This window comes from Glutamicibacter sp. NPDC087673 (assembly GCF_044743255.1).
GTDB lineage: Bacteria > Actinomycetota > Actinomycetes > Actinomycetales > Micrococcaceae > Glutamicibacter.
Map to the genome: position 1 here is coordinate 343,320 of NZ_JBIUWB010000003.1, position 56,810 is coordinate 400,129.

The window sequence follows — 56,810 nt, forward strand, 5'->3', positions numbered from 1 at the left end:
AGCGCCGCCGAACGGGTGCCGATGACGATCTGCACATGCCCTCCGATGGCACGCAGGAAGTTGCGGTAGCGCGGAGTCGGCCCGTCGTCGGCCTGCAGCCGCGCATAGGATTCGGCGCCGAAGTGCTCATCGAGATAGCCACCCAGCAGCCGCAGGTCGCGCGCGTCGGGCACGATCAGCAGCACGCGCTTGCCGCGCTCAAGCACCGGACGGGCCGCATCCATCAAGAAACCTGGCCAGGCACCGTGGAAATTCGGCACCCAGGTGGCAATGGCGCGCAGGGTTTCGCCGCTTCCCCAGGCGTCAAGCGCTTGGGCGCCGTGCTCGTAGCGGGAGAGCTGGTTCGGGGCGTCGGGCAGCAACGGCGCGACGGTGGCCAATTCCTCTTTTTCGACCTTGGCCGCGCGGGCGGGCACCGCAAGACGCACCACATCCCACAGGGTTCCGGCATAGCGGGTCGCGATCTCCTGCGCGGCGGCCACAATTTCCGGGTACAGCGCCACCTGGGTGCTGACCAGCTTGGCCAGCGGCCGCAGTTTCATCTCTGGGGCGTGGTCCTCGAGCACCGCGACGATGAATCCGGAGAGCAGCTGCGGCCCGAAGGGCACCTTCACGCGCACCCCCGCCACGGCATCCTGGGCCATCGAGGGAGGAATCTCGTAATCGAAGAAGCGGTCCAGGTGCGGGACGGAAGAATCAATCAGCACCCGGGCAACCCGCTTGAGGCGGGCCGGCTCGGGTGCTGAGATGAGGGCGTCTTGCTGCACGCTCAGGTCCTAGGCGTTGAACCAGCTGCGCAGGGCCTCGACGCGGTCCAGCTTCTCCCAGGTGAAGTCATTGTCCTCGCGGCCGAAGTGGCCGTGGGCAGCGGTCTTGCGGTAGATCGGGCACTTCAAGTCCAGGTCTTCGATGATGCCCAGCGGGCGCAGGTCGAATACCTCGTTGATGGCCTTGGTGATCTTGGCCGGATCAACGGTTTCGGTGCCGAAGGTCTCCACATACAGGCCCACCGGACGGGCCACGCCGATCGCGTAGGCCACCTGGACCTCGGCACGGCGTGCCAGGCCGGCGGCGACCACGTTCTTGGCCACCCAGCGCATCGCGTAGGCAGCCGAGCGGTCGACCTTCGAAGGGTCCTTGCCCGAGAAGGCGCCTCCGCCGTGGCGGGCGAAGCCGCCGTAGGTGTCCACGATGATCTTGCGGCCGGTCAGCCCGGCATCGCCGACCGGGCCGCCGATGATGAACGGGCCCGATGGGTTCAGGATGATCTTGGTGTTCGAGATGTCCAGGCCCGAACGCTCCAGGATCGGGGTCACAACCTCTTCATGCAGGTCGGCCTTCAGGGTCGCCAGCTCGTATTCGGCGGCGTGCTGGCTGGAGACAACCACGGTGTCCACAGAGACCGGCTTGTCGCCGTCGTAGCCAATGGTGACCTGGGTCTTGCCATCCGGGCGCAGCAGCGGCATGCGGCCGTTCTTGCGGACCTGGGTCAGGCGCTCGGACAGGCGGTGCGCCAGGAAAATCGGGGTCGGCATCAGCGAGTCGGTCTCATCCGAGGCGTAGCCGAACATCAGGCCCTGGTCGCCAGCACCCTGCATGTCGCGGGGATCCTTGGCCGTGCCTTCGCGCGACTCCAGCGAGTTGAAGACGCCGTCGTGGATCTCCTGGGACTGCTGGCCGATCGACACGGACACGCCGCAGCGCGCACCGTCGAAGCCGTTGGCCGAGGAGTCGTAGCCGATGTCCAGGATGGTCTTGCGGACGATCTCCGGGATCTCCACGTAGCCATTGGTGGTCACCTCGCCGGCAACGTGCACCAGCCCGGTGGTGGTCAGGGTCTCGACGGCGACCTTCGAGTCCGGATCCTGCGCCAGCATGGCGTCGAGGATCGCGTCGGAAATCTGGTCGCAAATCTTGTCCGGGTGGCCCTCGGTCACGGATTCCGAGGTGAAAAGACGAAGTTCAGGGGTTGTTGAAGTCACCGTATAACTCTATCTGGTCTCTGGGACCGGTAAGCAGATCTGGTACGTTTCGTGAACAAGCACCGTATGGCGCCACTCACTTTGTTACAGCTGCATGACTTTTTGTTGCATTCGAAATCTGTTCGATGACCACGCGGGCCACCTCGAGCTTGCTGCCCGAGGCCTGCACCGAGTCGGCGCCATCGGCGAAAAGAACCTGGATGCTATTGGTTTCCTGCCCGAAGGTCAGGGATGCGCCCACCTCGTTGAGCACGAGCATTTCGCAGCCTTTGCGGTTGAGCTTGGCCTGGCCGTACTCCAGCACGGTCCCCTGCTCATCGCCAGTCTCGGCGGCAAAACCGACAATGAACGGCGGCAGTTGCGGATTCTGTCCGCGCGCGGCGACCAGCTCGGCGAGGATGTCCGGGTTGCGCACCAGTTCGATGACCGGAGCCGAATGCTCATCGCGCTTCTTGATCTTCGAGTTCTCGATTCTTGCCGGGCGGAAATCGGCGACCGCGGCATTCATGATCAGCACGTCTTGGCCCTCGGCGCAGTCGAAGACCGCCTCGCGCAGCTCCAGTGCGCTGGAGGCGTGCACCAGCCGCACGCCATGCGGCGCGGGCACTTCCAGATGGGTGGCGATCAGCGTGACCTCGGCCCCGGCATCACGGGCGGCCTGTGCCAGCGCGACACCCTGGCGGCCCGAGGAGCGGTTACCCAGGAAGCGCACCGGGTCCAGCGGTTCACGGGTGCCGCCGGCGGTGATCAGCACCTTGGCTCCGGCCAGCACCGGTTCGGCGAGCAGGTCCTGGATTGCGGCGAAAATTTCATCGGGTTCTGGAAGCCGGCCCGGCCCCGAGTCCTTGCCGGTCAGCCGCCCGGAGGCGGGTTCGATCACCCGCACGCCGCGATCCCGCAGGGTTTGCACATTCGCGGCAGTGGCCGGATGCTGCCACATTTCGGTGTGCATGGCCGGGGCCATCACTACCGGCGCCCGCGTGGCCAGCAGGGTTCCGGTGAGCAGGTCGTCAGCCAATCCCGCAGCGGCCTTGGCTAAGACGTCCGCGGTGGCCGGCACGACCATCACCAGATCGGCCTGCTGGCCCAGGCGCACGTGATTGACCGAATCCACCGCGTCGAACACGTTCGAGGTGACAGGATTTCCGGACAAGGCCTCCCAGGTGGCGTTGCCCACGAAGTTGGCGACGTTCCGGGTGGGGATCACGTCGACGTGGTGCCCGGCTTCGCGCAGCAAGCGCAGCAGGAGTACGGACTTGTAGGCGGCGATACCAGCGGAAACGCCTAGGACAATTCGCTTCACGAAGTACTTCCTCGAGGATTCGGTGCGGCAATGAGGTGGGTGCGGGAGAAAAAGGAGCTTAACGAAAAAGAAGGCGCCCGCTCAGGGGCGCCGACTTTTCGATTAGTCTTCGATGACCTCGGCTGCGGTTACCTTCAGCAGGTTATCGTCCAGCTCGCGCAAGGCGATGGTCAGCGGCTTCTCGTTCAGCTTGGTTTCCACCAGTGGGCCTACGTACTCGAACAGGCCTTCGTTCAGCTGCGCGTAGTAGGCGTTGATCTGGCGTGCACGCTTGGCCGAGTTCAGCACAATGGCGTACTTCGAGTCGTTGGTCTCAAGCAACGAGTCGATCGATGGGTTAATGATTCCCTCTGGGTTGGACACAGGACTCCCTATTTGTCGTTCTTTAGCCCCATGAGGGCTACAAGCTCTTCGGCGGCACGTGCGACATCGTCGTTGACGATGGTCACGTCGAATTCAGATTCCGCTGCAAGTTCTAGTTTAGCGGTTTCTAGGCGGCGCTGCTGTTCCTCGGCCGTTTCAGTGCCGCGTCCCACAAGGCGGCGCACCAATTCCTCCCATGACGGCGGTGCCAAGAAGACGAATTTTGCCTCGGGCATCGACTCCTTGACCTGCCTCGCACCTTGCAGATCGATTTCCAGCAGAACCTTCTTGCCATCTGCCACTGCATCTTCAACCGTCGACCGAATCGTGCCGTAGCTGTTCTGGCCATGGACAACAGCCCATTCCAGCATCTGGCCTTCCTCGACCAGGGATTGGAAACGTTCGGGGCCCACGAAGAAGTAGTGGACTCCATCCTGCTCCCCTGGCCGGGCGTTGCGGGTCGTTGCGGACACCGAAAGCCAGACATCTGGATAGTTATCGCGGATGTAGGTAGAGACGGTGCCCTTGCCTACTGCCGTGGGGCCGGCTAGAACAGTTACCGACGCAGCGGTCATTGACTACACTTTCGTTTTTGGCGGGCTTTGCTTGAAGTGCTCGGTGATTGCGGTGCGCTGCTTGCGTCCCAGTCCGCGCAGACGGCGGGAAGGGGAAATGCCAAGTCGCTCCAGCAAATTTGCCGCGCGTACTTCACCTACGCCCGGTACCGATTCCAGAAGGTCCATGACACGCATGCGTCCCACGGCTTCATCTTCGTATACCAAGTCTAGTACCTCGGTGATGGAAATTTTGCCGGCACTGAACTCGGCCTTGATTTCTGCACGACGAGTGCGTGCGGCGAGTGCCTTGGCGCGGGCGCGGATACGATCTTCGTCAGAGAGTTCTCGCAGTACCATCGTTCAGCCATCCTTCAGTTGTAGTGGACTAAGGCTTATGTTGAGAAACATAGCGAGCTAACGCTGCTTTTGCAAGACTAAACGCGTTGTGGCTACTAGAAACTCTAATAGCCACAACGCGCCTATGTCACTTATTCGAATTTTTTGCTAGCGAGCTGCCAGCAATTCGTCCCTAACCCGCAGGGCTTTTTCCCTGAGAGCGGCCTTACTCGGCCCCTCTTTGAGGATGTCCCTGCTGCTCGTGCCCAGTACCTGGCCGTAGCTTGAGGCGAATGACTTGGCAATATCCGCGGCCGTGGCACCCTGGGCGCCGAGCCCTGGTGTGAGCAGCGGAGCCTTGGAAGCTGCCAGATCGATTCCGAGCTTGGACGGTGCATCCCCGATGGTCGCACCAACAACCAGCCCGACATGTCCTAAATCTCCTGCGTATGCATTATCCGCAGTGACTTGGTCAATAATTGATTTAGCAACCGAGTTTTCCCCGCCTACGTGCTGTACCGATGGCCCCTCGGGGTTTGAAGTCAGTCCGAGAACGAACACTCCCCTGCCGGTTCCAGCAGCCAAATCCAATGCCGGACGCAGCGATTCATAACCCAGGTACGGGCTCAGAGTCACGGCATCAGCGGCCAGCGGAGAAGCATCATCGAGCCATGCGCTCGCGTACGCTGCCATGGTCGAACCGATATCCCCGCGCTTGGCGTCGGCCAGCGTGAGCAGTCCAGCGGACTTCGCAGCACTCAAGGTTTCTTCCAATGCGGCAAATCCCTTGGCCCCGAAACGCTCGTACAGAGCCACCTGGGGCTTGAGGATTGCCGCCGCACCGGCCATCGCTTCCACGACGGTCAGTGAGAAAGATCGCACGCCCTCGGCCGTATTCTCCAGCCCCCAGGCTTTCAGCAGCGCCGGGTGGGGATCGATCCCCACGCACAGCGGGCCGGAAGCCTGCATGGCTGAACGAAGCCGCTGACCGAATGGGATCGGCTCAGGCATTGCGCGCTGCGTTCAGGTTGGCGTCGTGCACCTGCAAGCTGGTGACATCCCACTCGTACTCGCGCAGGGCATCGATCGCCTGGACCGAAGCGTTGAACTCCGCCACGGTGGTGATGACCGGGGTGCCGACAGACGTCGCGGCGGCGCGGATTTCGTAGCCATCGCCACGTGCATCCGAGCCCGACGGGGTGTTCAGGATCAGGCCGATCTGGCCGGCTACGATCAAATCGACAATGGACTCCCCGCCTTCGTGCAGCTTGCCGACCACCTGGGTCGGGATGCCGTTGCGGCGCAGCACTTCCGCGGTGCCGCCGGTGGAGATGATCTCGAAGCCCTGGTCAGCAAGGTGCTTGACCGGCAGGACGATCGAGCGCTTGTCGCGGTTGGTGACCGAGACGAAGACCTTGCCGCCGGTTGGCAGCGGGTTGTTCGCTGCGGCCTGCGACTTGGCGAAAGCGGTGTCGAAGTACTTGTCGATGCCCATGACTTCGCCGGTGGAACGCATTTCTGGGCCGAGCAGCGAGTCGACGACCTTGCCCTCCGGGGTGCGGAAGCGGGCGAACGGCATGACTGCTTCCTTGACGGCGATCGCCGCCGATTCAGGCAGGTGCGCGCCATCGCCGGATGCTGGCAGGTAGCTGCCGCGCATCTCGGCCAGGGTACGGCCCACGCCGATCAGCGCGGCGACCTTGGACAGCTGCACGCCGGTAGCCTTCGAGGTGAATGGCACGGTGCGCGATGCACGCGGATTCGCTTCGATGACGTACAGGATGTCGCTGGCCAGGGCGAACTGGATGTTGATCAGGCCACGCACGCCCACGCCTTCGGCGATCGCACGGGTTGCCGCGGCAACGCGGTCGCGCACGTCGGCGCCCAGGGTGATCGGAGGCAGGGTGCAGGCCGAGTCGCCGGAGTGGATGCCGGCTTCCTCGATGTGCTCCATGATGCCGCCGACGTACAGGTCGGTGCCGTCGAACAGGGCGTCGACATCGATCTCGATGGCGTCTTCCAGGAAGCGGTCCACCAGTACCGGGTGGTCCACGGTGATTTCGGTCGCGTTGGTGATGTAGCGCTCGAGGTTGGCCTCGTCGTACACGATCTCCATGCCGCGTCCGCCCAGCACGTAGGAAGGGCGAACCAGTACCGGGTAGCCGATGGAGTCGGCGATGGTCTTGGCATCGGCGAAGGACACCGCGGTGCCGTTCTTCGGCGCTACCAGCCCGGCGTTATCCAGTACCTGCTGGAAGGCGCCGCGGTGCTCGGCCAGGTCGATGGCCTCGGGCGAGGTGCCCAGGATCGGCACGCCGGCGGCCTTCAGCTCGGCGGCGAGCTTCAGCGGAGTCTGGCCGCCAAGCTGGACGAACACGCCCAGCACGCCGCCGGTTTCCTCTTCAGCGTGGATGACCTCCAGGACATCTTCCAAGGTCAGCGGCTCGAAGTAGAGGCGGTCGGAGATGTCGTAATCGGTGGAGACGGTCTCGGGGTTGCAGTTGACCATGACGGTCTCGTAGCCCTCGGCGCGCAGCGCCATCACCGCGTGGACGCAGGAGTAGTCGAACTCGATGCCCTGGCCGATGCGGTTCGGGCCCGAGCCCAGGATGATGACCGACTTCTTCTCGTGGCGCTCCAGCTCGGTCTCTTCGTCGTACGAGGAGTACATGTACGGGGTGAAGGCCTCGAATTCGGCGGCGCAGGTGTCCACGGTCTTGTAGACCGGGCGCACGCCCAGGGCATGGCGGATGCCGCGGATGACCGATTCGGCCTTGCCGGTGAGCTGGGCGAGCTGGACATCGGAGAAGCCGTGGCGCTTGGCTTCGCGCAGCACGTGCTCCGGCAGGTGCTTGTTCGCCGCCACCAGCTGCGCGACCTCGTTGATCAGCTGCAGCTGGTCCAGGTACCAAGGGTCGATCGCAGTGGTCTCGAACAGCTTCTCGATGGACACGCCGGAGAACAGCAGGCGCTGGACCAGCGACAGGCGCTCGGTCGAGCCCTTGACGATCGAGGCCAGCACGGCCTCGTGCTCGGATTCCGGGATCGGCTCGAAGGACAGCTCGGAGCCCTTCTGCTCCAGGGAGCGCAGCGCCTTTTGCAGCGCTTCGGTGAAGTTGCGGCCCAGGGCCATCGCTTCGCCGACCGACTTCATGGTGGTGGTCAGGGTCTTGTCCGCTGCCGGGAACTTCTCGAAGGCGAAGCGCGGGACCTTCACGACCACGTAGTCCAGGGCCGGTTCGAAGGAAGCCGGGGTCTTCTGGGTGATGTCGTTCGGGATCTCATCCAGGGTGTAGCCCACGGCCAGCTTGGTGGCGATCTTCGCGATCGCGAAGCCGGTGGCCTTGGAGGCCAGTGCCGAGGAGCGCGAGACGCGCGGGTTCATCTCGATGACCACGACGCGGCCGGTGTCAGGCTCGATGGCGAACTGGATGTTGCAGCCGCCAGTGTCCACGCCGACTTCGCGGATGACCGCGATCGAGATGTCGCGCAGCTTCTGGTATTCGCGGTCGGTCAGGGTCATGGCCGGGGCCACGGTGATCGAGTCGCCGGTGTGCACGCCGACCGGATCGAAGTTCTCGATGGAGCAGACGACCACGACGTTGTCGTTCTTGTCGCGCATCATCTCCAGCTCGTATTCCTTCCAGCCCAGGATGGACTCCTCCAGGAGCACCTCGGTGGTTGGCGAGTACTGCAGGCCGGCGCCCGCGATGCGGCGCAGGTCCTCCGGGTTGTAGGCCATGCCCGAACCCAAGCCGCCCATGGTGAACGACGGGCGGACGACCACCGGGTAGTTCAGTTCCTCGACGGCGGCGAAGGCCTCGTCCAGGGTGTGCACGATGACCGAGCGGGCCGATTCGGCGCCGCAGCGCTCCACGACGCCCTTGAACTTCTCGCGGTCCTCGCCCAGCTCGATGGCTTCGATGTTCGCGCCGATCAGCTCGACGTCGTACTTCTCCAAGGCACCGGACTTGTCCAGGGCGATGGCGGTGTTCAGCGCGGTCTGCCCGCCCAGGGTCGGCAGGATCGCATCAGGGCGTTCCTTGGCGATGATTTTCTCGACGACCTCGGGGGTGATCGGCTCCACGTAGGTGGCGTCGGCGAATTCCGGGTCGGTCATGATGGTGGCCGGGTTGGAGTTGACCAGGATGACCCGCAGGCCTTCCTCCTTGAGCACACGCAGTGCCTGGGTGCCGGAGTAGTCGAACTCAGCGGCCTGGCCGATGACGATCGGACCCGAACCGATAACGAGAACTGATTTCAGATCGGTGCGCTTAGGCATTACTTGCTGTCCTTTTCTGCGGCGGAATCCAACGCGGTCATGAAGCGGTCAAAGAGGTAGGCGGCATCGTGGGGGCCGGATGCTGCCTCTGGGTGGTACTGCACGGAGAAGGCCGGGATGTCCAGGCAGCTCAGGCCCTCGACCACGTGGTCGTTCAGCGAATAGTGCGAGACTTCGACCTTGCCGAAGCGTTCGACCGGAGCGGTGACGGCGCCCTCGATGGGCGCGTCGACGGCGAAGCCGTGGTTCTGGCTGGTGATTTCCACGCGGCCGGTGGCCTTGTCCATCACCGGCTGGTTGATTCCGCGGTGGCCGAAGCGCAGCTTGTAGGTGTCGAAGCCCAGCGCGCGGCCCAGGATCTGGTTGCCGAAGCAGATGCCGAAGTACGGGATGCCGGCATCGAGCACCGAACGGACCAGTTCCACCTGGGCGGTGGCGGTGGCAGGGTCGCCGGGGCCGTTGGAGAAGAACACGCCGTTAGCGCCGGTGGCCTTGATATCTTCCAGGGTGGCGTTGTACGGCAGCACGTGCACGCGCAGGCCGCGCTCGGCCAGGCGGTGCGGGGTCATCGACTTCATGCCCAGGTCGATCGCGGCCACGGTGTGCTTGGCCTCGCCATCGTAGCCGTGGTCCGCTGGCTCGACGATGTAGGCGGCGTCCACCGAAACCTCGGCGGAGATGTTGCGGCCGGCCATCGACGGCTGCGCCTTGACCAGGGCCACCAGCTCGGCGTCGGTCTTCGCGGCGTCATCGCCGGAGAAGATGCCGGACTTCATCGCGCCGGCGTCGCGCAGGTGGCGGGTCAGCGCGCGGGTGTCCACGCCCTGGATGCCCACGATGCCGTACTCGACCAGATCAGCATCAAGGGTGCGCTCGCTGCGCCAGTTGCTTGGCCGGCGGGCGGCGTCGCGCACCACGTAGCCGGCAGCCCACATGCGGGTGGATTCCGGGTCTTGCGAGTTCACGCCGGTGTTGCCGATGTGCGGGAAGGTCTGCACGATGATCTGGTGCGCGTAGGACGGGTCAGTCAGGGTTTCCTGGTAGCCGGTCATGCCGGTGGTGAACACTGCTTCACCCAGGGTGGTGCCCACGGCGCCATAGCTGCGCCCGCGGAAGATGCGGCCATCTTCAAGTACCAACACGGCTGGTAGGTTGCTCAGGGAATTCACTTATTTGTCTCCTGCTCGGCTTACGTCGTTGTGCGACGCCAGCAACTGATAGATCTTTGGGGTGTCCTCGTGGTAGCGGGGACGGAATCCGGTGTCGAAGGTGAAGCCGTCCTTGTTCCAGGTGATGACGATCAGGCCGTTCTTCTCCACGACCTTGCCGATCATCCCGTTGCTGCGCTTCACGTCCTCGTAGTGCTCCCACGGGATGTGCACGTCGCGCGCTCCGGAACGGATCAGGTGCAGCCCTTCGCGTCCCAGTTCCAAGGTGGCGTTGGTGCGCACCCCGAGCTCATGGACCGCGATGCGCGCCAGCCAGTCGTCGAACCGGGTGGTGACCACATACATGCCTGCGAAATGGTGCTCCACCTCATCGGCGAAGTCCTCGAAGGGCTCGGGAATCGCTGACTGCCGGGCCTTGAGGTTCCGCCAGCCGAAAAGGATCAGGCCCACGCCTGCGACGATCGCGACAATCGTCCAGATCAACGGGGTCAGGGCTCCCTCAGGCATTGGCCGTCCTCGGGGTAGCCAGCTGGCCATCGAGCACGGTGGCATGGCCGTGGAAGAAGGTCGCGCGCACCGATCCGGGCAGCTCCATGCCGGCGAACGGCGAGTTGCGCCCCTTGGTGGCCATGGCGGCAGGGTCGACGATCCAGCGGGCTGCAGGATCGACCAGCACCAGGTTGGCAGGCTCGCCGATGGCGATCGGTCGGCCCTGGTCGGCAACGCGGCCGATCTGCGCGGGCACCTGCGAGGTAATGCGGGCCACGCCCTCCCAGCCCATCAGCCCGGTGTCCACCAGCGTGTGCTGCACGATGGACAACGCGGTCTCCAGGCCGGTCATGCCCATGGCGGCCGCGCCCCATTCGCAGTCCTTGGCCTCGGAGGGGTGCGGGGCGTGGTCGGTGCCGATCACGTCGATGGTGCCGTCGGCAACGCCCGCGCGCAGCGCCATCACGTCTTCTTCGCGGCGCAGCGGCGGGTTGACCTTGAAGACCGGGTCGTAGGTGCGGACCTTCTCATCGGTGAGCAGCAGGTGGTGCGGGGTGACCTCCGCGGTGACCTGGATGCCGCGGGCCTTGGCCCAGCGGATGATCTCCACCGAGCCGGCCGTGGACACATGGCACACGTGCAGGCGGGCGCCGACGTGCTCGGCCAAGAGCACATCGCGGGCGATGATCGATTCCTCGGCGACCGCTGGCCAGCCGGGCATGCCCAGGATGGCGGAGACTTCGCCCTCGTTCATCTGGGCGCCTTCGGTCAGGCGCGGTTCCTGAGCGTGCTGGGCGATGACCCCGTCGAAGGCTTTCACGTATTCCAGGGCGCGGCGCATCAGCAGCGGATCCCAGACGCAGATGCCGTCATCGGAGAACATCTTCACCTGGGCGCGCGAGTCGGCCATGGCGCCGATTTCACTCAGCTGCTTGCCGGCCAGTCCGACGGTTACTGCGCCAACCGGGCGGACATCCACCCAGCCTGCAGCGCGGCCCAGTTCGTAGACCTGCTCGACGACGCCGGCGGTGTCGGCTACCGGGGTCGAGTTTGCCATGGCATGCACGGCGGTGTAGCCGCCCAGGGCTGCTGCCTGCGAACCGGTTTCCACGGTTTCAGCATCTTCGCGGCCTGGTTCGCGCAGGTGGGTGTGGGTGTCGACCAGCCCGGGCAAGAGCACGAGATTCTTCGCGTCAATCACCTGATGCTGGTCGGTGGCTTCAATGCTGCCGATCTGCGCGATCTTGCCGTCGACGATGAGCACGTCGGTTGGTTCGCCGCCGAGGATGGAGGCCTGCTGGATCAAGTAGTTCATGGGTTCTTCCTTCAGATCAGGTCGCCGGAGAGGAGCATGTAGAGGCTGGCCATGCGCACGGCCACGCCATTGGTGACCTGGTCGAGCACGGTGGAGCGTGGCGAATCCGCGGCAGCCGAGGAGATTTCCAGGCCGCGGTTCATCGGGCCCGGGTGCATGATCAGGGTTTCGGCGCCCGAGGCGTCCAACTGTGCCAGGCGTGCATCGTCCAGTCCCCAGTAGCGCGAGTATTCGCGGGGGTTCGGGAAGTACGCGGCGTTCATGCGCTCGCCCTGCACGCGCAGCATCATCAGCGCGTCAACGCCCGAGGCGATCACTGCATCCAGGTCGTAGCTGATGGCGCAGGGCCAGGAGCCGGCGCCGAAAGGCAGCAGGGTCGGAGGGGCCACCATCGTCACTTCGGCACCGAGGGTGTTCAGCAGCCACAGGTTGGAGCGGGCCACGCGCGAATGCAGGATATCCCCGACGATCGCGACCTTCAGTCCGTCCAGGCCGCGGCCTGCCGGGCTGGTGCCATCGCGCAATGCCACCTGGCGGCGCAGGGTGAATGCGTCCAGCAGCGCCTGGGTGGGATGCTCGTGCGTGCCGTCGCCTGCATTGACGATGGGCAGGCCAATCCAGTCCGTGGCCGCTAGCCGGGCCGGGGCGCCGGAATCCGGGTGGCGGATGACCACTGCGTCGGCACCAATGGCCAACAGGGTCTGGGCGGTATCCTTCAGGGACTCGCCCTTGGAAACGCTCGAGCCCTTGGCCGAGAAATTGATGACGTCCGCGCTCAATCGCTTGGCGGCGGCCTCGAAGGAAATCCGGGTGCGGGTGGAGTCCTCGAAGAAGAGGTTCACCACGGTGCGACCGCGCAGGGCCGGAAGCTTCTTGATGGCACGGGTCGAGGACTCGCGCATCTCTTCGGCAATATCAAGGATGGCGATGGCTTCTTCGCGGGTCAGGTCCGCGGTGGATAGCAGGTGTTTCACGCGGCGCCCTCGATCACGACTTCGTTTTTCCCATCGATTTCCGCCAAGTGCACGCGCACCTTTTCGCTCTTGGCTGTCGGCAGGTTCTTGCCCACATGATCGGCGCGGATCGGCAGTTCCCGATGCCCGCGGTCAACCAGGACGGCCAGCCGCACGATGCGGGGGCGGCCCCAGTCTGCCAGGGCATCCAGGGCGGCGCGGATGGTGCGACCGGAGTACAGGACGTCGTCAACCAGGACCACGACCTTGCCTTCGATGCCGCCTGCTGGCAGGCGCGTCGGCGACGGGGTGCGGGTGGTGGAGTGACGCAGATCATCACGGTACATGGTGATATCGAGCTGGCCTACCAGGGATGCCGGGTCCAGGTTGCCCGGGGCGGTAGCAGCGATTCGCGCTGCCAGCCGCTGTGCCAGCGGGAAACCCCGGCTGGGAATGCCCAGGAGCACCAGGTCGTCGGTGCCCTTGTTGGCCTCGATGATCTCGAAGGCTACGCGAGTGAGCACACGTTCGATGTCGTCGCCGGTTAATACCGTGCGGGCAGCATCTGGCACTGAATTTTCATTCATGCTGTGCACCTCTCCCTTCTCCGCCTCACGGGACGGGATTTAAAGGAATATTGCTAACTCAAATTATCACGAGCGGGAGCTGATTCCCTAGCGGAAACCTATGCATGACACTGAATAGGGCATGGGATCGGTCACAGCGATCGGCCGGCGGCTTCGTGCGACCGGCAGAACCACGCAGATCCCTGCAGTTGGCCCTGGCCCCGCGAGCAGATGTGTTGCGATCGACACACCCGCGAAGTGGCGTGGGCCCGGGATTCCTGGTGCATGATCGGCCCGCGCGCCCGGGCAAGGCTTTCGCGCGGCAGATCCGCAGGCCCGCTATGCCGCGCGTACTGCTCATCCAGGATTTGCGCCGCTCCGTCGAACTCGGGTCCCGGCGGACCCGAGTTCCTGCCCGCCGGATCAGCCCGGGAGATCCAGGTACGCCAGTTCCGTTCAGCTACACCCGGATGGTGCGGCAGGACAAGCAGTCCGAGCGTGGAAAGCAGAACCGAGCGCGTGGACAGCAGCAAAGCATCCAGCCCCCGGCATTCGAGCCCGTGGCCAGCCGGTTGCCGTGCAGGTGGCCCGCTCCGCCTGCTTCGCCGGGATCCTGCCCGGGGCCGAGCCGCGACAGGCAACGGCTTAACGCAAAAAAGCCCGGGCCGGAACCCCATGAAAGGGGTTCCGGCCCGGGCTCGGAATGATGAGGATCGAATTAGTCGACCAGGGTGTCCTTGACGCTCTGGATGCGACCCAAAACGCCATTGACGAACTCCGGCGATTCATCGGTGGACAATTCCCGGACGTTCACCACGGCTTCAGCCACGGCTACTGCATCGGGAACGTCATCATTGTAAAGCAGCTCCCACACGCCGATGCGCAGTGCGCTGCGGTCAACCGCTGGCATGCGCTCGATGGTCCAGTCCTTGACGTAGCTCTCGAGAACTTCGTCAATGCGGTCCAGGTGTGCGGTAACGCCTTCGATGATCGTCAGCGAGTACTCGTTGAGTACGATATCCGAGTTTTCCCGTCGTGCGATGGCTACGGCCAGCGGATTGACATCGCGGGCTTCGGCTTCGAACAGGAACTCAAGAGCTCGGCGACGGGCTTTGGCGCGGGCTCTCACTAGTTGACACGACCCAGGTAGTCGCCGGTGCGGGTGTCGACCTTGACCTTGGTGTTCTGCTCAACGAACAGCGGAACCTGGATTTCCTTGCCGGTTTCCAGGGTTGCCGGCTTGGTGCCAGCCGACGAGCGGTCGCCCTGCAGGCCTGGCTCGGTGTAGGTGATTTCCAGGATGACCGAAGCTGGCAGTTCCAGGTACAGCGGGCTGCCATCGTACATGGCGATGGTCAGTTCCTGGTTCTCCAGCAGGAAGCCTGCTGCATCGCCAACGGTGGTGCCGGACACGGTGATCTGGTCGTAATCTTCCAGGTTCATGAAGACGTAGTCTTCGCCATCCTGGTAGAGGTACTGGTAGTCGCGGCGGTCAACGGTGGCCAGCTCGATCTTGGTGCCAGCGTTGTAGGTCTTGTCCAAGACCTTCCCGGACATGACGTTGCGCATCTTGGTGCGAACGAATGCGCCGCCCTTGCCTGGCTTGACGTGCTGGAAGTCAATGATGGTCCAAAGCTGGCCATCGATCTTGATGACCTGTCCATTCTTGATGTCAGTTGTATCCGCCACGGTTCCTCAATCCTCTATTTTCGCCAGCTAGCGCCGGCATTATCAAAAATCCATCTCCAAGTTTACCCTACGCACCATGCGGTACAAAGGGTTTCACACGGTGGCGCGCATTACTGCGCGGCGCGCTCCTCGGCAATTCGCATGCAGGTGCTTGCGGCGTTGACCAGGTACGCGTCGTCGTCCAGCGCGATGCGCAGATCCAGGGCCTTGCGGAAACGGGTTGCCGCCGCCTTGAAATCGCCCTTCGCGAAGAAGGACAGGCCAGCGTGGTGGTGGATCAGCGGCTCGTATGCGGTGCCGGCGAATTCCTCGGCCAGCTTGCGCAGTCGGTTGATCGCGCGATCGAAGTCGCCCTGCATGCGGGTCAGCTCGGTGTCCAGCACACGCAGGTGGGCGTTGGTTGGATCCACGAAACGCGATTCAGCGATCAGCTCGCCGGCTTTCACCAGCTCGCCACGCGCCAGCAGCACCATGACCTGGTCGGTAGGGGAACCGACCAGCAGCTGCTGGTCGGCCGCGGCCTCGTCGGCGATGTAGGGCTTCAGCGTTTGGGGGTCGATCAGCACGCCCTCTACGGCGGTGCCGACACCTTCGCGGTTTACCGATGCGACGTCAATGGCGTATGCGGTGTAGTCGACCATGTAGTTACTCCCCGATTTCCTGGTAGGCGGCGAAGAGCAGCGAGTTATCGGGGACTTCGTAGATGCGCGGCTTGCCGATTTCTTCCAGCACGACGAAGCGCAGCTGGCTGCCGCGGGCCTTCTTGTCGCGCTTCATGCCATCGAGCAGTGCAGCCCAGCGGTCATTGCGGTAGGTGGTCGGCAGGCCAAGGGACTTGAGGATCGCGACGTGGCGATCGGCCACCGCGTCGGAGGTGTACCCTACCGAGCGGCCCAATTCGGCGGCGAAGGCCAGCCCGATGGACACGGCGGCACCATGGCGCATCTGGTAGCGTTCGGACAGCTCGATGGCGTGGGCCAGGGTGTGGCCGTAGTTCAGGAATTCGCGGTCGCCGGCTTCCTTCAGGTCGCGGGATACCACGTCGACCTTCACCGCGATGGTGCGCTCGACCAGTTCGCGCAAGCGGTCGCTGGCCGGGTCGATGGCATCGGCCGGATCTTCTTCGATCAGTTCCAGGATGCGCTCGTCGGCGATGAATCCGCACTTGACGATCTCGGCCATGCCGGTCACCAGCTCGTTTTTCGGCAAGGTGGCCAGCGCGTCCAGATCGGCGAGCACGCCTGCTGGCGGGTGGAAGGCGCCAACCAGGTTCTTGCCTTCGGCGGTGTTGATCCCGGTCTTGCCGCCCACGGCAGCGTCGACCATGGCCAGCAGCGAGGTAGGGATATGGATGACCTTCACGCCGCGCAGCCAGGTGGCTGCGACAAAACCTGCGACGTCGGTGACGGCGCCGCCGCCCACGGAGATCACGGCATCGGAACGGGTGAAATCGTTCTTGCCCAGCACTTCCCAGCAGAAGGAGGCGACCTGGATGTGCTTGCCCTCTTCGGCGTCCGGAATCTCTGCGGTCAATGCTTCCAGGCCGGACTTCGCCAGCTCGTCGCGCACGACGTCGCCGGTGGCGCGCAGGGCCCGCGGGTGGATGACCAGGACCTTCTTGACCGCGGGGCCAAGCAGTTCGGGCAAGTGGCCCAGCAGGCCGTTGCCGACCATGACAGGGTATGACTCCCCTGGGGTGCTTCCGGTGACCTTCAGAGTGGTCGGTGCGATAGGCATCAGTCTAGTTCCTCCTGATGGTGGTGATTTTTCTAGCGTACGCGTGCGTTCGGCCAGAAGTTGCATCTCGTGAGGCTAATCACAGCGCTTCCAGCTGCGGCAAAAGCTCGTCGATAATTTGCGGAACGGACTTTCCATCCACCAGAACGTGCACGTCAGCGAGCATTTCGTAGATGGGGCGGCGTTTTTCGTAAACGGAGATCCAGCTGTTGAGGGCTTGGTCACCAGCCAGCAGCGGGCGGTGCCCGTCGCCCTTGATGCGCTCGGCTGCGGCCTGTTCACCCAGCTCCAGGTAGATCACCGTCCCGCGCGAAAGCAGCTGCTGGTTCTCTTCGCGCAGCACTGCGCCTCCCCCGGTGGCGACCACGCCGGTGCGCAGCCGGCACAGCGCCTGGACTTCCAGGTCGCGGAAATGCGCCTCGCCGTGCTCGGCGAAGATCTGCGCGATGGTTCCGTGGTGGGCGACGATGGCCGCGTCCGAATCCGCAAAGCTCGTAGAAAGGGCCGTGGCCAGTGACTTGCCCACGGTGGACTTGCCACTGGCCATCGGACCAATGAGGTAGATCATTGAAGCGCGCTTCCTAGACGCCGGTCGAACCCAGGTTGCCCGGGATGTTCGCCAGGTAGGACTCGATATTGCGCTTGGTTTCGGCCACCGAGTCGCCGCCGAACTTCTCCAGCAGGGACTGGGCGAGCACCAGGGCGACCATTGCTTCTGCCACGACGCCGGCTGCCGGCACCGCACAGACATCCGAACGCTGGTGGTGCGCGGTGGTGTCCTCGCCGGTGGCGGTGTCCACGGTGCGCAGGGCGCGGGGCACGGTGGCGATTGGCTTCATGCCGGCGCGCACGCGCAGCACCTCGCCGATGCTCATGCCGCCCTCGATGCCGCCGGCGCGGTTCGAGTTGCGCTTGATGCTGCCGTCTTCGGCGTGCACGATCTCGTCGTGGGCGGCCGAGCCGCGGCGGGCGGCCGTGGCGAAGCCGTCGCCGACCTCCACGCCCTTGATTGCCTGGATGCCCATCAGGGCCGCGGCCAGGCGCGCGTCCAGGCGACGGTCCCAGTGCACGTAGGAGCCGATGCCCGGAGGCAGGTTGTAGGCCAGGACCTCGACGACGCCGCCCAGGGTCTCCCCTGCCTTGTGCGCGTCATCGACTTCGGCGACCATCGCCTCGCTGGTTTCCTGGTGGAAGCAGCGCAGCGGGTCGTTATCCAGCGCCGCAACGTCGGTGGCCGTGGGAAGCGGCGCATCGGCTGGGGCAGCCACGGAGCCGACGGCGGTGGTGTGCGAAACGAGCTGGATGCCCAAGTCGTTCAGGAAACGGGAAGCCACGGTGCCCAAGGCGACACGGGCCGCGGTCTCGCGGGCGCTGGCGCGCTCCAGGATCGGGCGGGCGTCCTCGAAGCCGTACTTCTGCATGCCGGTGAAATCGGCGTGCCCCGGACGCGGCCGGGTCAGTGGCGCATTGCGCGCCATCGAGGCCAGTTCATCCAGGTCCACCGGATCCGCGTTCATCACGCGTTCCCACTTGGGCCATTCGGTGTTGCCGATTTCAATGGCTACCGGGCCGCCCTGGGTCTTGCCATGGCGGACACCGCCAAGGAAGGTGACCTGGTCCTTTTCAAACTTCATGCGCGCGCCGCGGCCATAGCCGAGGCGTCGGCGCGCCAGTGCCTCTCGCACTGCTTCGCTATCCACCGATACTCCGGCGGGTAGTCCTTCGAGAATTCCAACAAGTGCCGGGCCATGCGATTCGCCCGCGGTCAACCAACGCAACATGTCATCTATTTTGCCATGGCACGAACTGATTACTGGTGTCGGGCCAGACCCAAAGAGTCATACATCGCATTTGTGACGTCCATGCGACGCGATTCCTCCCATGCACCGGCGCTGAAGAGCCGCACTTGTTCCACCGCCTGGTGCACCAGCATGTGCAGCCCGCTGATCACGATTCCCTGCCAAGACCGGGCCAAGGCCGAAGGCCACGGATCGTAGGCGACATCCAGCAGGATTCCGGTGCCTGCGCCGATCGCCGGCACCCAGTCATCGGCCGCGTGCGGCGGCAGGGTGGAGAAGACCAGCGGAATCTCGTTGAGCGTGGCGGCCAGCTCCTGGCCGATGCCCGAAATCTCGTGGACGGACGTTTCCATCCCGAGCTCGCGGGCCAATTCGACAGCGCGGGTGGCACGGGAGGCTGCGCGCACCACCAGCGTCAGCTGCCGGGCGCCGACTTCTGCGGCGGCCTCGATGGCGGCCAGCGCGGTGTTGCCCGAACCCAGGACCATCGCTTGCGCGCTGCGGGCGAGCCCGAAATCCGCCAGGGCCTGGACCAGGCCGTCGATGTCGGTGTTTTCCCCGTAGAGGGTGCCGTCTTCGCGGACCACCACGGTGTTCAGCGCACCAAGGCGTTGCACGCGGGCGGATAGCTCGTCCATCTGCGGCACGAACGCATCCTTCAGCGGCATGGTGACCGAGCAGCCCGCCCAGTTTCCTGCGCGCAGCGCGGCCGCGTGCCCGGCAGCATCCCCCGGCTCCAGATCGATCGCGCTGTAGCTGATCGGCACGCCGAGCAGCTGGTAGGCGGCGCGGTGCAGCACCGGCGACTTGGAGTGGCTGATGGGGTGGCCGAGAACGGCTGCCTGCTTCATGGCTTCATGGACTTTCTGCTTGTGGCTGCCCGCACAGCGGCAGCAGCGCGACTGGCAAGCACGGGAATCCGCGCTAGCAGACTCCTGGATTCTGGTTGCACCAGGCGCGGAATTCTGCCTGGTTCTGCCGGTGCTCAGCGTAGGTCGAGGCGAACTTGGTTTCACCGGTTTCGATGTTGACCGTCACCCAGTAGTAGTAGCCGTTGCTTTCCGGATGGGCAGCAGCCTCGATCGCGGAATTCGCCGGCGAGCCCAAGGGGGTTGGCGGCAGGCCGGTGTGCACATAAGTGTTGTACTTGTTCGACGCGTCCTGCTTCTCCTGGGCGCTGAACTGGAGCGAGTAGCGGTCCAGCCCGTAGATCACCGAGGAGTCGACCTGCAGCAGCCCGTGGGTTTCGCGGTTGCCCGGGTCCAGGCGGTTCTCGATCGCGCCGGCGACCGTGGCGTAGTCCGGGGTGCGTGCCTCGGCCTGCAGGATCGAGGCGACCTTCAGGGTGCGGTAGCCCTCTTCGAGGTCGGTGATGCCGGCCTGCTCCAGGGAAGCCTTGGTGGCCTTGACCAGTTCGCCCAGGACTTCTTCGGCGTCGGCGTTCAGCGGGAAGCGGTACTCCCCCGGGTGCAGCCAGCCTTCGAGGCTCGGCACCGAGGCAGGCAGGCCGAATTGCTGCGGCTTCTTGGCCAGCGCCTGCAGGTCCTTTTCCGCCAGTCCCGAGCCCTTGGCAATCTCCTTGATCGCCGCGTCCAGGCGCATATTGGCCTTCAGCCCGATGTAGAAGACCTTGTCCGGACGCTGGTTCACGAGGATATCTGCCGCGTCGGCCGCTGGCATCTGCTTCTTGAGCAGGTAGGTGCCGGGGTGGATCAGCTTGCTCTGCGCTTCGGAGTCCGCGACGGCGTCGGTGAACAGGCCGTCGCTGGAGACGACATCGAGCTCCTCAAGCTTGCGCGAAATGATCTTCAAGCCCCAGCCATCTTCCACTGTGAATTCCACCGCGGCGCCGCCTGGGCCTGGATAGTCGTCCGGGTTGAACTGCTTGAGCACGGACTTGACGAAGTAGACCGAACCGGCGACCACCAGTGCGAAGATCAGCACGGTGGCCAGCATGACCAGGTTGCGCTTGCGCTTGGAGCGCTTGCGCCGCTGGGCCTTGCCGGCGGCGGCCTGGGCAGTTTGGTCATCGTGGGGATCGCTGCTGAGCACCGCGGCCTGCTGCGCGGCGTCGGCCTCGTGCGGGTAGTGCTCCTGGGCGGCATCCTCGTGCCCGGCAAATGCTGGCGCATCGGAGGCGGCGGCTGCCTGGGCGGGGAGGAACCTGGTGTCGGTTCCTTCCCCGTCCGGGGCTTCGTGGTCTGCGGGCTCCTGCCAGCTGTCCTCGGCCGCCGCCAGCGATGGGCGGTAATGCCCGGTGCCGGTCAGTTCCGGTTCTGAGGGTTGTTCGATCGGCAAGCCAGTGCCGGCGGCAAAGCGTTCGTATAGCGCGCGATGCGTTTCGCGTTGCCGTTCATGGCGGGCTTCTTCTCGCATCAACTCTCATCTCTCGGGTCTTTGTGGTGCCCTAGCGGTTGTGGGCTAGCGCAGCACAATCCGGCTGGCTTGTACGCGCACATTGTTGCGTCGCATTTCCAGCACTTGCTGCAAGATCTCAGTGGCCGCGACCTGGTCGACCACCTTGCGGTGATCTTCCATCTTCTTGCCCGAGGCGTGCAACGAGCGATGCGCGTTCACGGTGCTCAGGCGTTCGTCGACCATGAAAACCTCAAGCTCGATATTAGCGCTTGCAGCTTCCTGGGCCAAGGCAATCGCGTAGTCACGTGCCATTTTAGTGGATTCGGTCGCGTTTCCAGCCAGTGATTTCGGCTCCCCGATGAATACCTCGGTGACGCCGCGATCGGCAATGATGCGCAGAAGCATCCGCAGATCCGAGTTCTTCTTCGCATCCCGGCGCAGGGTCATCACCGGAGTGGCGAGGATTCCGGAGGGATCAGATGCGGCGACGCCGACGCGGGCCAGGCCCACGTCGACGCCGAGAGCGGCATTAGCCATTGGCCAGTGCCGCCTGGATTGCAGCCAGTGCGTCATCGATCTTCGATGCGTCCTGGCCACCGCCCTGTGCCATATCGTCCTTGCCGCCGCCTCCGCCGCCGAGCACGCCGGTAGCGGTGCGCACCAGCGCGCCGGCCTTGAAGCCGTTGGCGCGGGCCTCGTCGTTGGTCACAGCCATCACCAGCGGGCGGCCGTTGGCCACGCCGATCAGCACGATGACTGCGGCTTCGGAACCCAGCTTGGCGCGCAGGTCCAGTGCCATGGTGCGCAGGGCGTCAGCCGAGTCGATCTGCCCGGCGTTGTGGGCCAGCAGTCGGGTGCTGCCGATGGTGGCGACCTTCTGCAGCAGCGCTGCGGACTGGGCCAGCATGGCCTGGCTCTTGAGCTCGGCGATCTGCTTCTCGGCGGCCTTCAGCTTGGCAACGGTGTCGTTGACGCGCTCGGACACCTGGCTGGATGGAACGCGGAACAGGCCCGAGAGCTCGGAAACCAGGGCGCGCTCGGCGGCTCCGTGGCGGAAGGCTTCCATGCCGACCAGGGCCTCGACGCGGCGATTGCCCGAACCGACCGAAGCCTCCGAGAGCAAGGTCAGCTGGCCGATGCGCGCGGTGGTGTCCACGTGGGTACCGCCGCACAGCTCGCGCGACCAGTCGCCGTTCATCTCGACCACGCGCACGTCGTTGGAGTACTTCTCCCCGAACAGGCTCATGGCGCCCAGCTTCTTCGCCTCGGACAGTGCCATCTCATTGGTGACGACCTGGTAGTTCGAGGCGATGGCCAGGTTCACTACCTCCTCGACTTCGCTGCGTGCCGCGGCGGAGAGCGCCTCGGCCCAGGAGAAGTCGAAGCGCAGGTAGCCGGCCTTGTTGAAGGAACCGGCCTGGGTGGCCGTTGGGCCAAGCAGCTCGCGCAGCGCGGCGTGCACCAGGTGGGTGGCGGAGTGCGCCTGCTCGCCGGAGCGGCGGCGCACCGCGTCGACCTGGGTGCGAACCAGTGCTTCGGCTGGCAATTCGCCTTCGCGCACGATGACCTTGTGCACGTTCAGGCCCTTGATCGGGGCCTGCACGTCGGTGACTTCCAGCACGAAGCCGTCGCCGGTGATCAGGCCGCTGTCGCCTGCCTGGCCGCCGGACTCGGCATAGAACGGGGTTTCGTTCAGCACCAGGTCGATTTCCTGGCCCTGCTCGGCGAATGGCACAACCTGGCCATCGCGGATGATGCCGCGGATGGAGGATTCGCCTTCGAGGGTGTCATAGCCGGTGAAGTGCACGTTGCCGGCCTCGGCCAGCTGGGTGTACACCGAAAGGTCGGCGTGGCCGGCCTTCTTGGCCTTGGCGTCCTTCTGGGCGCGGGTGCGCTGCTCGTTCATCAGTTCGCGGAAACGCGACTCGTCAACGGACAGGCCTGCTTCGGCGGCGATCTCCAAGGTGAGGTCGATCGGGAAGCCGAAGGTGTCGTGCAGGGTGAAGGCGTCATCGCCGGAGAGGTTCTTGCCTTCCTCCTTGGCGTGGCCCAGTGCCTCGTCCAGGCGGGTGGTGCCCGAAGCGATGGTGCGGCGGAAAGCGCGTTCTTCGGCGTAGGCGATGCGGGCAATGCGCTCGAAATCGGCCTCCACCTCGGGGTAGACGCCCTTCATGGCGTCGCGCGATACCGGGAGCAGCTCGGGGAGCACCTCGGTGTCCACGCCCATCAGGCGCATTGCGCGCACGGCACGGCGGATCAGCCGGCGCAGCACATAGCCGCGGCCTTCATTGCCCGGGGTGACCTGGTCGGAGATCAGCATCAGCGAGGAGCGGATGTGGTCAGCGATCATGCGCAGGCGCACGTCGGTGGCGTGGTTCGGGTCGGCTGGATCCTCGGTGGAGGTGTAGGTGACGCCGGCAAGCTCGGCGGCCTTGTCGAGCACCGGACGGACCTGGTCGGTCTCGTACATGTTCTCGACGCCCTGCAGGATCATGGCTAGTCGTTCCAGGCCCAGGCCGGTATCGATGTTGCGCTTGGGCAGTTCGCCGGCCACATCGAAGTCGGTCTTGGAACGTACCGCGGAGAGTCGGTACTGCATGAACACGAGGTTCCAGATTTCCACGTAGCGGGTCTCGTCGACCGCTGGGCCGCCCTCGACACCGTAGGCGGGGCCGCGGTCGTAGTAGATCTCGGAGCATGGACCGCCGGGGCCGGGCTGGCCGGTATTCCAGTAGTTGTCTTCCTTGCCGGTGCCTACGACGCGCTCGGTAGGCATGCCGATCTCTTCTTCCCAGATGCGGCGGGCTTCAAGGTCCTTCTCGTCTCCGTCTTCGTAGACGGTGACCCACAGGCGTTCCTTGTCCAGGCCGTAGCCTCCGTCTTCGACGGAGCTGGTCAGCAGCTCCCAGGCGAAGTGGATGGCTTCGTTCTTGAAGTAGTCGCCGAAGGAGAAGTTGCCGCACATCTGGAAGAAGGTGCCGTGACGCGCGGTCTTGCCCACTTCTTCGATATCGCCGGTGCGGATGCACTTCTGCACGGAGGTCGCACGGGAGTACGGGGGCTCTTCGCGCGCGGTGAGGTAAGGGATGAACGGGACCATGCCGGCCACCGTGAACAACAGCGAAGGGTCGGCCGAGACCAGCGAGGCACTAGGTACCGCCGTATGGCCCTTCGAGACGAAAAAGTCGACCCAACGACGGGCAATTTCCTGCGTTTTCATCGTGTTACGGATGATCCCTTCACTTAGCGGCGTCCACGCCCAAGGCGGAACGTAATTCTTCTTCGCGGGAGCTCATTCCTTGGCGGAAGGCTTCCCAATATTCCGAGGCGCGGTCGGTGTACTTGCCGACCTGGCGGTTTAGCGCCGCCCCGGATGAAACTTCAGCGTATTTCTTGGACGCGAGCACGCCAACGCCCACTCCAATCGAAACCCACAAGAGCTTTTTCATTCTAGTCTCCTTGGCGGCCACCAGTTGGCCGTATCCTATTCAGCGCGCCGATACGTGTTCGATCAAACAGCGTTGCTTGCTTAGCGGCTGCGGCGAGCCTTGCCGCTTGGCTTGGTGTTCATCGCGACCTTCACGCCTTCGGTGAACGCGGCAACCTTGATCAGCGGTTTGCCAACGGTGGCTGCTACCAGCGAGGACAGCGCGGACACATTGGCGGTGGTGTCAGAAACGTTGCTGGTGATGGCATCGACCTTCTTGAGCTGGTCGTTGGTGGTCGCCACGGTGTTGGCGACTTCGCCGATCAGCGGAGTGGTTCCGTCAGCCAGGTCCTTGATCGATTTGCGCAGCTCGTCGAACACCTTGCCCAACTTCATGATCGGCACTGCCAGCAGCACAACTAGTACAACAAACGCGCCGGCGGCGATGAGCCCTGCAATATCCGAACCCGACATGTGCTTCCTCTTCTGCTTTGGGTTTTTGGTGCCAGTCCACCTTATCGAAGTCAGAGCCCAGATAGGTAGTTAAGCGACAAGCCCGCAACCGTTTCCGGTTGCGGGCTTGGAACTAGCGCACGGATTTAGCGTGCGTAGTACTCGACCACGAGGTTCTCTTCGCAGGTCACTGGGATTTCGGTGCGCTCTGGGGTGCGCACGAAGGTAGCCTGGAGGGCTTCCAGCTTTACGTCCAGGTAAGCAGGAGCGGCTGGCAGCACCTTCGAGTGCTCACCTGCTGCAGCCATCTGGAATGGAACCATCTTCTCGCTCTTCTCGTGTACGTGGATCAGCTGACCCGGCTGTACCTTGAAAGACGGACGGTCTACACGCTGGCCGTTGACCAGGATGTGGCGGTGAACAACCATCTGGCGTGCCTGCTGGATGGTGCGGGCGAAGCCTGCACGCAGAACCAGGGCATCCAGACGGGACTCGAGCAGAGCCAGCAGGTTACCGCCGGTTTCGCCGCCGAGGCGCTTAGCTTCCTTGAAGGCGCTCAGCATCTGAGCTTCGCGGATGCCGTACTGGGCACGCAAACGCTGCTTTTCGCGCAGACGTACTGCGTAGTCGCTGTCCTGCTTCTTACGGGCGCGGCCGTGCTGGCCTGGACCGTATGGACGGCGCTCCATGTACTTTTCAGCTTTTGGAGTCAATGCAAGGCCGAGCGCACGCGAAAGGCGTACGGTGCGGCGGGCACGGGCGTTAGCCATAATGTGTCCCTTTCGATTAGCGACGGTATCTACTGGCCTCCAGGTGGGAGAGTGTGTGGGCGTCGCGTCCCTGCTTCACTTCAACCCTGCCTCCACGCTCGATGACTCGAATGCGGGACAAGGCTTGCCAGCCAAAGATCAAGTTTACACGAAACGGCAGCAGCTTTCTCTGAGGCCTAGCGCACAATCAGCGCTTGCCCTTGGAGCGCTGCGGATCCTTGCCCCGGATGATTTCACGCAAACGGGACAGGCGGGACCCTATGGTTTTTTCCGCACCGTTATTGGTCGGCGTGTAGTAGTCGGTGCCCACCAGATCATCGGGCAGGTACTGCTGGGTTGCGATGGAGTGCGGAGCATCATGGGCGTAGATGTAGCCCACGCCATGGCCCAGCTGCTTGGCGCCGGGATAGTGCGCGTCACGCAGGTGGTCGGGAACCAGCGATCCCTTGCCTTCGGATACGTCGGCTAGGGCGGCGTTGATCGCATTGTACGAGGCGTTGGACTTCGGGGCCGTAGCCAGATGAACCGTTGCCTGCCCGAGCATGATCCGTGCTTCCGGCATGCCGGTGAGCTGCACCGATTGGGCGGCTGCTACGGCAACGGGAAGTGCGGTGGGATCGGCCATGCCGATATCCTCCGAGGCCGAGATCATCAGGCGGCGGGCAATGAACCGGGGGTCCTCCCCCGCAGAGAGCATTCGCGCCAGGTAGTGCAGGGCCGCGTCCACATCCGAACCGCGGACGGACTTGATGAACGCGGAGATGATGTCGTAGTGCTGGTCGCCATCCTTGTCGTAGCGCTGGACCGCCTGGTCCATGGCCAGCTGCACATGGTCGTCCGTAATCAGCACCGGTGGATCGATGCCGGCGCCCGCGGCGTTCCAAGCCACCGCGCCGGCTGCTTCCAGCACAGTCAGCGAGCGTCGGGCATCACCCTGGGCCAGGCGGACAATGGCGTCGCGCTGCTCCTCCTTGAGGAGCACCTGGCCGTCGAAACCCCGCTCGTCGGCCACAGCGCGCTCGAGCAAGGTGGACAGGTCGCCGTCGGTCAGCGGACGCAAGGTCAGCAGCAAAGAGCGCGAAAGCAGCGGCGAGATCACCGAGAAGGAGGGATTTTCCGTCGTCGCAGCTACCAGGACGACGACACGGTTTTCCACGCCGGGCAGCAGTGCGTCCTGCTGGGCCTTGTTGAAGCGGTGGATCTCATCGAGGAAGAGCACGGTGGTAATCCCGCGCAGATCGCGGTCATCCTTGGCCTGTTCGATGACTCGCCGGACATCTTTGACACCGGCGGTGATGGCCGAAAGTTCCACGAATTTGCGGTCGGTGGCGCGGGCGATCACGTGGGCGATGGTGGTTTTGCCAATTCCCGGAGGGCCATAGAGGATCACACTGGCAGGTCCAGCCAACCCGGTTTCAGGGTTTTCGGCCAGCTGCCGCAAGGGTGAACCCGGGCCTAGCAGGTGTTGTTGGCCGACGAGCTCATCCAAGGTCTTCGGGCGCATGCGCACCGCCAGTGGCGGACGGGGCCGGTTGACTTGGGGCTCACGCGCATCGCGTGGCTCATCGGACAGGGAATCGAACAAATCGCTCACCCCCTAAGCCTACCGATATTCTGGAAGCCCCACCGTCTTTTGAAAGGTTCGCCATATGCGCGCTGTCGTCCAGGTCGCTTCCACCGCCCATGTTGAGGTTGAAGGGCAGATTACCGGCCAGCTCGACTCCCCCGGTTTGGTGATCCTACTTGGGGTGACCCATGAGGATGATCAGGCGATCGCACGCAAGGTGGCCGAAAAGATCTGGCAGCTGCGGATCATGGAGGATGAAACCTCCGCAGCCGGGGTGAATGCACCACTGCTAGTGATCAGCCAGTTCACCCTGTACGGTTCGGTGCGCAAGGGCCGCCGCCCATCCTGGTCCAATGCGGCACCCGGTCCTATCAGCGAACCTCTGTACGACTACTTCGTGGAGCACCTGCGCAAATTGGGTGCGAGCGTTCAGACCGGTGTATTTGGCGCGATGATGAATGTCTCGCTGACCAATACCGGACCGTTCACGATGATCGTAGACTCGGCAGACCTCCCCTAGCGGCCGGTGCTTTGTACCAGTTGGGTCAGTTGTTCGAAGCTGGCTCGTTGCTCGGCTAGTTCCACCCGGCCGGTGGCGGAGAGTTCGTAGACCTTTCGCCCCGGGCCACCTTGGCCTTCTTCCCAGCGGGTTTCAACAAAACCCGAGGCCTCGAGTTTGGCCAGTGCGGGGTAGAGCGTGGCTCCCTTGATCGGCCCGAAACCGCGTTCCTGCAGGGATTTCGCCAGTGCATAACCGTGGGCCTGGCCAGCCGAGAGTTCGGCGAGTAAGAGCATCGGCAACATGGCGCGTTGCCAGCTACCCGGAAAGCCTTCGGGCTTAGTCATCGTCGCGCTCCTGCAGTGCCCGGGCATTGGCTGCTCGTTCCTTGAGCTTCTCTTGGACGTAGGCCTTGCGGTCAGCCGGACGCAGCTCGTAAACGCTCACCGCGGCAAACACCAGCACTGCGACCCCAAAGAAAATATCCCCGCCATTTCGCGCTGGATCCATCAGGCCAGCGACCGCGCCGACCGCGAATAAAGCGACTACGGTCAAGGTGGCCATGCGGCGTAGAAGCCAACGACGCTTGAGCGCCTTTTCGGTGTGCACTGCCAGCCCAATCACGAATTCATTGGGCGTTCCGAATTCAAGGTTTGGGTCAGCTTTTTCGCCTCGGGTCGCCGCATCATCGAGATGTTCTCGCGCAGTACTCAGCGACTCGTTGGCTTCCTTGTGACTCATGCCGTAGCGTCCGCGCAGCAGTCTGGTGGTTTCCGCGAACCACTCGTCGGTGCCGAGAAGGATTTGTTGCCCGCCAGCGGCTTTCTGCGCTTTATAGGCAGGCATCAGATAGAAGCAAGCAACCACCAGCCCTGCACCAAGAATTGGAGCTAACCAATTTGGCAGGGGCAGCAGATTATTGCTTCCTCCTATCTGCACGATTAGAGCGGCAGCTCCAACCGACACGAGGATACCTACCGGTCCCAGAATCCAGGACAGGCCGAATTTCCCCTTCAATCGGTTAAACCACCACAGGTATCCCGATAGTGCGATCCCTGCCCCGGCAGTTAGAGCAGAAAGCTGCCAGTAGTGCCACGAACTCGAGGTCCACCCATCGCGGAACCCGATCCAGATTCCCAATCCAGTGCACAGCAGGCCAACAAGCATCCCAACAACCGCCAATAGCGCAGTACTTGATTCGACGGGAAGTTCCGCGTCCGCGCGCTGCTCTGGCGTCAATAGACATTGAGCCCGCGTCGCACCATATTCGCCCGAATGGCCAAAGAGTTCCTCGGCTCGCTGCCCGCTATCGCGAACCATGCTCAGGGTGCGGTCCAGTTCGAGCGCCACCTGCGCATTGGTGAGGTCGTTCCACACCATTGAAGCGAAAAAGGTTTTAGCCCATTCCTGGTCCGCTTCTGGGTAACGTTCGATGATATCGTGTGGTTCTTCTGCTGGCACGTATCGCTCCAAAGTGGTCGTGAGAACTGGTTCTGCAAACTAAGTCAAAAACAAACCTAGTATTAAAAATACTCATAGTCCACCAAAAGAGCTAATTCCAGGTTAAAAAGAAGCCGGATGGAACGCATTCAAGCGTTCCATCCGGCATTGCGAAGCTGCGTGAGCCTACTTGGCTTCGGTCTTGGCTTCGGTCTCTTCGGCCTTCTTCTTCTCAGGCTTGAAGTCGATGCCTGCTTCCTTGCGCTGCTGCGGGGTGATTGGCGCAGGAGCCGCGGTCAGCGGATCGAAACCGCCACCGGTCTTCGGGAAGGCGATGACGTCGCGGATGGACTCCGAGTTGGTCAGTAGCTGCAGCACGCGGTCCCAACCCAGGGCGATGCCGCCATGCGGTGGGGCGCCGTACTTGAAGCCCTCGAGCAGGAAGCCGAACTGGGTGTCAGCCTGCTCCTGGGTTACGCCCATGAGCTTGAAGACGCGTTCCTGGACGTCGCGCTGGTGGATACGGATCGAACCGCCGCCGATTTCGTTGCCGTTGCAGACAATGTCGTAGGCGTAGGACAGGGCCGATGCAGGATCGGTGTCGAAGGTGTCCATGAACTCCGGCTTGGGGCTGGTGAACGCGTGGTGCACAGCGGTCCAAGCGCCAGCGCCCACGGCCACGTCACCCGAAGCGACAGCGTCGGAGGCAGCTTCGAACATCGGTGCGTCGACGATCCAGACGAAGGCCCAGTCGCCTTCCTTGATCAGGCCGGTGCGGTGGCCGATCTCGACACGGACCGAACCGAGCAGTGCGCGGGATTCGTTCTTCTTGCCGGCGGAGAAGAAGATGCAGTCTCCGGCGGCTGCGCCGGTAGCTGCGGCCAGTCCGGCCTTCTCTTCGTCGGACAGGTTCTTGGCCACTGGGCCAGCCAGCTCGCCATCTTCCTTGATCAGCACGTAGGCAAGACCCTTGGCACCGCGCTGCTTGGCGAATTCCTGCCAGGCATCCAGGGTGCGTCGCGGCTGCGATGCGCCGCCAGGCATGACCACGGCGCCGACGTACTCGGACTGGAAGACCTTGAAGGAGGTGTTCGCGAAGTACTCGGTCATTTCGGTCAGTTCCAGGCCGAAGCGCAGATCCGGCTTGTCCGAACCGTACTTGGCCATGGCCTCCGAGTACGCCATGCGGCGGATCGGGGTCGGGACCTGCACGTCGATCAGGTTCCACAGTTCGGTGACCAGCTTTTCGCCGAGCTCGATGATGTCATCTTCCTCGACGAACGATGCTTCGATGTCCAGCTGGGTGAACTCCGGCTGGCGGTCCGCGCGGAAGTCCTCATCGCGGTAGCAGCGGGCGATCTGGTAGTACTTCTCGAAGCCGCCGACCTGCAGCAGCTGCTTGAACAGCTGCGGGGACTGGGGCAAGGCGTACCAGCTGCCCGGGGTCAGGCGGGCCGGCACGACGAAGTCGCGGGCGCCTTCCGGTGTGGAGCGGGTCAGCGTCGGGGTTTCGATCTCGATGTAGCCCTGGTCGTGCAGCAGGTTGCGTGCCACGCGGTTGGCCTCGGAGCGCAGGCGGATGTTGCGGGCCGGGGTCGGGCGGCGCAGGTCCAGGTAGCGGTGGCGCAGGCGCGCTTCCTCGCCGACCTCGACGTGCTCGTCGACCTGGAATGGCAGCGGGGCCGCGGTGTTCAGCACGGTCACGGTCTCAGCGATGACCTCGATCTGCCCGGTAGGCAGATTCGGGTTCTCGTTGCCCTCCGGGCGGCGCTCGACGGTGCCGAGAATCTGCAGCACGAACTCATTGCGCAGCGGATGGAAGTCCTCTTCATCGCGCACGACGACCTGGGCCACGCCCGAAGCATCACGCAAATCCAGGAAGGCGACACCACCGTGGTCGCGGCGACGCGCGACCCAACCGGTGAGTGTGACCTGCTGTCCAATGTGCTCGGCGTTCAAGACGCCCAGCTGATGAGTGCGTAGCACTACGATCCTTTCGGTCGGTTGGGAAAGTTTCTTCCCATGAAGTTTAGTGCACCGTGATTGGTGCGCGGGCGGGCGATCCTGCCCGAGAACTAGCTGATGGCGATCTTCAGGTCCGCTTCGGCCGGCATCCAGGTGGACGGATCCGCGGCGACCTGCTCGCCGGAACGGATGTCCTTGACCTCGTGGGCGCCATCGGCATGGGTGAACCAGACGAACGGAATCCCGCGTCGATCAGCGAATTTGATCTGCTTGCCGAACTTCTCCGCGCTGGCTGCTACCTCGCAGGCGATGCCGCGCTCGCGCAGCTGCGAGGCTACATCCTGCGCTTCGTGCCAGGACTCGTCGTTGGCCAAGGTGACATATACCACCGAAGGCACCGAACGGCTTGCGGTCACGGACTCTTCTGCAAGGATGCGCGAGACCAGGCGGGTGACGCCGATGGACAAGCCCACACCTGGGTAGTTCTTCTTGCCCTTGGAAGCCAGCGATTCGTAGCGCCCGCCCGAGCAGATCGAACCCAGGGATTCGTGGCCCACCAGCACGGTTTCGTACACGGTGCCGGTGTAGTAGTCCAGCCCGCGGGCGATGGACAAATCGGCCATGACCTTGCCCGGTGCGCGCTTGGATGCGGCATCGATGACCTGCGAGAGCTCATCCAAGCCGGTATCCAGCAGTTCGTGGCTGACGCCCAGTGCGCGGACCTGCTCCACGAAGGACGTGTCCATGGTGCGGATCTTGGCCAGGGCCAGGGCGGCGGCGGCCTGCTGCGCGGTGGCGCCGACTTCTTCGACCAGGATCTTGGCGACGGCATCATCGCCGATCTTTTCCAGCTTGTCGATGGCGCGCAGGACTGCATCCGGATCTTCCAGGCCCAGGCCGCGGTAGAAGCCCTCGGCCAGCTTGCGGTTATTCACCCGCAGGCGGAAATCGCCGATCGGCAGGGCGGACAGCGCGTCGGCAATGGTCAGCGCCAGCTCCACGTCGTAGCTGAAGGGCAAGGTGCCATCGCCCACGACATCGATGTCGGCCTGGGTGAATTCGCGGAAGCGGCCATCCTGCGGGCGTTCGCCACGCCAGACCTTCTGCATCTGGTAGCGGCGGAAGGGGAAGGCCAGGTGGCCTGCGTTCTCCACCACGTAGCGTGCGAAAGGCACGGTGAGGTCGAAGTGCAGGGCCAACGCGTTGGGATCGTTCTTCTCATCCTCCGCGGCCAGCCGGGACAGTCCGTAGACTTCTTTGTCGATTTCGCCCTTGCGCAGAAGTTGCGCTCGGGTTTCCACCGCACGGGTCTCGATGTTGGCGAATCCATGCAGTTCGAAGACGTGGCGCAAGGTATCGAGCACATGCTGTTCAACTGCCCGTTCGGCGGGAAGCCATTCCGGGAAACCTGATAGTGAGGCCTTGCGTGCCATGAAACTCCTTAGTGCAAATTGGGCTACCTACCCATCTTATAGCCCGAAACCCGAGAAACCTGTGCACGTCGGCTTACTAAGAAGCGGAGGTCACAGGTAGAGTTGGCTAAAGCAAGTGCTCGTAAAGTGAAAGAGTTTCAGCGGTGACCACCAGTCAGCAATCCGACGACAGCCAGAAGACCCCATTGCCACAGGCCCAGAAGCCTGCCGCAAAGCCGGTTGTAGCGCCAAGCGTCGCACATACCACTCCCCTCGACGAAGCGGCAAAGTTCGCCCGTGTGACCGAGGACGGCCACGTCTTCGTGATCATTGACGGCGCCGAATTCCCAGTGGGCCAATACCCCGACGCAACCCAGGACGAAGCCCTGGGCTACTTCGTGCGCAAATACGACGACGCGCTCTCGCAGCTGATGCTCCTGGAGCAGCGCGTCGTTGCCAAGGCCCCGGCCGGCGAGCTCAGCAAGGCTGTGCAGGCGCTCTCGGCCACCGTTGCCGAACGCCATATGGTCGGCGACATCCCGGCGCTTGAAACGCGCCTCGAGAATGCCCGCGTAGCCGTCGAGGCATTGACCAGCGAACAGCGCAAGGCCAACGATGAAGCTCGCGCGGAACAGCTCGCTGCCCGCGAAGCCATCGTCGAACAGGCTGAAGAGCTGGCCGGCAAGCGCCCGGAGCAGATCCAGTGGAAGACCGCTTCGGCGGCGATGAACGAGCTGTTCGACGCCTGGAAGGGTTCGCAGCGGTCCTCGGTGCGCCTGCCACGGTCCACGGAAGACGCGCTGTGGAAGCGATTCCGCTCCGCCCGCACCACCTTCGACCGCCATCGCCGGGCCTACTTCTCGCAGCTGGATTCGACCAACGCGGCCGCCAAGGAAGTGAAGGAAGAGCTGATCGCTCGCGCCGAGGTGCTGCAGGGGTCCACCGACTGGACCGCTACCGCCGCCGAGTACCGCAAGCTCATGGACGAGTGGAAGAAGTCGCGCCGTGCCTCGCGCAAGGACGACGACCAGCTCTGGAGCCGCTTCCGCGCCGCCCAGGATGTCTTCTTCCAGGCCCGCGCCGCGGCCAACGCCAAGATCGATGAAGAGTACTCCCAGAACCTCGTGGTGAAGGAAGCCCTGCTGGAAGAAGCGCGCGCGCTGCTTCCCATCAAGGATCTGGCTGTTGCCAAGAACAAGCTGGATTCGATCCGCACCCGTTGGGAAGCTGCCGGCAAGGTGCCGCGCAACGACCTGCAGCGCATTGAATCGGCCCTGCGCCAGGTCGAGGACGCGGTCAAGGGTGCCGAGGACGAACAGTGGCGCCGTTCCAACCCGGAGACCAAGGCCCGCTCCAACTCGATGCTCTCGCAGCTGCAGGACACCATCTCCGCCTTGGAAGATGATCTGGCAGCAGCACAGGCCAAGGGCAACGCCAAGCAGATCGCGACAGCCCAGGAAGCCCTGGATGCACGCCGCATGTGGCTGAGCACCTTGGAGAAGTCGGCTGCCGACTTCCAGTAAGTAATCCACAGATCGCTTGCACACCGCCAACGCGGCGGCGCGAACTGGTTCAGTAGCTCTATGGAAACGAGAAATTCCCCAGCTACCGGACCTCGCGCCGCCGCGTTGCGCATTCCCGGGGACCTGTGGATCGCTGGTGAGATGTTCACCCGCAACGAGCTGCACGCCATGGCCCACAACGGCCTGCTGCTCGAGGTCCTCGGTGATTATTTTTTGCCCAGCAGCATCCGAGTCAACGCGTCGGTGCGGGCACGGATTGCAGGTTTCGCCTGTGGCCGCGAGCTGGCCCGCGATGCGGTGCTAGCTCGCCAAACTGCAGCCTGGATCCATGGGCTCTTGCCGTCAGTGTTCACATTGTGCATCTACGCCAAGAGCTACCATCGGCCGTTCTACCCCGGGCACGGGCTGAGAGCCGAATTCGCCCAAATCCAGGTGCCGGATACGGACATGGTGTTCCGCAGCCGCATCAGGGTGACCACCGCATTGCGCAGCGCCTGCGACTGCGCGAAATACGATCCTTTGCCCATTGCCAGCCGCGTGCTGGGCACAGTCGCGGCCCTGGCAGATCCCTACCTGACTTTGGACGCCATCAAACAAGCCCTGGCATCGGAGGTTCCCTCACCCGAGCGCTCCCGGGCCCTGCGCCTAGTCCAGTCCTTCTCCGATACGGCGCAAGCGGCCTAGGCTGGACCGCGGGGTGCAGCGCGCAATTAGCGGCGGGACCCTGCGGTGGTGCGGTAGACATCGTAGACGCCATCGATGCGGCGTACTTGGTTCAGCACGTGGCTCAGGAACTTGGGATCGCCCATTTCGAAGGAGAAACGGGAGATTGCCACACGGTCCTTGCTTGTCTGCACACTGGCCGAAAGGATGTTCAAGTGGCTTTCGGAGAGGATCCGGGTGACGTCGGAGAGCAGCGACTTGCGGTCCAATGCTTCGACCTGGATCTCCACCAGGAACACGCCATGGTGCTTGGTGGCCCACGTGACATTGACCAGTCGATCCGGCTGCTCGGCGAGCTGCGTCAGATTCAGGCAGTCGGTGCGGTGCACCGAGACTCCGGCGCCACGGGTTACGAAACCCTGGATTTCATCTGGCGGCACTGGGGTGCAGCAACGCGCCAGCTTCACCAGCACATCCCCCAGGCCCTCGACGATCACGCCGGCGTCGTTGCCCGTAGCCGGGCTGGGAGCCATTGGGCGGACTACCGCTTCCTCATCGACCTGTTCGGCTTCTGGAGGGCCAATCAGGGCCGTTAAATGCTCAATGACGTTCTGTGCACTGGTATGGCCGTCGCCAACGGACTGGTACAGGGCCGAAATGTCCGTGTGGTGCAGTTCGTTGGCTACCGCCGTGAGCAGGTCGTGAGTCATCAATTTCTGCAATGGCAGCTGGTTGCGACGCAGTTCCTTGGTCAGCAGCTCCTTGCCCTTTTCGATGGCCTCCTCGCGGCGTTCCTTGGAGAAGTAACCGCGGATCTTTGCCTTGGCACGAGGCGAGCGGACAAAGTTCTGCCAATCCTGGGATGGGCCAGCGCCTTCGGCCTTCGAGGTGAAGACCTCCACCACATCGCCCTGCTTGAGCTCGGTATGCAATGGAACGAGCTTGCCATTGACGCGGGAGCCGATGGTGCGGTGGCCAACGTCGGTGTGGATCGAGTAGGCGAAATCCACCGGTGTGGCACCAACCGGCAAGGACATGATGTCGCCCTTGGGGGTGAACACATAGACTTCAGCGGAGCTGATCGTGTAGCGAAGGCCGTCCAGGAACTCCTCGGAGTCAGCGGTATCCGCCTGCCACTCCATCAAGGAACGCAGCCAATCCATATTCTGCTCCGGCGAAAGCATGGAGTTATCGGTCTGCCCATGCTTGTACTGGAAGTGCGCGGCTACACCGTATTCGGCGCGTACGTGCATATCGTGGGTGCGGATCTGGATCTCTACCGGCTTGCCTTCAGGACCCATCACCGTGGTGTGGAGCGACTGGTAGAGGTTCAGCTTCGGGATCGCAATGTAGTCCTTGAAGCGGTTAGGCAGTGGATTCCACTCTGCGTGCACGACGCCCAGGGCGCCGTAGCAGTCCTTGACGGTATCCACCAGGATGCGCACGCCCATGAGGTCATGGATATCGTCGAAGTCCTTGCCGCGCACGATCATCTTCTGGTAGATCGAGTAGTAGTGCTTTGGCCGGCCGGACACCGAGGCATGGATGGCTACATCGTCGAGATCACCCGAAAGGGTCTGGCGGATCGCGGAGAGGTACTTTTCACGTTCCGGAGTGCGATCGCCCACCATGCGGACGATCTCCTGGTACACCTTGGGGTGCAAGGCAGCGAAGGACAGGTCCTCCAGCTCCCACTTGACGGTGTTCATGCCCAGTCGGTGCGCCAGCGGTGCGAAGATCTCCAGGGTTTCCTTCGCCTTGCGCGAGGAAGATTCAGGGGACACGTAGCGCCAGGTACGGGCATTATGCAGGCGGTCGGCCAGCTTGATCAGCAGCACGCGGATGTCACGGGACATGGCCACGACCATTTTGCGCACGGTCTCTGCCGGGGCCGCGTCGCCATAGGTGACCTTGTCCAGCTTGGTCACGCCATCGACCAGCATGGCGATTTCCTCGGAGAATTCCTTCTTAACGGACTCCAGGGAGTAGTCGGTGTCTTCAACGGTGTCGTGCAGCAAGGCGGCGGCAAGAATCGAGCCGGTCATCCCCATCTCCGCCAGGATCGTGGCGACGGCGACCGGGTGCGTTATGTACGGGTCGCCGCTCTTGCGCTTCTGGCCTTCATGGTACTTTTCGGCGACCTCATAGGCGTGGACCAGCAGGTCCAGATCGGCCTTCGGATGCTTGGACTTGACCGTACGCAATAGCGGTTCAAGGGTCGGCGATGTGCTCGGGGTGCTCCCCCGGCCGGCAAAGCGCACCAAACGAGAGATAGAGCGTCGTTTCGAATTGTTCAGGTTAGGCGTATTCGCCATGCCCCGCTCCTTCCCGTTGCCGCTGGATTCTTTCCCGAGCCTGCGTGAAGCCCGAAGGAATCCAACGGTAGTTCCGGGCCACCAGATCACTGGTGGCCGTGCACTGAAAAAACACCTTCTTTAGTTCAAACGTTATAGCACGTTCGGGCGGTGACAACTAATTACGCATCTTCCCGCTTAAGCGAAATGGTGCCCCCAGCAAATGCTGGGAGCACCAAATTCAGATCTTCGGATCGGCTTAGGCAGCAGCCATCTTCTGATTGTGCGCTACCACGTCGTCGTCCTTGTGGCGGAGCCAATGGAACATGGGCGCCTGGACGAACAAGGTCGACAGGGCCGAGACGATGATACCGACGAACAGCGCCAAGGACAGGTCCTTGAGCGTACCGGCACCCAGCAAATAGGAACCGATGAACAGGATCGCGGCCACTGGAAGCACGGCAACGACCGAGGTGTTGATCGAGCGAACCAGGGTCTGGTTCACAGCGAGGTTCACCAGCTGTTCGAAGGTGCGCTTGGACTGCTGGGTGTAGTCCTTGGTGTTTTCGCGGACCTTGTCGAAGACCACCACGGTGTCATACAGCGAGTAGCTCAGAATGGTCAGGAAGCCGATGATCGCGCTGGGCGTGATTTCGAAACCGGACAGCGAGTAGATGCCCGCAGTGACGATGACCACGGCGATCAGACCGGCAATCGCGGCCAGTGACATCTTCCAGGTTCGGAAGTAGGCAGCCATCAGCAAGCCCACCAGGACCACGAAGGCAACCAGGCCAACCAGTGCCTGGCGCGAAACGTCTTCGCCCCAGGTTGGGCCGATGAAGTTACTGGTAACTTCATCGCTGGAGACACCGTAGTTCTCCGCGAGCTGGCTGGCGATGGCCAAGGTCTGGTCATCGCTCAAGCGCTCGGTCTGCACGCGCATGGTTCCCGGCGCAATGTTGGTGACCGTTGCCGCAGCGCCCGAAGCCACCGAGGCAACAGCCTTTTCACCAATGGAGATATCGGTTTCCTGCACATCCGAAACGGTGAATTCAGAACCACCGCGGAAGTCGATACCCAGGTTGAATCCGCCCTTGACCACTGGAACCAGGATTGACAGGATCACCAGAATACCGGCGATCAGGAACCACAAGCGGTGCTTGGAGGTGAACGGGTAGGAACGCTTGCCGGTGTAGAGCTCGTTGCCCCAAGTGACTAGCTTATTCATTGTTCTCCTCCTGGGCCTTGGCCTGCGGGCTGGCAGGCTGCTCGGCCTGTGCACGGCGACGCTCGGCAATTGTCATGCGCTTGGCGGCTTCAACCGAAGCCTTGGCATTCTTCTTGCCGCGGTTTGCCTCAACGTTTTCATCGAAGCGGCGAACCTTGCCTGCACCTTGGTACAGCGGCTTGACGCCAAGCAACGATGGATCCATGCCCGAGAGCGGGTGGCCGTTGGCGAAGAACTTGGTGCGTGCCAGCAGGACCAGGGTTGGATGGGTCAGTCCGTACACGACCACGAGGTCAACGATTGCGGTCAGGCCCAGGGTGAAGGCGAAGCCTCGCACGTTGCCCACGGCAACGATGTAGAGCACTACTGCAGCCAACACGTTCACGGCCTTGGAAGCCAGAATGGTGCGCTTGGCACGCTTCCAGCCGATATCCACGGCGCTTGCCAATGGCCGGCCTTCGCGCAACTCATCTCGAACACGCTCGAAGTACACGATGAACGAGTCCGCAATCAGGCCGATGGCCACGATCAAGCCAGCCACGCCCGCCAGCGACAGGCGGTAGTTCATGCCCCAGCCAAGCAGGACCAGGCAGAGGTAGGTCAGCACACCGGCGACGAGCAGCGAAGCGATGGTCACCAAGCCCAGAGCGCGGTACTGGAACAGCGAGTAGATGAATACCAGGACCAGGCCGATAACACCGGCAATGAGGCCCGCGGTCAGCTGGTCAGCACCCAGCGTTGCAGAAACCTGGCGCTCTGACTGGATGTCGAAGCTGATTGGCAGTGCGCCGTACTTCAGCTGCTCCGCCAGCGCCTGCGAGGTGTCCTGGGTGAACCCGCCGGAAATCTGCGGACGGCCATCGGAGATCACCGCATTGGTGGTTGGCGCCGAGATGGTCTCGCCATCAAGCACGATCGCGAACTGGTTCTGCGAACCCTGCAGGGCAATCAGACGCTGCGTGGTGTCGGCGAAGATCTTGGTGCCTTCGGCATTGAACTCGATCACGACAACCCATTCGCCGGTGACCGAACCATTGACGCCGCGAGCGAGCTGCGCGTATGCGTCCTTGATCTTGTCGCCGGAGATTTCCTGTGGGCCAAGGATGTACTTGACGCCCATGTCCGTATCGCAGGAGATCATTGGCTTGGCTGGGTCCGCAGCGTCCCCGCCGCGGTCCTTGAGCTCGGTTTCGCAGTCGTAGCCTTCAAACTCCTGGAAGAGCTCTGCGGTGATCCAGTTGGTGTCCGATGGGTTCTCTGGCTTGCCCTCAGGCTTTGGCAGGTCTTCCTTGGGAGTGCGATCTTCCTCAGGGGTGGCTGCGTAGCCGCCGGTGATCAGCACCGGGCGGAACTCCATGTTGGCCGAAGCCTGGATCAAATCGCGAGTGGTCTGGTCCGGGGTGCCCGGCATCGAGACCACAACGTTGCGACCGGACTGGGTGGTGATTTCCGATTCGGTTACACCGGAACCGTCCACACGCTGGCGGATGATCTCCACCGCTTGGTCCAGCTGCTCTTGGTTGATCGCTTCGTCGCCCTGGACCCGAGGGGCCAGGATCATCTCGGTGCCGCCTTCGAGGTCGAGGGCCAGCTTCGGTCCCCATCCGGTTTTACCGTTCGCTGCACCACCCACCAACACGCCGGCTGCGATGATGAAGACGATCAGCAACCACAGCAACGCCTTGCGCGCCTGCTTAACAGGTCTGATTGATGACATCTAATGTGCTTTCTCGTTTGAGTGGCTTGGCCTTCAGGCCACCGCTATGCTGCCCGGGACTTAGGCGTTGCGCTCGTCCTTGCCCTCATCGTTCAGGCGACGCAGGGACTCTTCCGGGGTTTCGGTGGTGCTGGCGGATTCTGCTGCGCCGTCGGCCACGGCCGGGGTTGCTGCATCCTTGTCCAGGAAGGTGGCAATGGCCTGGCGGTGCAGGTTCAGCACTACGCCCGGTGCGACCTCGACCTGGACACGATCCTCTGCGTCAACGCCGACGACGGTGCCGAAGATACCCGAGTTGGTCATCACCTTGGCGCCTGGCACGGTGTTGTTCTTCAGCTTCTCCTGCTGGGCGGACTGCTTCTTGCGGCCACGGAACATCATGAAGATCAGCACTGCGAACAGCGCGACCATCAGGATCAGCGAAGGGTTGAAGCCGCCACCAGCGGCCTGAGCGATTACGAGGGGATTCACGTATTTACCTGCTAACGAATTGTTGCGATTTGATCTGAAGTTCTGGGATGCTGTTGCGGCTATTTCTGGCGTAATACAGCAAAGACGCCCCACCTCGCCCCGAAACGGGCATAGGTCGGGCGTCTTTAGTCTAATGCGTCACGGTGAACCGGCAGACCATTTACGCGGGCAGTGAAGTAATGCTTGCCTAATCCTCATCGTTTTCATAGCTTTGCGCACTGGCGAAGATCGCATCCTTTGGCATCGCCAAGCCCAAATGCGCCCAGGCTCCGGGCATGGCAATACGACCGCGCGGAGTCCGGCCCATCAGCCCTTCACGCACCAGGTATGGCTCTGCGACAGTCTCGACGGTTTCGGTTTCTTCACCCACGGCGATGGCCAGGGTCGATAGCCCCACCGGTCCCCCTCCGAATTTGGTGCACAAGGCTTCGAGCACACCCCGGTCCAGGCGATCAAGGCCACGTGCATCGACCTCGTACATGTCCAAGGCGGCGGCGGCCGCTTTGGCATCGATCTCTTCGAGCTTATGCACCAGCGCCCAGTCACGCACGCGGCGCAGCAGGCGGTTGGCGATACGGGGCGTGCCGCGGGAGCGTCCGGCGATCTCGGTGAACGCGGCCGAAGTGACGCTCAAATCAAGCATCATGGCCGAACGGCGCAAAACCAGTTCAAGCTCCTTGACCGCGTAGAACTCCAGATGGCCAGTGAAGCCGAAGCGGTCACGCAACGGGCCGGGCAATAGTCCGGCGCGCGTGGTTGCGCCAACGAGAGTGAAGGGCGGAAGCTCCAGCGGAATGGCCGTGGCGCCGGCGCCCTTTCCGACGATGATATCTACGCGGAAGTCTTCCATGGCCATGTAGAGCATTTCCTCGGCCGGCCGGGACATGCGGTGGATTTCATCGAGGAACAGCACCTCGCCTTCGGTCAACGACGAGAGGATCGCGGCCAAGTCACCGGCATGCTGGATCGCTGGGCCGGAGGAAATGCGCAATGGCGCATTCATCTCGGCGGCGATAATCATCGACAAGGTGGTCTTGCCCAGGCCCGGCGGGCCAGAGAGCAGAACGTGATCCGCGGTGCGTTCGCGGATTTTCGCTGCTTCGAGCACCAGCGAGAGCTGCTGGCGCACTCGGGACTGGCCCACGAAGTCGTCGAGGTTCCGCGGGCGCAGGGCCGCTTCGATTACCCGTTCCTCGGGTTCGCTGCCGGCATTCGTGAGCCCGGTGGAGTCATTCATGATCAGTTGATCCTCTCGCAGACCGCTTAGGCGCGGGTTCCGCTGGACATGCTGCGCAGTGCAGCACGCAAGATTTCTGCGACGTTGCCGGTGGCAACGACATCTGGATCAGCCTTGGACAGCGATTTCAGGGTGCTGGTTGCATCCTTTTCGCTCCAGCCCAGGCCGGTCAGCGCCTCGATCACCTGCGGTTCCCAGACGCTCGCGTTGCCGCCGCCGGAAACCGGGGCCGCTGGCGCGCCGGTCGGGATCAGCTTGCCGTTCAGTTCCAGCACGATGCGGCTCGCGCCCTTGGGGCCAATGCCCGATACCTTGGTGAAAGCGGCGGTGTCCTTGGTGTTCGCCGCGATGCGGACTTCCTCCGGAGAGTGCACCGCCAAGATGGCCAAGCCGGTGCGTGGCCCGATGCCCGATACGGAAACCAGGACCTCGAAGACATCGCGTTCCTCAGCGGTGGCGAAGCCGAAGAGGGTCATCGAATCCTCGCGGACCACCATGGAGGTGAATACCGTTGCCTCGCGTCCTGCCTGCAGGGTGGACAGCGTCCCGGGGGTGGCATTGACCAGCATCCCGAAGCCGTTAACGTCAATTACCGCGGTATTCAGGGCTACCGCCTGCACGGTGCCGGTCAATGAGCTGATCATGCCACTCCTTGGGATATATGTTCGATCGAACCCAGTTTATCGAAGATACCTACGAATATCGATCCGCCGCGTTCCCCGGTGGGTCGGGGCCGCTGCCGTGCTGGCCGGCTAGCGGCGCACTGCACGGCGCTTGGCCGACGCCTCGGCGGCAATCCACGCCTGCTGCGCACCGGTCAGCTGCGACGAACCACCGGCATTAGCCGCGGAGGCCGAGGCATTCGAGCCGGTGGCCGCACCGCGCCAGCCGTGGGTAATCGCCAAGGCCACCGCATCAGCGGCGTCGGCAGGCTTAGGCGGTTCATCGAGCCGGCAGATCTTGGCAACCATCTTGCCGATCGCCGCCTTGGTGGCCTGTCCCGAACCGGTAACCGCCGCCTTGACCTCGGTCGGCGTGTGCAGGGCCACGGGTATTCCGCGTCGCGCTGCCGCGGTGATGACAACGCCGGTGACCTGCGCGGTGCCGATGACCGTGGAGACGTTCGCCGATGCGAACACGCGTTCCAAGGCGAGCACATCGGGCTGATGCAGATCCAGCCATTCGTCGATGGCGTTGGCGATCTTCAAGAGCCGGGCATCGAGCGGAGTGCCCGGAGGGGTGCCGGCGACGGTGACGTCCACCAGCGAAACTTGCCTGTTTGCAGCGACGTCGACCACGGCAAGACCGCAACGGGTCAGGCCGGGATCGACGCCAACAACACGTAAGGCCAAGCCTTACTGCTCTTCGTCCAGCGCGGCGCGAACCTCGTCGGACAGATCAGCGTTGGTGTAGATGCCCTGGACATCATCCAGTTCTTCCAGCGCGTCGTAGAGCTTGAGGAACTTGCGAGCTCCTTCAACGTCCAGGTCGACCTTCATCGATGGAATGAATTCCATTTCGTCGGACTCGTAGGCGATGTCCGCTTCATCCAGCGCAGCGGCCACAGCGCGCAGGTCCGAAGGGTCGCAGACGATGGCGAAGTTCTCGTCCTCGTCCATGATCTCGTCGGCACCGGCGTCCAGCACGACCATCAGCAGGTCGTCTTCGGTCAGCTCGCCCTTGGGCAGGCGGACAACGCCCTGGCGGTTGAACAGGTAGGCGACCGAACCCGGGTCGGCGATGGTGCCGCCGTTGCGGGTGATGCCCACGCGCACCTCGGAGGCTGCACGGTTCTTGTTGTCGGTCAGGCACTCGATCAGCAGGGCCGAGCCCTGCGGGCCGCGTGCTTCATAGATGATCTCGGTGTAGTCGACGACCTCGCCGGTCAGGCCAGCGCCGCGCTTGACGGCGCGGTCGATGTTGTTGATCGGCACGGAGTTCTTCTTGGCCTTGCTGACAGCAAGTTCCAGTGCCGGGTTGCCGGCCATGTCGGCGCCGCCGGCACGGGCGGCAACTTCAATGCCCTTGATGAATTTTGCGAAGGCCTTGGCGCGCTTGGCGTCGATCGCGGCCTTCTTGTGCTTGGTAGTTGCCCATTTGGAGTGGCCTGACATGCTTTAAGCGTCTCCTCGCGTGAGATTGATGAAAAATTGGTGGATAGCGGTGCTGCCGGTGACTTCCGGGTGAAAGCTGGTTGCCAACAATTTTCCCTGGCGTACTGCAACAATTCTACCCTGTTCGTGATCCGTCCCCGCTTGAACGGTGCTGATCACTTGCACGTCCGGGCCAATTTGCACGGCTTCCGGTGCGCGGATGAACACCGCTTCGAGATTTTGCCCGTTGAAGTCCAGCTGGTGCTCGAATGAGTCGATCTGGCGCCCGAACGCGTTGCGCTTGACCGTCATGTCGATGCCGCCGAAGCTTTGCTGTACCGCGCCATCTCGCGAGATTGCAGGGTTCTCGATGCGATCGGCCAGCATGATCATTCCGGCGCAGGAGCCGTAGGCTGGCATGCCTGCTGCGATGCGCTCCTTGATGGGACCAGCTAGCCCGTAGTTGCGGGACAGCCGGTCAATCACCGAGGACTCGCCGCCGGGAATCACCAGCGCGTCAACCTGCTCCAAATCGACGACGGTGCGCACCATGTGCGTGCGCTGCCCGAGCCGTTCCAAAGAGGCCAGATGTTCGCGGAAATCCCCTTGCAGAGCGAGGACGCCTATTTTCGGCATGGTTCTAACCTTCATGGTGTTCAGTGGTTGGCAGCACGAAAAATGCGCCGAAATAACGTTAAACCCAGAGACGCCGTGGTCCTGTTTTGTTTCCCGGTGTGTCGCGGATTCTTCGACGCCGCCTCCCGGCAAGTGGTGGAACTTGGTAGGTTCAAGGACATGATTGCTGATATTTCTTCCCTCGAACTTGCCGGCGGCGTGAGCATGCCCTCGATCGGTTTGGGCACGTGGCCCATGCGTGGACACGAGGCGGCCGCAGCGGTGCTGTCCGCCCTCGACGTGGGCTACCGCCGCATTGATACAGCGGAGAACTACGAGAATGAGGACGCCGTGGGCAAGGCCCTGGCACAGAGCCGGCTTCATCGCGATGAAATTTTCGTAACCACCAAATTCAACAAGCAATGGCATTCGACCCAAGGCGTGCGCCAGGCGTTGGAGAACTCCCTGGACCGCTTGGGTCTTGAGTATGTGGATCTGTTCTTGATCCACTGGCCCAACCCCCAGCAGAACACCTATGTCGAAGCCTTCACTGAGCTGGGCAAACTAGTAGACGAGGGCAAGATCCGGGCTGCGGGAGTCTCGAACTTCAAGCCCTACCAGCTGCAGAACGTCCTGGATTCGGGGCTCGTGCCGGCGCTGAACCAGATCCAGGTTGATCCTGAACGGCAAAGCGTCGATTGGCAAGGTTTCAACACCGAGCATGGCGTTCGGACCGAATCCTATTCCCCGCTGGGACGCAAGAAATCTGGACTCCTTTCACATCCTGCCCTGGTCCGGATCGCCCAAGCGCATGGGAAGAGCAGCGCGCAGGTGACCTTGCGCTGGCATGTCCAGTCCGGGCGGGCAGCGGCACCGAAATCGGCAGACCAGCGGCGGCAGAGCGAGAACCTGGACATTTTCGACTTCCAGCTCACCCAGGCGGAAATGGCCGCCATCAATGCCATGGATACCGGTGCTGGCCCCTTCACCGATTCGGATGAGTTCGGGCACTGAATTCCCGCAATACCTGCATGCGGCAGAAACGGAGAACCCAAACATGCTTCACGGCTACCAGCGCCCAGATATCGAAGTGGCGGATTACTTCGACGAGCACGGTGCGCTGATCCCCTATGGCCAGCGCTGGGATGAGCAGCCTCCAGCGGAGAGCTATTCGCTGACCTCCCATGTGCAACGCTTTGCCCCGGTGCCGCAGGTAGCCCAGGCGTTGCTGGATTGCCTGCGCGAGCAGTTCGAGGTGCGTTGCTTCGAAGATCCCGGGCTGGCCAGGCAAATGCGGATTCAACCGGGCCATGTGGTGCGCTCTGTTCGCGTATTTCCGATGGATTCGCGCTGCGCGCCACTGGGCATGGTCTTCACCACGTTTCCCGCGGTGCACCTGGAGCTCGGCGCGTTGTACCGCGCGACATTTCCGCCGTGCGGCTGCGATGGATGCGACGAAGTTGTCCCAGAAATCCTTGAGGAACTCGAGATCCAGGTGAGTGCCGCCGCGTCCGGAGGATTCGGCGAGTTCCTGGATCGAGGCATGGACCGCCTCGTGCACTGTTTCGACGTTGACCGGACAGGATTCGGCGAGCAGTCCCGCGGCCTTGAAGACATATCGCCGGCACGGCTAGCCAGAGCACGCGCAATTCTTCCCTCAAGCCGCGTGTGGGCACCTTGGCCATTGCGCTAGGTCAGTCCAGCGTCCACTCTCGAAGTCCGTCGTCGAATGCGCCATAGGCATTCACTGTGGCCTCGCTGCGCTTCAAGGAGGCTTTTGCTTCATCTTCCCGTATGCATCCAGCAGCATCGAAGACTTGGCACCAGGCCACAGGTTCATTTGAGAGCTGGTGCGGTACCCACCGCAATTCGCTGACATCCCATTCGCCGGGCGCTCCCTGGGTAAACGTTGCCTTTACGCTGATGCCTTCGCGGTTGAGAATGGTTGGTGTGGCGTGTTTTGCCACGGAATTGCCCAAACCGTAGACGATCCAGGTTCCGTCGTGCTTCTCAATGGGCAATACCGAGTGGGTGTGGTGCATGTAGATGAAATCGAAGACACCGGACTCTGCCAAGGCTCGACCGAGCCTTTTCTGGGACGCTGTCGGTTCGGTGCTGTATTCAGCCCCATCGTGCACGGCAGCCACGACGATGTCCGCTCCCGCCTTGCGCGTTGCCTTGCCCCTGGCGATCAGTTGCTGCGCATCCACCCCGGTATCGACTTGCCAGTCAGCTTCTTCCGGCAAGCCATTGAGCGAATAGGTGCTGGTTACTACACCGAGCTTCACGCCTTCCATGTCCAGGATCGATGGCTTCTCGGATTCTTTTTCACTGCGGTAGGAGCCGGTCGCGAAAAGCCCATTCGCTTCCAGAGCGTCCAGCGTTCGCTCTACTCCGGCCGTCCCGGCATCTACCGTGTGATTGGTGGCAGTGGTGCATCCGTCGTAGCCAATAGCGCCGAGGTCGGCCAGGATTCGATCTGGGACCGTGAACCGCGGATACCCCGAATACGGAGGGACACCAATCGGTGTTTCCAGATTGCATAGCGCCACATCTGCGTCCTGGACATAGGGTGCCAGGCCCGCAAGCAAGGGGCTGAAATCGTAGTCGCCGCCGTTGCCCGTTTCCGCTCCAGCCGCTTGCTTCGCTTCATCCAATAGCTGCGGATGCAGCAGTACATCGCCGGTAACCATCAGCGATAGCTCTTCGGGCGCCGAAGGTGCGGCCGAGGCATCCGCTATGGCTGAACTCGGAGCCGGTTCCGGCGAGGCAGGATCGCTGGCCTGGACGGAAGGCTGCGGGGTTGCTGGTTCTGCGTGATCGCTTGGGACTGCAGAGCAACCGCCAATCAGCAATGCGGCCAGCAGCGTTGAGCTCAGCGGAAGAAATGCAGGCAGTGCACGTTGGGGCATGCATCGAGCCTAGCTCAGCTGGGCATCTGGGGTGTAAATGCAAGCTAAATCACGTTTTCCATGAAAACCTAGGCCTATGCAAAACCCGCTTCTGACTCCCAGTACCAGGCCCTACCAATGGCCAGCCTTCGACCAGCTCACCGCTGAGCATTACCTGGAGGCAGTCCGGCTCGGCGCAGCCGAACAGCGTGAGGAGCTGCAGCGCATCATCGACGATGCCCAGGCTCCCACTTTTGAGAACACTTTCTTGGCGCTGGAAGCCAGCGGGCAGACCCTGCGCCGTGCGCTCATGACGTATTTCTCGGTGATTTCCGCCCACGGCACCGAAGATCTGCGGGCGATTCAGTCGGATATTTCTTCGATCTGGACTAGGCAAGAAGATGAGATTTACCTAAACCAAACCTTGTACTTGCGTCTACAAGCTTTGAATTATGAGGGTCTCCAGGGTGAAGATGCCCGTCTAGCCGAGCAAACGCTGAAGAATTTCCAGTTGGCCGGCGCAGGCTTGGGCGACGCCGAAAAGGACCAGTTGAAGGCACTGAACGCCAAACTCGCTGAGCTTTCCACGCAGTTCGCTGACCTCGTCCTGGAAAATCAGAATGCCCACGCTGTGCACTTCGACGATGCTGAGGAACTCGCAGGTCTTTCCAGCCAAGCGATCGAGTCCGCTGCGCAAGCCGCCAAGCAAGCAGGCCACGCATCGGGATACTTGCTGACGCTGGTTTCGCCTACCCAGCAACCGGTCCTGGAGTCGCTCGCGTCAAGCCAGTCCCGCCGCAAGGTGTTCAATGCCTCGATCAGCCGTGGCACCGAGGAAAACGCGACCATCCATGTGGCCGCCGAAATGGCACAGCTTCGCGCTGAACGCGCCGCTCTGCTCGGATTCGCCAACCATGCAGAAACCGTGCTCGCCCAGGCCACTGCACCTTCCACCGCTGCGGTGGAAGAACGGCTGGCCGAGCTAACCAAGGCCGCCACCGCAAATGCCCGCCAGGAAGCCCAGGTGCTGGGCAAGATCGCCGGTGCCGAAATCAACGCGTGGGATTGGAAATACTTCTCCAACCAGGTCTTGCGTGAGGAGTACTCGGTGGATTCCGAGGCACTTCGCAACTACTTCGAATTAGACCGGGTCCTGGTCGATGGGGTCTTCGCGACCGCTACCAAGCTGTTTGGCATTACCTTCAGCGAGCGGTTCGACCTTCCCACCTACCACCAGGATGTTCGCGTCTTCGAAGTTTTCGACGCCGATGGCAAGCCGCTGGCGCTCTACACCGGCGACTACCTGACCAGGAATACCAAGAAGGGCGGTGCATGGATGACCAGCCTGCGCGATGCCGCTTCGTTCCTGGACGAGCGGCCAATCGTCACCAACACCTTGAACATCGCCCCGCCTGCGCCGGGTGATCCGGTTCTGCTGTCCATGGATGAGGCAAATACGCTGTTCCACGAGTTCGGCCATGCGCTGCACGGGATGTTCTCCAGCGGAAAGTACGCTTCGCTTTCTGGCACCTCGGTCCCCCGCGATTTCGTGGAGTTCCCATCGCAGGTCAACGAGATGTGGATGCTCCACGAGGATGTCGTATCCGGTTATGCTATCCACCACCAGAGCGGCGAAGTCTTGGACGATGCGCTGATCGAGAAGATCCGCGCGGCTTCGCTATGGGGCCAGGGTTTTGCAACCACTGAGTACCTTGCCGCCAGTGTCCTTGACTGGGCCTGGCACACCATCAGCGCCGGGACTGTTATCGAGGATCCGCTGCAGTTCGAACAGGACGTGCTTCAGGGCGCCGGCTTCGACTCCGCAATGATTCCGCCTCGCTACCGCACCGGTTATTTCCAGCACATTTTCGCCAATGGATACTCCGCTGGCTACTACTCCTACATCTGGAGTGAGGTGCTCGATGCCGACACTGTGCAGTGGTTCGAGGAAAATGGGGGCTTAATGCGCGAAAATGGTAATCGGTTCCGTGAGGAACTGCTTTCGCGCGGCAATACGCGCGATCCCCTTGAGTCCTACGAATTATTCCGCGGCCGCACCGCATTGGTTGAACCGTTGTTGCGCCGTCGAGGATTGGTGAACGCAGAATAATGACCACTATTGCCTCCGCACAGGAAGCACTAAGCCACTGGCATCAGGCACTTGCAGTCGCCACCGGCGGCAAGATCTTTACCACCCACGGATGCTCATGGGCATGGCAGCCAGTACGCAAGCGGCTGATCCTGCTGTTCCCCGAACAGCCAGAACAGGCGGGCCTGCGTCCGGCGCTAGCCGAAGGCCATCGGCTCGGCGCCCGGCGCGTGGAAGCTTGGGTTAACTCAGGCGCCCACGCAGATGAGCTGAGGGCGACCGGTTTCTCCGATAATGCCCAGGTTTCCTGGCATGCTGGCCCATTGGCCATTCCAATGGATCGTTGGACCGGCAAGATCCGTTTGGGCAATAACGTGCCTGAGGCCACGGGAGCTGATGCGGCCGAGCTGAACGTGACGAACCTTTGGCGCGAGACCAGCACCCAGCTCTCCAGCGGGCATCCGGCATTGCGCCGCGTCGAGCATGCCTTGGCTCGTACCGACGAGGGAGAGATCGTGGGCCGGGGCTTTGCCCAGCAGGGCCTGAACGGCCAGCTCATGGTGCATTCCTTGGCCGTAGGCAAGGAACATCGCCGCCATGGCGTTGGCACTGCCTTGCTTCATGGCCTGTCGCGATCAATGATCAATCCGCTGTCGCCGCCAGACGATGAGGTACCTCAGGAGCTATTGGCAGCGGCGACTCCGTCTAGTGCCGATTTCTTCAGTGCGAACGGCCTGAAGCTGCTGGGACGAGGACGCCATATGGTTCTGCGCTCCTGGAACCAGTAGCCAGCCACTGATAACGAGAAAGCTCAGCCGGTCACGGGACGTTCCGTGACCGGCTGGGCTTTCTCGAATGGCCTTACCGCGATTTGTTGACTCGAAAGACAAGCCGGGCGAAAGGTCCGGCTTGCCGCGCTTCAACCAGTTCGAGGCTCTCGCTGGAAATAGTTCGTGGCAATACGGGCGCACCTGACGATAGCGCGGCCGGGGCGATAGTCAATGCCAAGACATCGAGGGCATCGGCATCCAGAAATTGCCCCAGCAGTTCACCGCCGCCAAGTACCCAAACATTCTTCTCCCCTGCGCTGTCACGAATTGCCGGCAAGAACTGCGCAACTGCCCCGTTCAGCAGCTGCACATCAGCCCCTTCTGGAATGGGCAACTCCCTCGAAGTGAAGACATAGGTCTTGACCCCCGGATAGTATTCATGCCACTTTTGCGGATTTTCCATGAGCTGTTCATTCTCGATCATCCACATATAGGTGTTCGCGCCTTCGACATGCACACCAACGTTTTCAGGCAATAGTTCCGGATCAGGCTCTTGGGACCCCGGAACATCAAAGAGCCATTGCAGGCTATGGTTCTCGTCGGCCAAGTATCCATTGAGACTGACCGCGGCATCGAAGATAATCTCGCTCATGGCACATAGTCTGCCACAGGAAAATTGCTTACGGCTCCGGGTGCACTTCGCTACCGGCATGCCTGCTCCAGGGCTGCACCACCAGCAGGTCGCCATCGATGTCCCACCGGCTCCGGTCGAGCAGTAAGTGATCGTGGTGCGCCGAGATACTCGCGATTCCAGGCAGCGGATCTGGTTGGGCGGGGCCGGAGACGGATTGCTGCTCGTAAACGCACCACCTGGAATCAGTTGATTCATGCTGGCTGGAAAGAACACTTGGAGGCAAAGGCTAGATCGCAGTCTCGTGCCGTATCGGGCCCCTGCATCACTACCGGCAGCACCGAAGCAGCGAGGCCGAAGAAATGGACTGATCTGTCCACTTCTTCGGCCTCGTCATCAGCTACTCAGCGCAGTTCCTACCAGCCGCGCTCCGAAAGGCGGTGAGGCACTGGCACGTCGGCGACGTTGATGCCGACCATTGCTTCGCCCAGACCGCGGGAGATCTTGGCCAGCTCGTCCGGGTTGTCGAAGAAGGTGGTTGCCTTCACGATGGCCTCGGCGCGCTGCACTGGGTTGCCGGACTTGAAGATACCCGAGCCGACGAACACGCCGTCGGCGCCCAGCTGCATCATCATCGCAGCGTCGGCCGGGGTGGCGATGCCGCCAGCGGTGAACAGCACTACCGGCAGCTTGCCGGTCTGCGCGATTTCCTTGACCAGCTCATACGGTGCCTGCAGCTCCTTGGCGGCCACGTACAGCTCATCTTCCGGCAATGCGGCCAGCTTGGCGATCTCTGCACGGATCTTGCGCATGTGCCCGGTGGCGTTCGAAACATCGCCGGTGCCGGCTTCGCCCTTCGAGCGGATCATTGCGGCACCTTCGTTGATGCGGCGCAATGCCTCACCGAGGTTGGTGGCACCGCAAACGAATGGAACGGTAAAAGGCCACTTATCGATGTGGTTCTCGTAGTCTGCTGGCGAAAGGACCTCGGACTCGTCGATGTAGTCGACGCCGAGGGACTGCAGGATCTGCGCCTCGACAAAGTGGCCGATGCGCGCCTTGGCCATTACCGGGATGGAGACCTCGGCGATGATGCCGTCGATCATGTCCGGGTCGCTCATGCGCGAGACGCCACCTTGGGCACGGATGTCCGCAGGAACGCGCTCCAGAGCCATGACGGCCACGGCACCTGCATCTTCAGCGATGCGTGCCTGCTCTGGGGTGACTACGTCCATGATGACGCCGCCCTTGAGCATTTCGGCCATGCCGCGCTTGACGCGGTCCGAACCGACGACGGAGTTCTGGTTGTTCGTAGACATGGTGAGGAGGGGTTCCTTTCGACACTGCGGTGACTCGTTTTTGCCCCAGAATTTCGGGGATATAAGCGAGGTGGTACGCCAGTAATCGTAGGATCGCTTTGCTTTATTACCTCGCGTGTTGCGTCATAATTGGCAGATAGTAGATTTATCCACCAGTTACGAGTTAGTGCGTAACATTGGCAATCTCTACTAAACAACTAGTCAGAGTGCTTTTTGCCGGTGAATATTTGGCGTGACGCTATTGCATCCGACACTTGATATTTTGCTGGCTGACCGTAGCCTTCAGGATTAGCTGCTTCAATGCGCGCCACTTCCTCAGACATAAATTGCACCAGCGGAACGTCGCCGTTGATATCTTCGGCTACGGAGCGCAATTGCTGCGCATATGCCAGCAATCGCGGAGTGAAGTGCTTGGTGTAGGAGGGGTCCGGGTCGCTGGCACGCTGATGGACGGATTCAAAATTTTTGGCAAGGTCCTCGATTGCCGGTTTAACTGACTCCATCACCTGCACCAATGCCCGGTCCGCCGCTTGCGAGATCGCAACTAGGCTCAATTGGTAGTGGTGCTCGGTGGCCACAGCCGCCGCGAGCCGTTCCAGCGGATCCAGGGTATCGAGCCAACCGCGCAGGAACCTGTCGCAGTTGGCATCATGCTCGTAGCTCAGGTCTTCGAGCAGCTGATCAATCATGCCGATTGAGTAGCGGGCTGCACCTTGGATGGCGAAACGCATTTCATGCTCGGATCCACTAATAATCCAGTCGCGGATTTCTTCGATGGTGCCGATTGGTTCAGGGGACCTGGGAATATTCAACGATGCTCATTTCAGGAAGAAGTTGCTCCAACATGCCGCAACAGTCTATTTGATCTTGCATTGCAGCAGGCCAACATCGTGGCTTTTGCATTAAATGACGTTGGGCCCGACAGAACATTTCCATGTTCTGCCGGGCCCAAGTACCAGCTATTGCCTAGTTCGGGGTTTCGCTGTCCCACGCTTCGGCAATGGCACTGCGAACCTCGGACAAGGTCTGCGGGATCGCCTTGGTCTGCGCGATGATCGGGAAGAAGTTCCCATCCCCGTTCCAGCGCGGCACGATGTGCTGATGCAGGTGCGCGGCGATGCCTGCTCCCCCGGCTTCGCCCTGGTTCATGCCCAGGTTGAAACCGGCGGGGTTGGAGACCTTGCGCAGCACGCGCATTGACTGCTGCGCCAGCGCTGCCATTTCTGCCGTTTCCTCCACCGTGATATCGGTGTAGTTGGGCACATGGCGGTACGGGCACACGAGCAGGTGGCCCGGGTTGTACGGGAACAGATTCAGGATCACGTAGCAGGTTTTGCCACGGTGCACGATCAGCGCTTCTTCGTCGGTACGCCCAGGACCGGCGCAGAATGGGCAACTGGCCTCATCCTTGACCTGGTCCTGTCCGCCCTTGATATAAGCCATCCGGTAGGGAGTCCACAGGCGCTGGAACGAATCCGGCACTCCGGCGAGTTCAAAGTCGTCGGTGACGGACCGGTCTGCTTGTTCCTGCATGCTTGGTGGACTCCCTATCCGAACTAGTTGTTGTTGTCGCGGCTCTTGATGGCTTCAACGATGCGGGCTACCGCATCGTCGACTGGAACCTGGTTCTCCTGGCTGCCATCGCGGAAGCGGAAGGACACGGCGTTTGCATCGGCATCTTCGCCACCGGCGATGAGCACGAATGGAACCTTGTCCTTGGACGCGTTGCGGATCTTCTTCGGGAAGCGATCCGTCGAGTCATCCAGTTCCACGCGGACACCCTGCGCCTTGAGCTTGGCAACAACTTCACCGAGGTAGTCGTTGAAAGCCTCGGCCACTGGGATCGCGCGAACCTGTACCGGCGAGAGCCATGCGGGGAAGGCACCTGCGTAGTGCTCGGTGAGCACGCCCAGGAAGCGCTCGATGGAACCGAACTTCGCAGCGTGGATCATCACTGGTTCCTGGCGGGAACCGTCGGCAGCCTGGTACTCCAAACCGAAGCGCGCTGGCTGGTTGAAGTCGTACTGCACGGTGCCCATCTGCCAGGTACGGCCGATGGCATCCTTGGCCTGGACCGAGATCTTCGGACCGTAGAATGCGGCTCCGCCTGGGTCGGCAACCAGTTCGACGCCGGATTCGGTGGCGACGCGCTCGAGCACGGCGGTAGCTTCATCCCACTGCTCATCCGAGCCGATGAACTTGTCCGACTCCGGATCACGGGTGGACAGCTCCAGGTAGAAGTCGTCCATGCCGAAGTCGCGCAACAGCGAGAGCATGAAGTTCAGCAGGTGCTCAACCTCGGCCGGTGCCTGCTCCTTGGTGACGTAGGAGTGGCTGTCATCCTGGGAGAAACCTCGCACGCGGGTCAGGCCGTGGACCACGCCGGACTTCTCGTAGCGGTAGACGTGGCCGAATTCGAATAGGCGCAGCGGCAATTCACGGTATGAACGTCCGCGGCCGCGGAAGATCAGGTTGTGCATCGGGCAGTTCATGGCCTTCAGGCGGTATTCCTGGCCCTGCTTGGTGATGTTGCCATCTTCATCGCGCTCTTCATCGATGTGCAGCGCCGGGAACATGGTGTCCGCGTAGTACGGCAGGTGGCCCGAGGTGTGGAACAGCCCATCCTTGGAGATGTGCGGGGTGCCCACGTACTGGAAGCCTTCTTCGACGTGGCGGTCGCGCACGTAGTCTTCCATCTCGCGCTTGATGATGCCGCCCTTGGGGTGGAACACCGGCAGGCCCGAGCCCAGCTCATCGGGGAACGAGAACAGGTCCAGTTCGGCACCGAGCTTGCGGTGGTCGCGGCGCTCGGCTTCGGCCAGGCGCTCCTGGTAGGCCTTCAGGTCGTCCTTGGTTGGCCATGCGGTGCCGTAGATGCGCTGCAGCTGCTTGTTCTTCTCGCTGCCCAGCCAGTAGGCGGCAGCCGAGCGGGTCAGCGCGTAGGCGTTCTTGATCAGCTTGGTGTTCGGCAGGTGCGGTCCGCGGCACAGGTCCTTCCAGACAGTGTCGCCGGACTTGCGGTCCACGTTGTCGTAGATGGTGGTTTCGCCAGCGGCCACCTCAACGGTGACGCCTTCGCCGGAAGTGTCGGCGGAGTCGGCCTTGGCCAACAGCTCGCACTTGTATGGCTCGTTGGCCATTTCAGCCTTGGCTTCCTCCGGGGAAACTTCGCGGCGGACAAAGAGCTGGTTCTGGTTGATGATCTTCTGCATCATCTTTTCCAGCTGCTTCAAGTCTTCTGGGGTGAATGGGTCCTCGACATCGAAGTCGAAGTAGAAACCGTCGGTGATGTAGGGGCCGATTCCCAGCTTGGAGTCCGGGCGCAGCTGCTGCACAGCCTGGGCCATCACGTGGGCAGTCGAGTGGCGCAGCACCTCCAATCCTTCTGGATCATTGATGGTTACGCGGGTGACAGTGGTTCCGGCTTCCAGTTCGCGGGCCAGGTCGCGCAATACGCCATCGACGTGCATGACAACCACGTCTTTATCGTTGGCAAAATGCTGCAGACCGGTCGTTCCCGCGTCCACCTGTACCTGCTCGCCGTCAATGGTGAGAGTCAGCTGCTCGCTCATGAGATCGGGTTCTACCTTTCAATCTGTGATGGCTTCATAGCTTGTGGCATACCTTGGCCACAGCCAGCCAGAATCCAGTTTAGTTCAGGACCCCACCTCAGCGTGCGTTTACCTCGGGTTTTACGAAGATTGATCGCCCTCTTGTGACTCGTTCAACAGCGAATCTGCGTTGAACAGGCTCATGACATGCCAGATTTCACGATCGCCCGCGGGCTGCGAACTGGTGACTTTGCCGTTTTTCAGATCCTCGCGGAAAGCCGGAATCACTTCTTCCATGCGGCGCATGAGTTCGTCGCATTCATCTTGGGTAAGCATCAGGTTGCTCGTTTGCATCTGCGCTTTAATCTCCCCGGGCTCTTCGCCGCGATAGTGCCTTTCTGCATGCCGAAGCGTCGCTTGCAGGCGGCGTTGCTCGTCATGGACCACTTGGCTGAGGTAGGCATCCATGGCCGTCCCGGTCTGGTCCTCCGGGCGCTCTCCCACTTTGCCGGTCGTATAGCCGCGAGCCGCAGGTTTCCATACGCGGTCACGCCTATCGCGCGCCAGTTCCGGAACTTCAACGATCATGTCGGCTTTGGCCAGCTCACGCAGATGGAAACTGACCTTGTTCGCGGGTACGCCAAGAGCCTGCGCGAGGTCTGCCGCGCGTGCGGTTTCCATTGCCGAAAGCGCGTCCAGGATTTGCCGACGCAAGGGGTTTGCGATGGCCTTGAGCATGGGGGTGGTGAATGTGACCGGTGGCTCATGGTTGCTCATAAGCACAGCATAGCAATCCCACAAATAAAGTTGCGCAAATTCTATTGCGCAACTTTATTTGCGAATCTATAGTTGGTGCCATGACCAGCATCCAGACCAACGATCCATCAGGCACCACAGCGATTATCACGGAGCCTTTGCCGCCTTTGCGCGTGCAGCGCAACTACCGGATGTGGCTGCTGGCGGACTCAACGGCTTTGCTGTCGGGCAGTATTTACGGGTTCATCTTTCCTTTGATCTTGCTGTCCGCTACGGGGTCCCCGGTTTTGGCCGGAACCCTGGCCGCAGTGGGAATGGCAGCACGGGCGAGCGTAATTTTGGCCGGCGGAGCCATGGCGGATCGTACCGACAAGGCTCGGATGATTCTCATAGGAAGTTTCGCCGGTGCTGCAATCACGGCAGCCATGGCCCTGGGCAGCAGCGTCGGTTCACTGCCGGTTGCCTCCTTATGCCTTGCCCACATCCTTATGGAACTGCGCGGCGGGTACTTTGGGTCGACAACTAATGCCG

General features: G+C 62.5%; 56 protein-coding genes (2 of these 56 cut by a window edge). 9 read left to right on the forward strand and 47 right to left on the reverse strand.

Features of this window, described 5'->3' with window-relative positions; genetic code table 11:
* From ACIOTL_RS09145 to ACIOTL_RS09275, 27 genes are all read right to left on the reverse strand, one after another.
* A protein-coding gene (locus ACIOTL_RS09145) for a primosomal protein PriA (protein ID WP_400342391.1) crosses the window boundary here: on the reverse strand, positions 1-767 show its 5' end (the start). The gene continues 1,195 nt to the left of window position 1, outside the view; 767 of the gene's 1,962 nt are visible here — the first part of the coding sequence; its start codon is at positions 765-767; its stop codon lies off the left edge, out of view.
* Between the two features lie 9 nt (positions 768-776).
* Positions 777-1,982, reverse strand: a complete 1,206-nt coding sequence (metK, locus tag ACIOTL_RS09150) for a methionine adenosyltransferase (RefSeq protein WP_400342392.1) — start codon at positions 1,980-1,982, stop codon at positions 777-779.
* Between the two features lie 76 nt (positions 1,983-2,058).
* Positions 2,059-3,285 (reverse strand): bifunctional phosphopantothenoylcysteine decarboxylase/phosphopantothenate--cysteine ligase CoaBC, encoded by a 1,227-nt coding sequence (gene coaBC / locus ACIOTL_RS09155; RefSeq protein ID WP_400342393.1) that lies wholly within the window; start codon positions 3,283-3,285, stop codon positions 2,059-2,061.
* A gap of 102 nt (positions 3,286-3,387) precedes the next feature.
* On the reverse strand, positions 3,388-3,648 hold the full coding sequence (gene rpoZ / locus ACIOTL_RS09160; RefSeq protein WP_286134300.1) for a DNA-directed RNA polymerase subunit omega: 261 nt from the start codon (positions 3,646-3,648) through the stop codon (positions 3,388-3,390).
* 8 nt (positions 3,649-3,656) lie between these two features.
* Positions 3,657-4,223, reverse strand: a complete 567-nt coding sequence (gmk, locus tag ACIOTL_RS09165; protein ID WP_105658309.1) for a guanylate kinase — start codon at positions 4,221-4,223, stop codon at positions 3,657-3,659.
* A 3-nt stretch (positions 4,224-4,226) separates the two neighbouring features.
* Positions 4,227-4,562, reverse strand: coding sequence for an integration host factor, actinobacterial type (mihF, locus tag ACIOTL_RS09170; protein WP_013349055.1), 336 nt, complete (start codon positions 4,560-4,562; stop codon positions 4,227-4,229).
* Positions 4,563-4,709: 147 nt separating this feature from the next.
* The gene (pyrF, locus tag ACIOTL_RS09175; protein ID WP_400342394.1) at positions 4,710-5,552 is read right to left on the reverse strand and encodes an orotidine-5'-phosphate decarboxylase; all 843 of its coding nucleotides are present in this window, start codon (positions 5,550-5,552) and stop codon (positions 4,710-4,712) included.
* Positions 5,545-8,823, reverse strand: coding sequence for a carbamoyl-phosphate synthase large subunit (gene carB, locus ACIOTL_RS09180; RefSeq protein WP_133833340.1), 3,279 nt, complete (start codon positions 8,821-8,823; stop codon positions 5,545-5,547). Before carB ends, pyrF begins: the two co-directional genes overlap by 8 nt.
* Positions 8,823-9,992: a glutamine-hydrolyzing carbamoyl-phosphate synthase small subunit gene (gene carA / locus ACIOTL_RS09185; RefSeq protein WP_105658306.1), complete on the reverse strand. Its 1,170-nt coding sequence runs from the start codon at positions 9,990-9,992 to the stop codon at positions 8,823-8,825. Before carA ends, carB begins: the two co-directional genes overlap by 1 nt.
* On the reverse strand, positions 9,993-10,499 hold the full coding sequence (locus ACIOTL_RS09190) for a hypothetical protein (RefSeq protein ID WP_105658305.1): 507 nt from the start codon (positions 10,497-10,499) through the stop codon (positions 9,993-9,995). It lies immediately after the preceding gene.
* Positions 10,492-11,796: a dihydroorotase gene (locus ACIOTL_RS09195; RefSeq protein WP_400342395.1), complete on the reverse strand. Its 1,305-nt coding sequence runs from the start codon at positions 11,794-11,796 to the stop codon at positions 10,492-10,494. Before ACIOTL_RS09195 ends, ACIOTL_RS09190 begins: the two co-directional genes overlap by 8 nt.
* 11 nt (positions 11,797-11,807) lie before the next feature.
* Entirely contained in the window at positions 11,808-12,770 is a 963-nt protein-coding gene (locus ACIOTL_RS09200) for an aspartate carbamoyltransferase catalytic subunit (RefSeq protein ID WP_105658303.1), read from the reverse strand.
* Positions 12,767-13,336, reverse strand: coding sequence for a bifunctional pyr operon transcriptional regulator/uracil phosphoribosyltransferase PyrR (gene pyrR / locus ACIOTL_RS09205; protein ID WP_105658359.1), 570 nt, complete (start codon positions 13,334-13,336; stop codon positions 12,767-12,769). Before pyrR ends, ACIOTL_RS09200 begins: the two co-directional genes overlap by 4 nt.
* A 697-nt stretch (positions 13,337-14,033) precedes the next feature.
* Positions 14,034-14,444, reverse strand: coding sequence for a transcription antitermination factor NusB (nusB, locus tag ACIOTL_RS09210; protein ID WP_105658302.1), 411 nt, complete (start codon positions 14,442-14,444; stop codon positions 14,034-14,036).
* On the reverse strand, positions 14,444-15,004 hold the full coding sequence (gene efp, locus ACIOTL_RS09215) for an elongation factor P (RefSeq protein WP_013349066.1): 561 nt from the start codon (positions 15,002-15,004) through the stop codon (positions 14,444-14,446). Before efp ends, nusB begins: the two co-directional genes overlap by 1 nt.
* Positions 15,005-15,114: 110 nt before the next feature.
* A complete protein-coding gene (locus ACIOTL_RS09220) occupies positions 15,115-15,645 on the reverse strand; it encodes a tol-pal system YbgF family protein (RefSeq protein ID WP_400342396.1) in 531 nt (176 codons plus the stop codon).
* A gap of 4 nt (positions 15,646-15,649) precedes the next feature.
* Positions 15,650-16,741 (reverse strand): 3-dehydroquinate synthase, encoded by a 1,092-nt coding sequence (gene aroB / locus ACIOTL_RS09225; protein WP_105661293.1) that lies wholly within the window; start codon positions 16,739-16,741, stop codon positions 15,650-15,652.
* A gap of 79 nt (positions 16,742-16,820) precedes the next feature.
* Positions 16,821-17,309, reverse strand: coding sequence for a shikimate kinase (locus tag ACIOTL_RS09230; RefSeq protein WP_105661294.1), 489 nt, complete (start codon positions 17,307-17,309; stop codon positions 16,821-16,823).
* Positions 17,310-17,322: 13 nt separating this feature from the next.
* Positions 17,323-18,522 carry a chorismate synthase gene (gene aroC, locus ACIOTL_RS09235; RefSeq protein WP_332486132.1) on the reverse strand — a complete coding sequence of 400 codons (1,200 nt, stop codon included), beginning with the start codon at positions 18,520-18,522 and terminating at the stop codon, positions 17,323-17,325.
* A 29-nt stretch (positions 18,523-18,551) separates the two neighbouring features.
* Positions 18,552-19,391, reverse strand: a complete 840-nt coding sequence (locus ACIOTL_RS09240) for a shikimate dehydrogenase family protein (protein WP_400342397.1) — start codon at positions 19,389-19,391, stop codon at positions 18,552-18,554.
* Positions 19,392-19,464: 73 nt separating this feature from the next.
* Positions 19,465-20,916, reverse strand: coding sequence for an endolytic transglycosylase MltG (gene mltG / locus ACIOTL_RS09245; protein WP_400342398.1), 1,452 nt, complete (start codon positions 20,914-20,916; stop codon positions 19,465-19,467).
* Between the two features lie 45 nt (positions 20,917-20,961).
* The gene (ruvX, locus tag ACIOTL_RS09250; protein WP_219844133.1) at positions 20,962-21,435 is read right to left on the reverse strand and encodes a Holliday junction resolvase RuvX; all 474 of its coding nucleotides are present in this window, start codon (positions 21,433-21,435) and stop codon (positions 20,962-20,964) included.
* Complete coding sequence (gene alaS, locus ACIOTL_RS09255) at positions 21,428-24,118, reverse strand: alanine--tRNA ligase (protein WP_400342399.1); 2,691 nt, start codon at positions 24,116-24,118, stop codon at positions 21,428-21,430. Before alaS ends, ruvX begins: the two co-directional genes overlap by 8 nt.
* A 19-nt stretch (positions 24,119-24,137) precedes the next feature.
* Positions 24,138-24,347: a hypothetical protein gene (locus tag ACIOTL_RS09260; protein WP_105658293.1), complete on the reverse strand. Its 210-nt coding sequence runs from the start codon at positions 24,345-24,347 to the stop codon at positions 24,138-24,140.
* An 80-nt stretch (positions 24,348-24,427) separates the two neighbouring features.
* Positions 24,428-24,799: a DUF948 domain-containing protein gene (locus tag ACIOTL_RS09265; RefSeq protein ID WP_105658292.1), complete on the reverse strand. Its 372-nt coding sequence runs from the start codon at positions 24,797-24,799 to the stop codon at positions 24,428-24,430.
* Between the two features lie 125 nt (positions 24,800-24,924).
* Positions 24,925-25,551 carry a 30S ribosomal protein S4 gene (gene rpsD / locus ACIOTL_RS09270; RefSeq protein WP_105658291.1) on the reverse strand — a complete coding sequence of 209 codons (627 nt, stop codon included), beginning with the start codon at positions 25,549-25,551 and terminating at the stop codon, positions 24,925-24,927.
* A 184-nt stretch (positions 25,552-25,735) separates the two neighbouring features.
* A complete protein-coding gene (locus ACIOTL_RS09275) occupies positions 25,736-27,142 on the reverse strand; it encodes a replication-associated recombination protein A (protein ID WP_400289235.1) in 1,407 nt (468 codons plus the stop codon).
* Positions 27,143-27,197: 55 nt separating this feature from the next.
* Here ACIOTL_RS09275 and dtd point away from each other — a divergent pair, with 55 nt between their 5' ends.
* The gene (gene dtd / locus ACIOTL_RS09280) at positions 27,198-27,635 is read left to right on the forward strand and encodes a D-aminoacyl-tRNA deacylase (RefSeq protein ID WP_400289236.1); all 438 of its coding nucleotides are present in this window, start codon (positions 27,198-27,200) and stop codon (positions 27,633-27,635) included.
* On the opposite strand, the gene ACIOTL_RS09285 is transcribed toward dtd, so the two are convergent.
* The 4 genes from ACIOTL_RS09285 to hisS form a co-directional block, all read right to left on the reverse strand.
* Positions 27,632-27,961 carry a PadR family transcriptional regulator gene (locus ACIOTL_RS09285; protein ID WP_255164399.1) on the reverse strand — a complete coding sequence of 110 codons (330 nt, stop codon included), beginning with the start codon at positions 27,959-27,961 and terminating at the stop codon, positions 27,632-27,634. The genes dtd and ACIOTL_RS09285 overlap by 4 nt on opposite strands.
* On the reverse strand, positions 27,954-29,075 hold the full coding sequence (locus ACIOTL_RS09290) for a hypothetical protein (RefSeq protein ID WP_400342400.1): 1,122 nt from the start codon (positions 29,073-29,075) through the stop codon (positions 27,954-27,956). Before ACIOTL_RS09290 ends, ACIOTL_RS09285 begins: the two co-directional genes overlap by 8 nt.
* A 165-nt stretch (positions 29,076-29,240) precedes the next feature.
* On the reverse strand, positions 29,241-31,040 hold the full coding sequence (aspS, locus tag ACIOTL_RS09295; RefSeq protein ID WP_400342401.1) for an aspartate--tRNA ligase: 1,800 nt from the start codon (positions 31,038-31,040) through the stop codon (positions 29,241-29,243).
* A gap of 89 nt (positions 31,041-31,129) precedes the next feature.
* Positions 31,130-32,452 carry a histidine--tRNA ligase gene (gene hisS / locus ACIOTL_RS09300; RefSeq protein WP_133833328.1) on the reverse strand — a complete coding sequence of 441 codons (1,323 nt, stop codon included), beginning with the start codon at positions 32,450-32,452 and terminating at the stop codon, positions 31,130-31,132.
* Positions 32,453-32,595: 143 nt separating this feature from the next.
* On the opposite strand from hisS, the gene ACIOTL_RS09305 reads away from it, so the two are divergent.
* Positions 32,596-33,954 carry a DUF349 domain-containing protein gene (locus tag ACIOTL_RS09305; RefSeq protein ID WP_133833327.1) on the forward strand — a complete coding sequence of 453 codons (1,359 nt, stop codon included), beginning with the start codon at positions 32,596-32,598 and terminating at the stop codon, positions 33,952-33,954.
* Positions 33,955-34,014: 60 nt separating this feature from the next.
* Positions 34,015-34,638 carry a hypothetical protein gene (locus tag ACIOTL_RS09310; RefSeq protein ID WP_388022109.1) on the forward strand — a complete coding sequence of 208 codons (624 nt, stop codon included), beginning with the start codon at positions 34,015-34,017 and terminating at the stop codon, positions 34,636-34,638.
* Positions 34,639-34,664: 26 nt separating this feature from the next.
* Here ACIOTL_RS09310 and ACIOTL_RS09315 read toward each other — a convergent pair whose 3' ends face one another.
* From ACIOTL_RS09315 to pdxT, 9 genes are all read right to left on the reverse strand, one after another.
* Positions 34,665-36,932 carry a bifunctional (p)ppGpp synthetase/guanosine-3',5'-bis(diphosphate) 3'-pyrophosphohydrolase gene (locus tag ACIOTL_RS09315; RefSeq protein ID WP_332728108.1) on the reverse strand — a complete coding sequence of 756 codons (2,268 nt, stop codon included), beginning with the start codon at positions 36,930-36,932 and terminating at the stop codon, positions 34,665-34,667.
* Positions 36,933-37,170: 238 nt separating this feature from the next.
* Positions 37,171-38,139: a protein translocase subunit SecF gene (gene secF / locus ACIOTL_RS09320; RefSeq protein WP_388022111.1), complete on the reverse strand. Its 969-nt coding sequence runs from the start codon at positions 38,137-38,139 to the stop codon at positions 37,171-37,173.
* Positions 38,132-39,856, reverse strand: a complete 1,725-nt coding sequence (gene secD / locus ACIOTL_RS09325; protein ID WP_388022113.1) for a protein translocase subunit SecD — start codon at positions 39,854-39,856, stop codon at positions 38,132-38,134. Before secD ends, secF begins: the two co-directional genes overlap by 8 nt.
* Before the next feature lie 60 nt (positions 39,857-39,916).
* Positions 39,917-40,327, reverse strand: a complete 411-nt coding sequence (yajC, locus tag ACIOTL_RS09330; protein WP_105658279.1) for a preprotein translocase subunit YajC — start codon at positions 40,325-40,327, stop codon at positions 39,917-39,919.
* Between the two features lie 187 nt (positions 40,328-40,514).
* On the reverse strand, positions 40,515-41,564 hold the full coding sequence (gene ruvB, locus ACIOTL_RS09335) for a Holliday junction branch migration DNA helicase RuvB (protein ID WP_105658278.1): 1,050 nt from the start codon (positions 41,562-41,564) through the stop codon (positions 40,515-40,517).
* A gap of 26 nt (positions 41,565-41,590) precedes the next feature.
* Complete coding sequence (ruvA, locus tag ACIOTL_RS09340) at positions 41,591-42,208, reverse strand: Holliday junction branch migration protein RuvA (protein ID WP_105658277.1); 618 nt, start codon at positions 42,206-42,208, stop codon at positions 41,591-41,593.
* A gap of 108 nt (positions 42,209-42,316) precedes the next feature.
* Positions 42,317-42,916: a crossover junction endodeoxyribonuclease RuvC gene (ruvC, locus tag ACIOTL_RS09345; RefSeq protein WP_105658276.1), complete on the reverse strand. Its 600-nt coding sequence runs from the start codon at positions 42,914-42,916 to the stop codon at positions 42,317-42,319.
* A 3-nt stretch (positions 42,917-42,919) separates the two neighbouring features.
* Complete coding sequence (locus ACIOTL_RS09350) at positions 42,920-43,678, reverse strand: YebC/PmpR family DNA-binding transcriptional regulator (RefSeq protein WP_105658275.1); 759 nt, start codon at positions 43,676-43,678, stop codon at positions 42,920-42,922.
* A gap of 3 nt (positions 43,679-43,681) precedes the next feature.
* Positions 43,682-44,293, reverse strand: coding sequence for a pyridoxal 5'-phosphate synthase glutaminase subunit PdxT (gene pdxT, locus ACIOTL_RS09355; protein ID WP_105661372.1), 612 nt, complete (start codon positions 44,291-44,293; stop codon positions 43,682-43,684).
* 159 nt (positions 44,294-44,452) lie between these two features.
* Here pdxT and ACIOTL_RS09360 point away from each other — a divergent pair, with 159 nt between their 5' ends.
* Together ACIOTL_RS09360 and ACIOTL_RS09365 are read left to right on the forward strand one after the other, a co-directional pair.
* A complete protein-coding gene (locus ACIOTL_RS09360) occupies positions 44,453-45,286 on the forward strand; it encodes an aldo/keto reductase (protein ID WP_105658273.1) in 834 nt (277 codons plus the stop codon).
* Positions 45,287-45,329: 43 nt separating this feature from the next.
* A complete protein-coding gene (locus ACIOTL_RS09365) occupies positions 45,330-45,965 on the forward strand; it encodes a DUF6226 family protein (protein WP_332595181.1) in 636 nt (211 codons plus the stop codon).
* A 1-nt stretch (position 45,966) separates the two neighbouring features.
* Here the strand turns inward: ACIOTL_RS09365 and ACIOTL_RS09370 are convergent, their stop codons facing one another.
* Complete coding sequence (locus ACIOTL_RS09370; RefSeq protein WP_400342402.1) at positions 45,967-47,184, reverse strand: CapA family protein; 1,218 nt, start codon at positions 47,182-47,184, stop codon at positions 45,967-45,969.
* Positions 47,185-47,260: 76 nt separating this feature from the next.
* Here ACIOTL_RS09370 and ACIOTL_RS09375 point away from each other — a divergent pair, with 76 nt between their 5' ends.
* Both ACIOTL_RS09375 and ACIOTL_RS09380 read left to right on the forward strand, forming a co-directional pair.
* Entirely contained in the window at positions 47,261-49,273 is a 2,013-nt protein-coding gene (locus ACIOTL_RS09375; RefSeq protein ID WP_400342403.1) for a M3 family metallopeptidase, read from the forward strand.
* Positions 49,273-50,040, forward strand: coding sequence for a GNAT family N-acetyltransferase (locus ACIOTL_RS09380; RefSeq protein WP_105661377.1), 768 nt, complete (start codon positions 49,273-49,275; stop codon positions 50,038-50,040). Before ACIOTL_RS09375 ends, ACIOTL_RS09380 begins: the two co-directional genes overlap by 1 nt.
* Before the next feature lie 73 nt (positions 50,041-50,113).
* Here ACIOTL_RS09380 and ACIOTL_RS09385 read toward each other — a convergent pair whose 3' ends face one another.
* Positions 50,114-50,674, reverse strand: coding sequence for a dihydrofolate reductase family protein (locus ACIOTL_RS09385; RefSeq protein ID WP_400342404.1), 561 nt, complete (start codon positions 50,672-50,674; stop codon positions 50,114-50,116).
* On the opposite strand from ACIOTL_RS09385, the gene ACIOTL_RS09390 reads away from it, so the two are divergent.
* Positions 50,673-50,801: a hypothetical protein gene (locus ACIOTL_RS09390; RefSeq protein ID WP_332730710.1), complete on the forward strand. Its 129-nt coding sequence runs from the start codon at positions 50,673-50,675 to the stop codon at positions 50,799-50,801. The genes ACIOTL_RS09385 and ACIOTL_RS09390 overlap by 2 nt on opposite strands.
* Positions 50,802-51,069: 268 nt before the next feature.
* Here the strand turns inward: ACIOTL_RS09390 and pdxS are convergent, their stop codons facing one another.
* The 5 genes from pdxS to ACIOTL_RS09415 form a co-directional block, all read right to left on the reverse strand.
* Entirely contained in the window at positions 51,070-51,972 is a 903-nt protein-coding gene (pdxS, locus tag ACIOTL_RS09395; protein ID WP_105658267.1) for a pyridoxal 5'-phosphate synthase lyase subunit PdxS, read from the reverse strand.
* A gap of 197 nt (positions 51,973-52,169) precedes the next feature.
* Positions 52,170-52,703 carry a hypothetical protein gene (locus ACIOTL_RS09400; protein WP_400342405.1) on the reverse strand — a complete coding sequence of 178 codons (534 nt, stop codon included), beginning with the start codon at positions 52,701-52,703 and terminating at the stop codon, positions 52,170-52,172.
* Positions 52,704-52,938: 235 nt separating this feature from the next.
* Positions 52,939-53,505 carry an HIT domain-containing protein gene (locus ACIOTL_RS09405; protein WP_105661379.1) on the reverse strand — a complete coding sequence of 189 codons (567 nt, stop codon included), beginning with the start codon at positions 53,503-53,505 and terminating at the stop codon, positions 52,939-52,941.
* Positions 53,506-53,528: 23 nt separating this feature from the next.
* Positions 53,529-55,544, reverse strand: coding sequence for a threonine--tRNA ligase (gene thrS / locus ACIOTL_RS09410; protein WP_105658264.1), 2,016 nt, complete (start codon positions 55,542-55,544; stop codon positions 53,529-53,531).
* Between the two features lie 120 nt (positions 55,545-55,664).
* The gene (locus tag ACIOTL_RS09415) at positions 55,665-56,300 is read right to left on the reverse strand and encodes a helix-turn-helix domain-containing protein (protein WP_105658263.1); all 636 of its coding nucleotides are present in this window, start codon (positions 56,298-56,300) and stop codon (positions 55,665-55,667) included.
* 80 nt (positions 56,301-56,380) lie between these two features.
* Between ACIOTL_RS09415 and ACIOTL_RS09420 the strand changes: the two genes are divergently transcribed.
* Positions 56,381-56,810, forward strand: the 5' portion of a protein-coding gene (locus ACIOTL_RS09420) for an MFS transporter (protein WP_400342406.1). The gene runs 938 nt beyond the window's last position; only the first 430 of its 1,368 coding nucleotides appear in the window; the start codon lies at positions 56,381-56,383; the stop codon falls past the right edge of the window.

Coding starts and splice junctions, on each gene's coding strand:
- ACIOTL_RS09375 (WP_400342403.1), top strand. CDS start 47,261: ATGCAAAACCCGCTTCTGACTCCCAGTACCAGGCCCTACCAATGGCCA.
- ruvB (WP_105658278.1), bottom strand. CDS start 41,564: ATGAATGACTCCACCGGGCTCACGAATGCCGGCAGCGAACCCGAGGAA.
- ACIOTL_RS09400 (WP_400342405.1), bottom strand. CDS start 52,703: ATGCGTTTCGCCATCCAAGGTGCAGCCCGCTACTCAATCGGCATGATT.
- pyrF (WP_400342394.1), bottom strand. CDS start 5,552: ATGCCTGAGCCGATCCCATTCGGTCAGCGGCTTCGTTCAGCCATGCAG.
- ACIOTL_RS09230 (WP_105661294.1), bottom strand. CDS start 17,309: ATGATCTACCTCATTGGTCCGATGGCCAGTGGCAAGTCCACCGTGGGC.
- thrS (WP_105658264.1), bottom strand. CDS start 55,544: ATGAGCGAGCAGCTGACTCTCACCATTGACGGCGAGCAGGTACAGGTG.
- hisS (WP_133833328.1), bottom strand. CDS start 32,452: ATGGCACGCAAGGCCTCACTATCAGGTTTCCCGGAATGGCTTCCCGCC.
- ACIOTL_RS09195 (WP_400342395.1), bottom strand. CDS start 11,796: ATGAACTACTTGATCCAGCAGGCCTCCATCCTCGGCGGCGAACCAACC.
- ACIOTL_RS09240 (WP_400342397.1), bottom strand. CDS start 19,391: ATGAAGCAGGCAGCCGTTCTCGGCCACCCCATCAGCCACTCCAAGTCG.
- ACIOTL_RS09190 (WP_105658305.1), bottom strand. CDS start 10,499: ATGCCTGAGGGAGCCCTGACCCCGTTGATCTGGACGATTGTCGCGATC.
- mihF (WP_013349055.1), bottom strand. CDS start 4,562: ATGGTACTGCGAGAACTCTCTGACGAAGATCGTATCCGCGCCCGCGCC.
- gmk (WP_105658309.1), bottom strand. CDS start 4,223: ATGACCGCTGCGTCGGTAACTGTTCTAGCCGGCCCCACGGCAGTAGGC.
- dtd (WP_400289236.1), top strand. CDS start 27,198: ATGCGCGCTGTCGTCCAGGTCGCTTCCACCGCCCATGTTGAGGTTGAA.
- ACIOTL_RS09415 (WP_105658263.1), bottom strand. CDS start 56,300: ATGAGCAACCATGAGCCACCGGTCACATTCACCACCCCCATGCTCAAG.
- pdxS (WP_105658267.1), bottom strand. CDS start 51,972: ATGTCTACGAACAACCAGAACTCCGTCGTCGGTTCGGACCGCGTCAAG.
- ACIOTL_RS09265 (WP_105658292.1), bottom strand. CDS start 24,799: ATGTCGGGTTCGGATATTGCAGGGCTCATCGCCGCCGGCGCGTTTGTT.
- ACIOTL_RS09405 (WP_105661379.1), bottom strand. CDS start 53,505: ATGCAGGAACAAGCAGACCGGTCCGTCACCGACGACTTTGAACTCGCC.
- ACIOTL_RS09315 (WP_332728108.1), bottom strand. CDS start 36,932: ATGGCGAATACGCCTAACCTGAACAATTCGAAACGACGCTCTATCTCT.
- ACIOTL_RS09390 (WP_332730710.1), top strand. CDS start 50,673: ATGGCACATAGTCTGCCACAGGAAAATTGCTTACGGCTCCGGGTGCAC.
- aroB (WP_105661293.1), bottom strand. CDS start 16,741: ATGCCTATCGCACCGACCACTCTGAAGGTCACCGGAAGCACCCCAGGG.
- secF (WP_388022111.1), bottom strand. CDS start 38,139: ATGAATAAGCTAGTCACTTGGGGCAACGAGCTCTACACCGGCAAGCGT.
- ruvX (WP_219844133.1), bottom strand. CDS start 21,435: ATGGCTAATGCCGCTCTCGGCGTCGACGTGGGCCTGGCCCGCGTCGGC.
- secD (WP_388022113.1), bottom strand. CDS start 39,856: ATGTCATCAATCAGACCTGTTAAGCAGGCGCGCAAGGCGTTGCTGTGG.
- carB (WP_133833340.1), bottom strand. CDS start 8,823: ATGCCTAAGCGCACCGATCTGAAATCAGTTCTCGTTATCGGTTCGGGT.
- ACIOTL_RS09220 (WP_400342396.1), bottom strand. CDS start 15,645: ATGGTCGACTACACCGCATACGCCATTGACGTCGCATCGGTAAACCGC.
- pdxT (WP_105661372.1), bottom strand. CDS start 44,293: ATGCCGAAAATAGGCGTCCTCGCTCTGCAAGGGGATTTCCGCGAACAT.
- ACIOTL_RS09385 (WP_400342404.1), bottom strand. CDS start 50,674: ATGAGCGAGATTATCTTCGATGCCGCGGTCAGTCTCAATGGATACTTG.
- ruvA (WP_105658277.1), bottom strand. CDS start 42,208: ATGATCAGCTCATTGACCGGCACCGTGCAGGCGGTAGCCCTGAATACC.
- ACIOTL_RS09350 (WP_105658275.1), bottom strand. CDS start 43,678: ATGTCAGGCCACTCCAAATGGGCAACTACCAAGCACAAGAAGGCCGCG.
- ACIOTL_RS09380 (WP_105661377.1), top strand. CDS start 49,273: ATGACCACTATTGCCTCCGCACAGGAAGCACTAAGCCACTGGCATCAG.
- ACIOTL_RS09370 (WP_400342402.1), bottom strand. CDS start 47,184: ATGCCCCAACGTGCACTGCCTGCATTTCTTCCGCTGAGCTCAACGCTG.
- ACIOTL_RS09365 (WP_332595181.1), top strand. CDS start 45,330: ATGCTTCACGGCTACCAGCGCCCAGATATCGAAGTGGCGGATTACTTC.
- ACIOTL_RS09360 (WP_105658273.1), top strand. CDS start 44,453: ATGATTGCTGATATTTCTTCCCTCGAACTTGCCGGCGGCGTGAGCATG.
- alaS (WP_400342399.1), bottom strand. CDS start 24,118: ATGAAAACGCAGGAAATTGCCCGTCGTTGGGTCGACTTTTTCGTCTCG.
- ACIOTL_RS09310 (WP_388022109.1), top strand. CDS start 34,015: ATGGAAACGAGAAATTCCCCAGCTACCGGACCTCGCGCCGCCGCGTTG.
- aroC (WP_332486132.1), bottom strand. CDS start 18,522: ATGTTGCGTTGGTTGACCGCGGGCGAATCGCATGGCCCGGCACTTGTT.
- ACIOTL_RS09260 (WP_105658293.1), bottom strand. CDS start 24,347: ATGAAAAAGCTCTTGTGGGTTTCGATTGGAGTGGGCGTTGGCGTGCTC.
- mltG (WP_400342398.1), bottom strand. CDS start 20,916: ATGCGAGAAGAAGCCCGCCATGAACGGCAACGCGAAACGCATCGCGCG.
- ACIOTL_RS09285 (WP_255164399.1), bottom strand. CDS start 27,961: ATGACTAAGCCCGAAGGCTTTCCGGGTAGCTGGCAACGCGCCATGTTG.
- pyrR (WP_105658359.1), bottom strand. CDS start 13,336: ATGAATGAAAATTCAGTGCCAGATGCTGCCCGCACGGTATTAACCGGC.